The sequence below is a fragment of the Microbacterium sp. UBA1097 genome, assembly GCF_002313585.1.
Lineage (GTDB): Bacteria > Actinomycetota > Actinomycetes > Actinomycetales > Microbacteriaceae > Microbacterium.
Window position 1 is genome coordinate 1 of the sequence record NZ_DCBW01000014.1, and the last position, 48200, is coordinate 48200.

Below are 48200 nucleotides of genomic sequence, written 5' to 3' on the forward strand. Positions count from 1 at the left end.
GAGGACCGGGTTGGACGAACCTCTGGTGTGTCAGTTGTTCCGCCAGGAGCACCGCTGATTAGCTACGTTCGGGATGGATAACCGCTGAAAGCATCTAAGCGGGAAGCCGGCCTCAAGATGAGACTTCCATGCCTACGGGCGAGAGGCTCCCAGCAGACTACTGGGTTGATAGGCCAGATGTGGAAGCGTGGTAACACGTGCAGCTGACTGGTACTAATAAGCCGATGACTTGATAACACACCGTTTTTGGTGCTTGCGTCCACTGAGTGGTTCTCGATGTACGGTCGAGAACCGCATGACAATGACTTTTGTTGTGCAGACTGAAACATCAATAGTGTTTCGGCGGCCATAGCGAGAGGGAAACGCCCGGTCCCATTCCGAACCCGGAAGCTAAGCCTCTCAGCGCCGATGGTACTGCAGGGGGGACCCTGTGGGAGAGTAGGACACCGCCGGACTTCTTTTAAGAAATGGCCACCCAATGCTGGGTGGCCATTTCTCGTTAACAGGCCACTGCATCGCTGAGGTACGCCACGTGGAAGGATCGGGCACGAGATGGTAGAGGACAGCGCGCCGAACGCGGATGATTCGGACCGTCGCGACCGCAAGGATCGAGCGGCTCGTCCGTATCGCGAGGGCACTTCTGCGCGGGGTGGCCGACCCGATCGGGCTGGTTCGGATCGTCGGGCTGGTGCTGGGCGGAGCGCTCCCGGTGACAAGTCAGCCCGCGGCTCGTCGCGAGGCCCTCGCGACGGCGGCGCGAGCGGAGGCGAAGCCCGTCCTCGCTACAGCGATGACCGCGGCCGGCCCCACGGCTCGGCCCGCCCCCGCGGCGCGGGTGAGCGTGACGCCGACAGGCCGCGCTCGTCTGAACGAGGTGGTCGTCCGTCCGATCGTGGAGGACGGCCGTTCGATCGAAGTGGTCGTCCCTCCGATCGAGGTGGTCGTCCGTCCGAGCGCGGTGGTCGTCCATCGGATCGCGGAGGCCGCCCCTCGGAGCGCAGAGGCGATACGGACCGCGGTCGCGCAGATCGTCCGCAGCGTAGGGAACGCCCACCTCGCGACAACGAAACCCGCGAACGCGCGCCCGAGATCCCTGAAGAGATCACCGCCCGGGACCTCGCTGCGCCCGCCCGCAATGAGCTCAAGACCTTGGGCAAAGAGAACGCGGACGCCGTTGCCCGGCACCTCGCCATGGCGGCGCGGGTGATCGATACCGATCCGGCCCTCGCGCACGAGCACGCGCAGGCCGCGGTCAAGCGTGCGGGTCGGATCGCCGTGGTCCGTGAGACTGCCGCGATCACCGCGTACGCGACCGGGGACTTCGCCCTCGCGCTGCGTGAGCTGCGGACGTATCGCCGCATCTCGGGCAAGGATGACCAGATCGCTCTGCTCGTCGACAGTGAACGCGGGGTGGGGCGTCCCGACCGTGCCCTGGAGGCGGGCCGGGCCGTCGACCGCGACGCGCTCCCGGCGGGGGTACGTGTCGAGCTCGCGATCGCGATGTCTGGCGCGCGCCTGGATCTGGGCGAGCCCGAGCGCGCGCTCAGTGAGCTCGATATTCCGGAGCTCGACCCGGATCGCGCCTTCGAGTGGTCACCCGCGCTCTTTGCCGCCCGTGCCACGGTTCTGGACGAGCTCGGACGCGTCGATGAGGCACAGGAGTGGCAGCGGCGGGCGATCATCGCCGCCGATGCCCTGGATGCGGCAGCCGGCTTTGCCGAGAGCGAAGAGCTGTTCGTCGAGGACATTGAACCCGAGGAACTCTCGTCCGAAGGGCCCACCGCCGCTCCGGCGGCCACCGCCGAGCCGACCTCGCGTCCCGCGACTGAGACCGAGCGCGCCGACGGAGAGGGCTGATGGCGATGTTCTCGCGGCGGCGCACTCCATCGACGCCGCTCGATGGAGTGGATGCGGTCCTCGCCGACCTCGACGGTGTCGTCTACGCCGGGGCCGGCGCATTGCCGTGGGCAGTGGAGAGCCTGTCAGCGCTGGGGGAGCGGCGCCTCGGGTTCATCACGAACAATGCATCCAGGACCGACGAGGCTGTCGCCGAGCACCTTCGGGAGCTTGGCCTTGCGACGCAGGCATCGGACGTGGTCACCAGCCCGCAAGCGGCAACGCGTCTGCTGCGTACCCGCGTAGAACCGGGCGCGACGATTCTCGTCGTCGGTGGTGAGGGGCTGGTCGTCGAACTCGAGAACGCCGGGTACGCCGTCACCCGGAGTGCTGAGGATTCGCCGGCGGCTGTCGTGCAGGGTTTCGCCCCGGATGTGGGGTGGAAGCAGCTGGCAGAGGCGGCGTTCGCGCTGAAGACCCCGGAGGACGAGGGTGGCATCCCCTGGATCGCCACCAACACCGACTGGACGATCCCGCAGGCCCGCGGGATCGCACCGGGCAACGGCACGCTCGTCTCGGCGGTGCACACTGCCGTCGGGCGCCTGGCGACCGTCGCGGGAAAGCCCGAGACGCCGATCTTCGAGGAGGCTGTCGCGCGTTTCGGGGCGCAGCATCCGTTGTTCATCGGTGACCGCCTCGACACCGACATTCTCGGCGCCTGCCGGGCCGGAATCGCCTCGGCTCTGGTGCTGACGGGAATCGACCGGCCCAAGCACGTGCTGGCAGCTCCCGCCGGATCGCAGCCCACGTTTATCCTCGGTGATCTTCGAGAACTCTTCGAGCCGTACCCCGAGGCTGTGACCCATGACGGGGTGACGGAGGTGCGGGGTGCTCGCGTTCGCATCGATGGTCCCGATGTGGAAATCCTCGCGGAGGGGGAGCGCCCCATCGACCTGCTGCGTGCCGGGGCTGCCGCGATCTGGCGGACCGGCCGTGCGATCTTCGGGTTCCGTGTGCCGGAGCGCCTCTACGCGGATCCATTCCACCGGCCCTGAGCGTTCACCGGCCCTGGGCCTCCACCGTCCTGGGGCCTTCGCCGCGCTGTCGGGCCTGATCGCGCTGTCGCGCCCGTAGTCTGGGTGTCATGCTCAGCGACGACCGTCCCGATGAGGATGCCGCCTCCGACGAGATCAAGGACGGCGACACCGTGACGGAAGCCGCCGCTCCCCGCCCTGACGAAAACCTTCTCTCGCAGCTGGATATCGTCGAGTCGCAGCCGCTGTCTGACCGGGCTGCGGCGTACGAAGCCATCCACGAAGACCTGGCTCGGCGCCTGGAGCACAATCCTGAGGCGCCTCGTCAGTGATCTCTCGCCGATGACACCCCGACTGGATGCCGAGCTCGCCGCTCGCGGCCTGGCGCGCTCGCGAACGCATGCTGCGCGCCTGATCTCCGCGGGCAGCGTCACCGTCGACGGGCGCGGGGTGGTGAAGCCGTCAGCGGCAGTGGACGCGGCATCCGTCATCGAGGTAGCAGCCGAGGATCACTACGTCAGCCGTGGGGCGCACAAACTCGTCGCGGCGCTCGAGGCGTTCGGGGTGGACGTCGCGGGCAGAGCTGCGCTGGACCTGGGTGCGTCAACCGGCGGGTTCACACAGGTGCTGCGGGAGCGCGGGGCAACGCCGGTCGTTGCCGTCGACGTCGGCCACGGACAGCTCGCGGCCGGCATCGGATCCGACCCCGAGGTCATCTCGGTCGAGGGGTTCAACGTGCGTTACATGGATGCCGAGACGCTGCGCTCGGCATCCGGCGTGGGACTCGAGCCTCGGATCGTCGTGGGGGACCTCTCCTTCATCTCCCTGAGCCATGTCCTTCCTGCGATCCGCCGCGTGGCGGCGGCGGATGCCGACATCGTCCTGCTCGTAAAGCCGCAGTTCGAGGTGGGGCGCACCGGCATCCGCGAAGGGGTCGTGACCGATGCAGCGCTGCGTTCCGAGGCCGTCATGGGGGTCCTGTGGTCGGCGTGGGACACGGGACTCGGCACTCTCGGGGTGATTTCCTCCCCGATCGTGGGTACCCACGGCAACCTCGAGTACCTCGTGCATCTTGCCGCGTCGCGGGGGAGCAATCCGACAGAATGGATCAGCACGGTGAATCAGCTGACGGGAGCAGGATGACCGACGAGGCGCGCAACATCCTCGTGGTCGCGCACGGGCGTCGACCTGACACGGTGGGCGCTGCTGCCCGTGTGATCGGCGCCCTGCGTGACGCGGGCGCAACACCAGTGCTCTCCTCCGACGACCGGGCTGAGCTCGACTCCGCGATACCGGGACCGCTCGCGACCCTCGGTGCTGATGTCGCGGTAGCCGACATCGAGCTGGCGATCGTCCTCGGGGGCGATGGCACAATCCTGCGGGCCGCAGAACTCGTTCGCGAGGGCAGCGCCCCGGTTCTCGGGATCAACATGGGTCACGTCGGCTTCCTCGCCGAGATCGAGCGCGATGACATGGACGAGGCAGTCCGGCGGGTCATCGACCGCGACTATACGGTCGAAGAGCGACTCGCGCTGCAGGTGCGGATCAAGGACCGCGACGAGCAGGTCATCTACGAGACGTGGGCGCTGAACGAGGCCACGGTCGAAAAGGCCAGCCGGGAGCGGATGCTCGAGGTCGTGATCGAGATCGACGGCCGGCCGCTGTCGTCGTTCGGCTGCGACGGCATCGTGGTGTCCACTCCGACCGGCTCGACCGCGTACAACTTCTCCGCCGGCGGTCCGGTGATCTGGCCGGGAGTCGAGGCGATCGCCGTCGTCCCGCTGTCGGCGCACGCGCTGTTTGCCAAGCCGCTCGTGATCGCGCCCGAGCACACCGTGGCCGTCGAGTTGCTCGAGCGCACGAACGGCACGGGCATCCTGTGGTGCGACGGCCGCCGCTCGCACGATCTTCCGGCCGGGGCGCGCGTCGTCGTCCGCCGATCCGAGCATCCGGTGCGGCTTGCGCGCCTGCATCCCGCGTCGTTCACCGACCGGCTCGTCAAGAAGTTCCGCCTGCCCGTCGAAGGATGGCGCGGCCCGTCACCCGCCGCGGAGAGTTCGTGATCGAGCAGATGACCCTACGGGACCTCGGCGTCATCGCCGAGGCCACCCTGCCCATCGGTCCGGGTTTCACGGCGATCACGGGTGAGACCGGCGCGGGCAAGACGATGGTCGTGACCGGCCTCGGCCTGCTTCTCGGTCAGCGCTCGGACAGCGGTGCAGTGCGCGCGGGGGCGGCGCAGGCATCCGTTGAGGGCGTGTGGATCGTGCCGCCCGACGGGGCTGTGGCAGAGCGGGTGCGCGAAGCTGGCGCCGACGTCGAACCGATCGACGAGACGCGGGCCGAGCTGATCGTCGGGCGCATCATCTCGAGCGAGGGACGCAGTCGGGCTGCAGTCGGCGGGCGAGCAGCTCCCGCCGCGGTCCTGTCGGATCTTGCCGATGACCTCGTGGTCGTGCACGGGCAGTCCGAGCAGTTGCGGCTGCGCTCGGCTGCCGCCCAGCGCGACGCTCTCGACCGGTTCGGCGGTGCCGACGTCGCCGACGCGCTCGTCACCTACCGGGACCGGTTTGCGGCGTGGGAGGGACTGGACGAGGAACTGACGACCCTGATCACCGATCGCGACGCGCGGGCTGCGGAAGCCGAGGAACTGCGCGCCGCGATCGCGGTGATCGAAGCGGTGGCACCGCGCGCCGGGGAGGATGCCGAACTCACCCAGCGGGCCGAGCGGCTCGCGAACGCCGAGGCGCTGCGGGAGGCCGCGGCGCTGGCGCATGCGGCACTGACAGCCGAAGACGAGGCAACAGACGCGACGACCCTCGTCGGGGAGGCGCGGCGTGCCCTGGAGCGTGCCGCGGGAAGTGACCCCGAGCTCGAGCGTCTCGCCGAGCAGGTAGCCGAGATCGGGTACCGGCTCGTCGATGTCTCAGCCTCGCTCGCGGGGTACCTCGCCGACCTCGATGAATCGGGTCCGCACGAACTTGCCGCCGTCGAGGAGCGCCGTGCCGCACTGTCCGAACTGGTGCGCGCGCATGGCTCCCTGGATGAGGCGATCGCGCTTCTGGACACCGGGTCGGCACGGCTGGCAGAACTCGACGACGACGGCGAGCGGGTCGAGCGACTCACTCGGGAGCGGGAGGAGGCGGCATCCGCTCTCGATGAGGCGGCAGCTGCCCTCACGGCGGCGCGCACGACGGCTGCCGCCCGCCTCGGAGAGCTCGTGACCGCCGAGTTGCATGCTCTGGCGATGCCGGATGCCGAGATCGAGGTCTCCGTCACCCCCGCAGCTCCCAGCCGGTCGGGGCGGGACGAGGTAGCGATCCTGCTCGCGCCCCACCCGGGTTCATCGTCGCGTCCGGTCTCACGCAGTGCCTCCGGCGGTGAGCTCAGTCGGGTCATGCTCGCGATCGAGGTCGTGATCGCCGGAGTCGATGCCGTACCGACCTTCGTGTTCGATGAGGTGGATGCCGGGATCGGCGGCGCCGCGGCGATCGAGGTGGGAAGGCGGCTCGCGCGTTTGGCCCAGACATCCCAGGTGATCGCCGTGACCCACCTCGCGCAGGTGGCGGCGTTCGCGAACAACCATCTGAGCGTGGTCAAGGCCAGCGATGGCGCGATCACGGCATCCGGTGTTCACCAACTCACCGGCGCCGCCCGGGAGGCCGAGATGGCGCGGCTGCTGTCGGGGATGCCAGACTCCGAGGCAGCGCTCACCCACGCCCGCGAGTTGCTCGACCTGGGCGCGATTGCCGACTGATAGGATCGAAGCCCGTGATGCAGACCCCGAGTGACTCGCACGGTTCCCCTTCGGACGACGCCCCGGCGTCCCCCTTCTCTACCGGTGACGAGCGCTCGTCGGGCCTGACGACGACGAAGCATATTTTCGTCACGGGAGGTGTCGTTTCCTCCCTCGGCAAGGGTCTGACTGCCGCAAGCCTCGGCAATCTGCTCACCGCTCGCGGCTTGCGGGTCGTGATGCAGAAGCTCGACCCGTACCTCAACGTCGATCCCGGAACGATGAACCCGTTCCAGCACGGCGAGGTCTTCGTGACCGATGACGGCGCTGAGACCGACCTCGACATCGGGCACTACGAGCGGTTCCTCGACATCGACCTGAGCCAGGCTGCCAACGTCACGACCGGGCAGATCTACTCGCAGGTCATCGCCCGGGAGCGCCGCGGTGAGTACCTCGGCGACACGGTGCAGGTGATTCCGCACATCACCGACGAGATCAAGCGGCGCATGCGGTTGCAGGCGACCGAGGACCCGCAGCCCGATGTCATCATCACCGAGATCGGCGGCACCGTCGGTGACATCGAGTCGCAGCCGTTCATCGAGTCCGCGCGTCAGATCCGGCACGAGCTCGGCCGCAAGAACGTCTTCTTCGTGCACGTGTCGCTCGTGCCGTTCATGGGTGCCTCGGGGGAGCAGAAGACCAAGCCGACGCAGCACTCCGTGGCCACGCTGCGTTCGATCGGCATCCAGCCCGACGCGCTCGTGCTGCGCAGCGATCGTCCAGTGACCGAGGCGAACAAGCGCAAGATCGCGCTCATGTGCGACGTCGACGAAGGCGCCGTCGTCAACGCGGTCGACGTGCCGAGCATCTACGACATCCCGACGATGCTCCACGACCAGGGGCTGGATGACTACATCGTCGACGCTCTCGATATCGCGAAGGCCGACCGCGTGGACTGGACGCGCTGGAACCGCGTGCTGCAGGCGGTCCACAACCCCAAGCACGAGGTGACGATCGGACTGGTCGGCAAGTACATCGATCTTCCCGACGCCTATCTGTCGGTGACCGAGGCCCTGAAGGCCGGCGGCTTCGCGCACGAGACCCACGTGACCATCACCTGGATTCCCTCGGACCTGTGCGAGACCCCGGAGGGCGCGGCGAAGGCGCTCGCGTCGGTCGATGGGATCGTCGTTCCCGGCGGTTTCGGCATCCGTGGCATCGAGGGCAAGCTCGGTGCGCTGCGTTTCGCGCGCGAGCAGGGGATCCCGACCCTCGGCCTGTGCCTGGGCCTGCAGTGCATGGTCATCGAGTACGCGCGCAACATGGCGGACCTGCCGGGGGCATCCTCTAGCGAGTTCGATCCCGACACCGAGTTCCCGGTCATCGCGACGATGGCAGAGCAGGTCGACATCATCGACCACGGCGACCTGGGCGGCACCATGCGGCTGGGGCTGTATCCGGCGCAGCTCGACGAGGGCTCGATCGCGGCCGAGGTCTACGAATCAACGCGCGTTTCGGAGCGCCACCGCCACCGGTACGAGGTCAACAACGCCTACCGCGACCGCCTCGCCACCGCAGGCCTGCGTTTCTCGGGGCTCTCGCCCGACCGGAACCTCGTCGAATACGTCGAGCTGCCGCGTGAGGTGCACCCGTACTACATCGCGACCCAGGCCCACCCCGAGCTGCGCTCGCGGCCGACGGCGCCGCATCCGCTGTTCCGCGGGCTCGTGGGTGCAGCTCTCGACCGTCACCGCGCGAGCGAGCTCTTCGACGTCGAATCGGATGAGTGAGAACGTGACCGGCGCAGTGCACGATGAGCCGTTCGAGGCTCCCGTCGTCTCGTCAACTCTGGTGCACGAGGGCCGGGTGTGGGACGTCCGCAGCGACACCGTTCGCTACGGCGATGCCGAGATCGTGCGCGAGTACGTTGACCATCCGGGTGCTGCGGCTGTGGTCGCGATCGACGACGAGGGGCGGATGCTGCTGATTCAGCAGTATCGGCATCCGATTCGCCACCGGGACTGGGAGGTGCCGGCGGGGCTGCTCGATGTCGCCGGCGAACCGCCGATGGCGACGGCGCAGCGGGAGCTTGCCGAGGAGGCCGACCTTGTTGCCGCGTCGTGGCAGCCGCTCGTGAGCATCTTCACGACGCCGGGCGGCAACGACGAGGTCGTGCACCTGTTCCTTGCGCGCGGGTTGAGCCCGGCGCCGGAGGTACACGAGCGTGAGGACGAGGAAGCCGACATCCGGCTGGAATGGGTGTCCGTGGATGAGGTCATCTCGGGTGTTCTGGGCGGGAGCCTGCGCAACGGCATCCTCTCGGTGGGGGTGCTCGCCGCCGCCGAAGTGCTGCGTCGCGAACGCCAGGGCTGAGGATGCAGCTCGATCGGGCGCTCGACGCGTACCTGCGCCACGTCACGATCGAGCGGGGCTTATCGGCGCACACGGTGGCCGCGTACCGCCGTGATCTCGGGCCGTACCGGCAGTGGCTCGCAGACCGCGGGATTGATGACTCTGCGCAGGTCACGGCGGCGCTCGTAACGGAGTTCATCGCCGAGCGCGCGGCATCCGACCCGCCGCCTGCTGCCACGAGCCTTGCGCGTCTGCAGTCGTCGGTGCGGGGGATGCATCGGTTCCTCGTTGTCGAGGGCATCGACCCCGTCGATCCGACGACGCACGTGCGGCCGCCGAAGATGCCCCGGCGCCTCCCGAAGGCGCTCACGATCGCCCAGGTCGAGGCGCTGCTGGCTGCTGCGGGTCCCGAGCCTGCGGCGGCGACACCCGGCGATCTCGTGGCGCTGCGGGATCGGGCACTTCTCGAACTGCTGTACGCGACGGGTGCGCGCGTGTCGGAGGCGGTAGGCCTCGATGTCGACGACGTGACCGATGGCGACATCCTGCGGGTGCGCGGCAAGGGCTCGAAGGAGCGCATCGTTCCCATCGGCTCGTACGCGCGGGCAGCGGTGGATGCCTACCTCACCCGGGCGCGTCCCGAGCTCGCCCGTCGCGGCAAGGCAAGCCCGCGGCTGTTCCTCGGGGCGCGCGGGGCGCCGTTATCGCGACAGAGCGCGTGGCTCGTGATCCAGGCCGCTGCCGAGCGCGCGAACCTCGAGGCGCATGTGTCGCCGCACACGCTGCGGCACTCGTTCGCGACCCATTTGCTGCAGGGCGGCGCCGACGTCCGCGTCGTGCAAGAACTCCTCGGCCATGCCTCGGTCGCGACGACGCAGATCTACACGCATGTCAGCGTCGACGCCCTGCGTGATGTGTATGCGACGTCGCACCCTCGCGCGCGCTGAGCAGGCCTCACGACGACAGACGTTCCCGCCATGCTCGCGCGGTCTCGGCGAGGAGCTGGTCCCAGTTCGTCGGGCGGATGCCGAAGGTCTGCTCGGTCTCGGTGGCATCGACCTCGAAGGGCGCATCGAACTGATACAGCATTCCGTCCACTTCGCGAAGGAGCGGGACGACGAGACCACCGGTCTTGAGCAGCCACCGCGGCACGACGCGTAGTCGCGGTTCGGGAGCGCCGACCCGCCGCGCTCAGTCGCCGAAGCGCCTCGCGCACACTGACGGGCGGATTGCTCGGCACGAGCCACGGCCGGCCCCAGGCCCGTTCGTCGCGGCCGAGCATTACGAGGGTCCGTGCGACGTCGTCGATCGCTGTCCACGCGTGTGGCACATCAGGGTCGGCGAACACCGATGCGGGCTTTCCTACGAGCGTTGCCTGGGCGTACCTCGCGAGGAGCCCGCTGGCAGCGGGGAGAGTCGGGCCGATGTAGTCCGAGGCGCGGGCCTCGGTGGCACGGATGCGGCCTGCCTCGTGTGCCGCGCGTGCTTCCTCCCACATCCGGGCCCGCAAAGCGCCCTTGTGATCAGTCGGATTCAGCGGCATCTGCGCGGTCATCGGCTCCGTGACGGGGCCGTAGCCGTACAGGTTCGACATCGTCACGAGCACGGCGCCGGTCGACTCGGCAGCGGTCAGGAGCGCCGACCCCAACGGCGGCCAGAGGCGTTCCCACTGCGTGTAGCTCCCCGGGTTCGCGCAGTTGTAGATCGCTGCCGCACCGGAGGCGATGCGGGTGAGCGCCTCGGGGTCAGAGGCGTCCGCGGCTATCGACCTGATGCCGTCGCCGCCAAGTTCACTGCCCGAGCGGGTGACGACGATCACCGGTTCACCGTCGCCGGCGAGGATGCGCGCGAGAGACGACCCGACCGGGCCGGCTCCGACGATGACGTGGGGTGCGCTGGACATGGCCCGAGTGTAGGGCCGAACGCGCCCGGCACGCCTCGCGGTCGGTGAACGCTCGGTGACTAGAATCGATCAACGGCATGGCGAAGTCAGGAGAGTCGGTGGCGGGCAGCAAACGAGGCGCGAAGACGGACGCGGAGTCCGACATCCTCGGTCCCACCGGTCGCCCATATCGCGGGTTCGACACCCCTCCGCCGCTGTCGTCGCACGGTCCTGCCCGCGTGATCGCCCTGTGCAACCAGAAGGGCGGCGTCGGCAAGACCACGACGACGATCAATCTCGCTGCCTCGCTCGCGGACTACGGCAGGCGAGTGCTGGCTGTCGACTTCGACCCGCAGGGTGCGCTGTCGGCGGGTCTCGGCATCCCGACGCACGACATCACCACGATCTACGAGCTGCTGCTCGATCCCAAGCGCGACCCGCACGACGCGATCGTGAAGACGTCGGTGGAGGGGCTCGATGTCATCCCGGCGAACATCGATCTGTCGGCTGCGGAAGTCCACCTCGTCAACGAGGTAGCACGCGAGACGATCCTTGCCCGGGTGCTGCGCAAGGTGGCGGGGGAATACGACGTCATCCTCATCGACTGTCAGCCCTCGCTCGGACTCCTCACCGTCAATGCCCTCACCGCCAGCCACGGCGTGATCATTCCGCTGGAGTGCGAGTACTTCGCGCTGCGCGGGGTTGCCCTGCTCATCGAGACGATCGACAAGGTCCGCGATCGCCTGAACCCCGACATCCGTCTCGATGGGGTACTCGCGACCATGTACGACCCGCGCACGCTGCACTCGCGTGAGGTGCTCGAACGCGTCGTCGAGGCGTTCGGCGATGACGTGCTGGAGACCGTGATCGGTCGCACCGTCAAGTTCCCGGACGCGTCGGTGTCGGGGATGCCGATCACGACGTTCGCTCCCGAACACGCCGCGGCGCAGGCCTATCTGCGGCTCGCGCGAGAGCTCGTCGCCCGTGGCGCCGTCGCCTGACCCCTCGAGCGCGACGGATGCCGCTCCGGTGCCGTCAGACGAGAGCGGCAGTTCCGTGCATCCGCGGCGCATTGATGAGCCGCAGGTGCACGAAACTGCAGCACACGAGGGAACGGATGCCGCGCCCGGTGCCGCTGCGGATGGCGCGGCCGAAGCAGACGGCGGGTTCCGCGTCACGCTCGATGTGTTCGATGGCCCGTTCGACCTGCTGCTGACACTCATCAGCAAACGCGAACTCGATATCACCGAGGTTTCGCTCAGCGAGGTCACCAACGAGTTCATCGCCCACGTGCGGGCGCTCGGCCCCGAGCACGACCTCGACGAGTCCTCGCAGTTCCTGGTCGTTGCCGCGACGCTCTTGGACATGAAGGTCGCAGGCCTGCTGCCCCAGGGGGAGTTGGTGGATGCCGAGAGCGTCGCGCTGCTCGAGGCCCGCGATCTGCTCTTCGCCCGCCTCTTGCAATACCGCGCGTTCAAGGAGGTCTCGGCGTGGTTCGGGCGCAGCCTCGTGCGCGAGGACACACGTCACGCGCGCACGGTGCGGCTCGATGCGAAGTACCGGGATGCCGTCCCCGAACTCGTCTGGACGCTTTCACCGCAGGATTTTGCTGCGCTCGCGATGCTCGCCTTCGCGCCGAAGGAGATCCCGCAGGTCGGGCTCGACCATCTGCACGCGCCGTTGGTCAGCATCCGGGAGCAGGCGGCTGTCGTGGTGACGCTGCTCCGAAACTCCGGATCGCTGAACTTCCGCGAGCTGATCGTCGGGGTGGACCAGCCGGGGATCGTGGTAGCGCGCTTCCTGTCGGTTCTCGAGCTGTACCGCCACGCGGCACTCTCATTCGAGCAGGTCGAACCCCTCGGCGAACTCACGCTGCGCTGGACCGCCGAGCGGTGGTCGGACGAGAACCTTGCGACACTGGGAGCCGACTATGACCGATGACACGACCTCGGACTTCGCTTCCGACATCACCCGCCGGCTTGAGGCGATCATGATGATCCTCGACGAGCCGCACAGCCTCGTGAGCCTTGCCGCGGCAGTAGGGGCGCCCGTGCCCGCCGTACGCCAGGCCATCGAGACCCTCGTCGCTGACTACGACGGTCTGACCGGCGGCCCCAAGCGCGGGTTCGAGCTGCGCGAGGTCGGCGGCGGCTGGCGGATGTATGTGCGAGAGGAGTTCGACGATCTCGTGAGCGACTTCGTCGGAACGCAGGCTCCGTCGCGGCTCTCGCAGGCTGCCCTCGAGACGCTCGCCGTCATCGCCTACAAGCAGCCCGTCACCCGCGGGCAAGTCGCGGCGATCCGTGCCGTCAATGTCGATTCGGTGGTGCGGACGCTCCTGTCGCGGGGTCTCATCACGGAGGTGTTCACGGATCCCGACACCGGGGCGATCCATTACGGCACGACCGATGCCCTGCTCGTGAACCTCGGGATCAACTCCCTTGATGAGCTGCCGCACATCTCACCCCTGCTCGATGACGGTGCAGACGGTTTCGCGGGGGAGTCGATCCGATGACGGCATCCGGATTCGAGTCCGAGGGCCCCGACGGCGTGCGCCTGCAGAAGGTGCTCGCCGGAGCCGGAGTAGCGTCGCGTCGTGTCTCAGAGCAGCTGATCGCGGCCGGGCGTGTTCGGGTGAACGGCCGCGTCGTGACCGAACTCGGGACGCGTATCGATCCGACCACGGACCTCGTGGATGTGGACGGGGTCGCCGTGCAGCTCGATGAGAGCAAGCGATATGTGGTGCTCAACAAACCGCGCGGCGTCGTCAGCTCGATGCGCGACGAGCGGGGCCGCCCGGATCTTCGCGAATACACGGCGGAATGGTCGGAGCGACTCTTCAACGTCGGACGCCTGGATGCCGATACCAGCGGACTGCTCGTCCTCACGAACGACGGTGAGTTGGCGCACGTGCTCTCACACCCGTCGTTCGGGGTGACGAAGGTCTACATCGCCAAGGTCGAGGGGCGCGTCACGCCGCAGACGATCGCGCGGCTCACACGCGGAGTGACGCTGGAGGATGGCCCGATAGCCGCCGACAAGGCGCGGCTGCTGTCGGCATCCGATGCCGGCGGTGGCTCGCTCGTGGAACTCACCCTGCACTCGGGCCGCAACCGCATCGTGCGACGGATGATGGCCGAGGTGGGTCATCCGGTCGTGGAGCTCGTGCGCCGCCAGTTCGGCCCGCTGCACCTGGGAAGCCTCCCGGTCGGGGCGGTGAGGGAGTTGACTACAGTAGAACGAGGCGCATTGCTGACTCTTGCGCGCCGCGAGGGTGACCCGCAGCAAGAGATCGCGCGCCACGAGGCTGACGACTCTTCGTCGCCCGATTCTCAGGAGACTTCCCCGTGACGAGCCCCGATACGTCAGCCGTGGCAGGCGGTGATTCGCTGACCCCACGCGTCACCGGCACAGTGCGCGTCGTCGGTGCCGGTCTCCTCGGCGCCAGCGTCGGGCACGCGCTGCGCGCGCTGGGCGTGGATGTCGTGCTCGAGGATGCTTCGCCATCGCAACTGCGTCTCGCCATCGATTACGGCGCCGGACGCGCTGCCACGCCCGCCGACGAGCCCACGCTCATCGTCGTCGCGGTTCCGCCGGATGTCGTCGCCGACGTCGTCGAGCGGGAACTGCGCACGTTCCCGCGCGCCGTCGTGACGGATGTCGCGAGCGTCAAGCTTGAGCCGTTGCAGGAGCTCCAAGCTCGCGGCGTCGACCTCACGCACTACATCGGGTCCCATCCGCTGGCCGGTCGTGAGCGGGGCGGTGCGATTTCAGCGCGGGCCGACCTGTTCATCGGTCGCCCGTGGGTGGTCTGCCGTGACGGCAAGACCCCGGCATCCGACCTTGCCCTCGTCGAGGCGCTCGCGCTGGATCTCGGGGCGACCCCGATCGAGATGACCCCCGAAGACCACGACCGTTCGGTAGCCCTCGTTTCACACGTCCCGCAGCTGGTGGCGAGCCTGCTGGCAGGCCGGTTCACCGACGCCCCCGACGGGTCGCTGCGGCTCGCCGGTCAGGGCGTTCGCGACACCACCCGAATCGCCGCTTCGGCTCCCGAGCTCTGGGTGCAGATCCTGGCGGCCAATGCCGCCCCCGTCGTCGACATCCTCGACGCACTGTCGCAGGACCTTGCCGCCGTCGCCGAGGCGCTCCGCACGCCCGAGGCGCCGGGAGCTCGACGCGAGATCGCCGACACCATTCGCCGGGGCAACGAGGGCGTGGAGCGCCTGCCCGGTAAGCACGGCCAGAACCGCCGCTTCGCGTCCCTCGTGGTGATGGTCGATGACACCGCCGGGCAACTCGGCCGCCTGTTCGGTGACCTGGGCGCGCTCGCGGTCAACGTCGAAGACTTCCGGCTGGAACACTCGCCGGGGGCCCCTTTCGGCCTCGCCGAAATCGCCGTCGCGCCATCCGTGCTGCGCGACGCGACAGCCGGACTCGAGAAGCGCGGATGGAAGATCGCGAGCACCACCAATGACTGATACCGCCCCCGAGGCTGTGGCCGCCGACACTGTGGCCGCCGACACTGTCGCCGCAGACACCGCCGCGTCCGACGTCGTGATCGTCGCGGTTGATGGCCCTGCCGGCAGCGGCAAGTCCAGCGTGTCGAAGCAGGTGGCCCGCGCGCTCGGCTTCGGCTACCTCGACACGGGAGCGGCGTATCGGGCGCTCGCGTGGCACGCGTTGGCGCGCGAGGTCGACACCTCCGATGCCACTGCTGTGCTGGAAGCCGTCAGCGACTTCGACTTCCGCATTTCCCTGGACCCTGATGACTATTGGGTGCGATCGGGCGAAGTCGATGTAACCGAGGCGATTCGCGAGCAGCGGGTGACGGATGCCGTGAGCGGCGTCGCCCGCGTTCCGGCGATCCGACGAGCGATCAATGCGGCGTTCCGGCGCCTGGTGGCGGCATCCGGTCGTCCCGGGGTTGTCGTGGAGGGTCGGGACATCACGACCGTCGTCGCCCCGGATGCGCCGGCGCGGATCCTGCTGACCGCTGATCCCGCGGTTCGGGCTGCGCGACGCAGCGCCGAGATCAGCGGATCGACCGCGGCAGAGGTCGCGGAGGCGTTGCGGCGCCGCGATTCGTCGGACTCGAAGGTCGTGGACTTCCTGACCGCCGCTCCAGGCGTTGCCGTGGTCGATTCGACCGCGTTGGATTTCGACGAGACGGTGGCAGAAGTGCTCGCCGTCGCACGCCGGGAACTCGGGGGCGCCGCGCCAGTGGACCCCGACCGGGTAGCCCCGGGCGTGGAGGGGAAGGACTGACCATGAGCACCACTGGTGACGAGTTTGACGAGACCGCCGCGGGCGAGGACCACCTCGCCGATACTCTCGCGGACCTCGACGAGGAACTGGCGGAGTCCCGGGCAGCAGCGCTGCGAGCGACCCTCGATGACTACGACCTGGACGAGGATGACGCCGCGGTCCTCGCTGGGCTCGTGGCCGGTGAGGACGGCATCGAGTACCTGCCGGCGTTGCCGGTCGTCGCGATCGTCGGACGTCCGAACGTCGGCAAGTCGGCGCTCGTGAACCGCATCCTCGGGCGCCGCGAGGCAGTCGTCGAAGACACTCCGGGCGTGACACGCGACCGCGTGACCTACAAGGCCGAGTGGATGGACCGCCGGTTCACCCTCGTCGACACCGGCGGGTGGGAGCCTGACGCCCGTGGTATCGACCGGTCGGTGGCGGCGCAGGCCGAGGTGGCGATCGACCTCTCGGATGTCGTGCTGTTCGTGGTCGACGCGATGGTCGGGGCCACCTCGACCGACGAGCACGTCGTCAAGCTGCTGCGTAAGAGCGGCAAGCCCGTCTTCCTCGTCGCCAACAAGATCGATGACGCCCGTCAGGAGCCCGAGGCTGCCGCGCTGTGGAACCTGGGGCTCGGGGAGCCGCATCCGGTTTCCGCGATCCACGGCCGCGGGGTTGCTGACCTTCTCGACGAGATCATGAAGGTGCTGCCGGATGTCTCAGCCGTCGCCAAGCACGAGATCGGCGGGCCGCGCCGTGTCGCGATCCTCGGTCGCCCCAATGTGGGCAAGTCGTCGCTCCTGAACAAAGCTGCCGGCGAGGAGCGGGTCGTCGTCAACGAGCTGGCGGGAACCACGCGCGACCCGGTCGATGAGATCGTCGAGATCGGGGGGCGCCTGTGGACCTTTGTTGATACTGCCGGCATCCGTCGCCGCGTTCACCTGCAGCAGGGCGCCGACTTCTACGCCTCGCTTCGGACCTCAGCGGCGCTCGAGAAGGCTGAGGTCGCCGTCGTCGTGCTCGATGTCAGCCAGCCGCTCAGCGAGCAAGACGTGCGGATCATCGACCTGGTGCTGGAGTCCGGGCGAGCGCTCGTGCTGGCGTTCAACAAGTGGGACCTGCTCGCAACGCCCGAGCTCGAGAACCAGGACCGTCGCCGGTACCTCGAACGGGAGATCGAACAGGATCTCGCTCACGTGTCGTGGGCCCCCCGGGTGAACATCTCTGCCCGGACCGGCCGTCACCTCGAGAAGCTCGTGCCGGCGCTCGAGACGGCGCTGGAGTCGTGGGATCAGCGGATCCCGACCGGCAAGTTCAATGCCTTCCTGGCTGAACTCGTGGCCGAACACCCGCACCCGCTGCGCGGTGGCAAGCAGCCCCGCATCCTGTTCGGTACGCAGGCCGCGACGCGTCCGCCGACGTTCGTGCTGTTCACGACCGGATTCCTCGACCCCGGCTATCGCCGGTTCATTCAGCGTCGCCTGCGCGAGCTGTTCGGTTTCGAGGGGACGCCGATCGTGCTCAACATGCGAGTCCGCGAGCGCCGCCAGCGCTGAAGTTTTCGCGCGCCGCGCTCAGGCGCCGTCGGTCTTGGCCGGCGGCAGGTCCTGCAGGTGCGAGCGGTCGTCGCCCGGGTCGCCGGTGCCCTTGTCCGTTCCTGACTCGGCATCACCGAAGTCGTGGTCTTCCCACTGGCCGTGCGTCTCGCCGTTCTCTGGAGTTTCGATCATCTCGTGGTCGTGTGCGTTTCCCATGAGACCACCCGAGCACTCGTGCGTCGGCGGTGCGAGGGTCTTGACAACGGCGGTCAGCGCGTGACGACGTTCGCGAAGGCTCCGTCGAATTCGGCCGCGATCATCTCGACGAGCTTGGTCGTTGCCGCCTCGCCTCCGGATGCGTGCGGGAGCTCTGGCCGCGTGCCGATAGCGCGGGCGCACTGCAGCGCCCACCACTGCACGCCTTCGGCAAGCAGCTGTTCGCCCAACAGGCGCAGTCGGCTGGCATCGGTGAGCGTCGGATGGACGGTCGTGCGCACCTCGTACTCCAGCGGCCGTTCGCTGCCCGCGCGCGCCCGTGCGGCATCCAGCAGGCGCCGCAGGGAGCGCCAGGCATGGATGCCGCTGCCGCGGCGCTGCGTCACGGTGGCGTAGTCGGCGGCGGATGCCTTGATGTCGAGGCCGACCCAGTCCAGTTGGGGAAGGACCGAGTCCAGTCGCGAGGGAAACGCGCCCCCGGTGTGCAGGCCGACGCGGATGCCGAGCCGTCGCGCCTCGTCGATGGCGGGGACCAGCGCGGTCTGCATCGTCGGTTCACCACCGGAGAAGACGACGCCGTCGAGCTGGGTGCGGCGCTCGTCGAGGAACGCGAGGACCTCGCGCCACGCGATCGTGCCGGTGCTGTGGGGGTCGATGAGGTCGGGGTTGTGACAGTAGACGCAGTCCCACGGGCACCCCTGAAGGAAGACCGTCGCGGCCAGGTGGTCGGGCCAGTCTGCCCCCGAGAATCTCGTGAGTCCGGCGATGCGCAGCTCGTCAGCTGTCTCTGACGCGAGCGCGTTCATTGTCGCGCCAGCGCCGGGGGCGCTGCATCCGGCTCGGCGGCTTCGCCCTGCTTGCCGATGTTGAACGAGGACACCGGCCGGAAGTAGCCCATGACGCGCGTCCACACCTCGCAGTCCCGACCGCAGCGCGGGCAGAGCGGGTGGTCGCCCGAGACGTATCCGTGTGCGGGGCAGATCGAGAAGGTGGGCGTGACAGTGAGGTAGGGGAGGCGGAACTGCTCGAGGGAACGCCGAACCAGGTTCTTGCAGACGGATGCCGACGCAACGGCTTCGCCGAGGTACAGGTGCAGCACGGTTCCGCCGGTGTAGAGCTGTTGCAGCGGCTCTTGGAGGCTCATCGCCTCGAACGGATCATCGGTGTAGCCGACGGGAAGCTGCGACGAGTTCGTGTAGTACGGGTGGTCGGCGGTGCCCGCGTGGCGGATGCCGTCGCCGCCGGCGCCCCGGGGAGCGCCGCTCTGCTCGCCGAAGCTGGCGATGTCCAGCCGCGCGAACCGGTAGGTCGCGCTTTCGGCGGGGGTCGCTTCGAGGTTGTACATGTGCCCCGTCTGTTCCTGGGCTTCGACCATGCGAGCCCGAACGTGCTCGAGCAGCCACGACGCCAACTCCATGCCCTCGGCATCCGTGATGTCGTGAGCGTCGAGGGTGAAGTTGCGGATGAACTCGTTGATGCCGTTGACGCCGATCGTTGAGAAGTGGTTGTCGAGCGTGCCGAGATAGCGCTTCGTGTACGGGAACAGGCCACCGTCGATGTGGCGGCCGATCTCTGCGCGCTTGGCTTCAAGGCTGTCGCGGGCGATGGCGATCAGCTCATCGAGTCGGTCGAGAACCCCCTGCCGGTCGCCGGGGTGGAGGTATCCGAGGCGGGCACAGTTGATCGTGACGACGCCGATCGATCCGGTCTGCTCGGCGGATCCGAAGAGCCCGTTTCCGCGCTTGAGGAGCTCGGTGAGGTCCAGCTGGAGCCTGCAGCACATCGAGCGGATCATGTGCGGGTCAAGGTCTGAGTTGATGAAGTTCTGGAAGTAGGGGAGTCCGTAGCGGGCTGTCATCGCGAAGAGGGCGTCGACGTTCGGGCCGTCCCAATCGAAGTCCTTCGTGATGTTGTAGGTCGGGATGGGGAACGTGAAGGCGCGACCGTCGGCATCCCCGTCGGCGTAGACCTCGATGAACGCGCGGTTGATCAGCGACATCTCCTCGGCGAGGTCTCCGTAGGTGAAGTCCTGCACGACGCCCCCGATCAGGGGCCGCTGGTCTGCGAGGTCGTCGGGGCACGTCCAGTCGAACGTCAGATTCGTGAAGGGCGTCTGCGTTCCCCAGCGGGAGGGGACGTTGAGGTTGAAGACCAGTTCTTGCACAGCCTGGAGCACCTGGTCGTACGAGAGCCCGTCGATGCGAACGAAAGGCGCGAGATACGTGTCGACGGAGCTGAACGCCTGTGCGCCCGCCCACTCGTTTTGCAGCGTGCCGAGGAAACTGACCATCTGACCGGTCGCTGCCGACAGGTGTCGTGGCGGCGCAGAGGAGATCCGGCCGGGGATGCCGTTGAAGCCCTGTTCCAGGAGGGTGCGGAGCGACCATCCCGCGCAGTATCCGGCGAACATATCGAGGTCATGGATGTGGATGTCGCCGTCGCGGTGCGCGGCTCCGGCCTCGGGGGAGTACACCTCATCGAGCCAGTAGTTCGCGATGATCTTGCCCGCGGTGTTGAGGATCATGCCGCCGAGCGAGTAGCCCTGGTTCGCGTTCGCGTTCACGCGCCAGTCCGACCGGGACAGGTATTCGTTGATCGTGTCTGACACGGCCACGGCTCGCGGTGAGGCGGCAGGGCGAGGTTTCATCGGCGGCTTCCTTCGGAGTGTGGGCGCGCGGTTCGGAGGGTTTCCCGGATCGCGGGAATGCCACTATATGCAGTGCTCGATCTCGAGCTCGACACAATATGTGGTGATCGACATGGTCAGACCACATGGCATCCTGCATCCTTGTGGCGGCGTACAGCATCGCGTGTCGGTCCCAGCGAAAACGCCACGGAGGAGTATCTGGCCAAAGCCCAACTGTTCGGTCGCGCCGTGTTGCGGGTGTTGAGCGCTGGATGGCGCAACAAGGCGCGACCGAAGTGTGAGGGGGTGGACTGGGATGGTGGAGCCCATCTCTTTCGGTCGCGCCGTGTTGCGGGTGGATTGCCGTGGATGTCGCAGTTTGGCGCGACCGAGTCCAGGGTGTCCGGACCTGGGTCACCGATGGGGGGACCTTGGCCCCTGACTGGAGGTATACCCCCGGGAGTACCTTCATGTCGGAGCCGCGAACCGTTGCGGCCCGAATGTGAAGGAGAGCGCCATGAAGATCGTCGTCGTCGGAGGAGTCGCTGGAGGGGCATCCGTTGCCGCGAGAGCTCGCCGTCTGGACGAGTCGGCCGAGATCGTGGTGCTCGAGCGGGGCGAGTACGTGTCGTTTGCGAACTGCGGTCTGCCGTACCACATCGGTGGTGTCATCGCCGATCGAAGTCGCCTCCTGCTGCAGACTCCCGAGAGCCTTCGCGAATCGCTCGACATCGACGTGCGCATCGGCCAGGACGTGGTTGAGCTCGACCGGGCCGCCCAGACGGTGACGGTGCGCGAGGTCGCGACAGGCCGCGAATACACCGAGTCCTATGACGCGCTCGCGCTGTGCCAGGGTGCCGATCCGCTGCAGCTTCCGCTGCCGGGGATCGATCTTCCCGGCATCCACACCCTGCGAAACGTCGCCGACATGGATGCCATTAAGTCGCGCCTCGACGAGGTCTTGGCCGCCGCAGCGTCCCGGGGACGGGCCGCGAAGACCGTCGTGATCGGCGCCGGGTACATCGGCATCGAGATGGCTGAGAACCTCATCCATCGCGGGGCTGAGGTCACCATCGTCGAGCTCGCCGACCAGATCCTCCCGCCGCTGGATAAGGACGTCTCGATTCCCGTCGAGCAGCACGCGCGGGGGCGCGGCGTCGAACTGCAGCTCGGCACCGCGGCCGCAGCCTTCACGCAGGCATCCGATGGGATGCTGCGCGTCGAACTCAACAACGGACAGTCGCTTCCGGCCGACCTCGTCGTGCTGTCTGCGGGCGTGCGCCCGAACGTGACCCTGGCCCGCGAGGCGGGGCTGGAGATCGGCGAGCGCGGCGGCATCGTCGTCGACACGCACATGCGCACCTCCGACCCGCACATCTGGGCGGCGGGCGACGCTGTCGAGACCGCGCACACCGTGCTGCGACCGGGAGAGCCCGCGCGGTGTGACAGGCTGAGATCGTGACGATCCAACCCCCCGCTCCCGGAGAGCCGCGCCGCCCGTCGGGCCCGCGCGATCCCGGTGACGCGTGGGTGATCGCGCCGACGGGGGAGCGCTACTGGGGTCGGTTCGGCGCAGCGGGTCTGCTCGCCGTGGATGCCGAGCGCGGCATCCTGTTGCAGCACCGCGTCGGCTGGAGCCACCACGGCGGAACCTGGGCGCTGCCCGGCGGTGCGCGACACGAGAACGAGGATGCCGGTGTGGCGGCGCTTCGCGAGGCTCGGGAGGAAGCCGCGGTGCCGCCGGATGCCGTGCGGCAGCGGTTCTGGAGCGTGCTCGATCTCGATATCTGGTCGTACACAACGGTGATCGCCGACGTCATCAAGCCGTTCGACCCGCAGATCGCGGATGCCGAGAGCGTCGCGCTCGAGTGGGTTCCCGTGGACGAGGTCGCCGATAGGCCGCTGCATCCGGCGTTCGCATCGGCATGGGAGCACCTTGGCCCGCTGCTGTCGGTGCGGCCGGCCGTTGTAATCGATGCGGCGAACGTCGTGGGTTCGGTGCCTGACGGATGGTGGCGCGACCGCGCCGGTGCTGCCGGCCGGCTCATTGACCGGGTCAGCGGTTGGCAGGCGCGGGGAGTGGACGCCAACGCGCTCGGGCTTCCGGGAGCGCACTGGTTCCCCGCCGTGGCGGTCGTGCTCGAGGGTCAGGCCAAAGGCGCGGCTCGACCCGCGGATGAGTCAGGCGCCGGCATCCGGGTCGTGCTGGCCCCCGGCGAGGGGGATGACGAGATCGTCGCCCAGACGCAGCGGCGCATCGGAGGTGGGGAGCAGGTGGTCGTCGTGACCAGTGACCGAGGACTCGCCGACCGTGTCAGCGACGCGGGCGCGCGGGTGGTCGGTGCAGGCTGGCTGCTCGATCAGCTCGACGCGCGCGCATAAGGCAGCGTTAGTCGGCGGACCGGCCGCGCAGCCGGTCGATATCGCGGCGCTCACGCTTGGTCGGCCTGCCCGCCCCGCGATCACGGACGGGAACGAAGGGTGTCTCTTCCCGCGACGGCAGGGCCGGGGTGCGATCGTCTACCGCGAGGGCTGCCGCCGGTGCACCGACGCGCTTGGTCAGGAGCTGCTTGACGACGAGGATGCGGTCGAAGCCTGCGATCCGGATGCGCAGCTCATCGCCGATCCGCACGGGTTGTGCGGCCTTCGCGCGATCGCCTCCGACGCGCACATGCCCCGCGCGGCATGCCGCGGTGGCTGCGGATCGGGTTTTGTAGACCCGGACTGCCCAGAGCCAGGCATCCACGCGCACGGAGTCGGTCACACCGTCGATTCTCTCGCGGCCCGCGCCGCGTGGGTCGCGATCACGGCGCCCACGGCGATGAGTCCCTGCCCGAGTGTGTAGGTGATCATGACGAGGGCGCTGCTTCCCGACGGCATGGAGTCTGGAAGAAACAGCCGGAACGCGAGCACCGTGTCGGAGATCAGGAAGAACGCGCCGCCCCACGCGATGGCGGGGTGGCACCGCGTCGAGAGCACGGCGGTTCCGCCGAGGACGAGGCCGTAGAGCGCGACCGCCACCGCGAGTCCGCCGAGAGTCGGCCAGAGGTACACGACCAGGACGACCCACCACACGGCGTAGACGGCAGACCACCACGGCACACGCCGAACCGCGAAGAACCGCCAGAACAAAACGATGTAGGCGACATGCGCGAGGCCGAAGCACAGGAGCATCGCCGGCAGCTCGTCATCGAGGAACGGGAAGAAGGTCGCGGCGCCGTCGCCGAGCCACGACAGCGCGAGAGCGACAAAAAGCAGCGTGTAGGGCGGACCCCACTGCGACCCGCGGCCACCCCAGAGCACAGCCACGGCAAGAAGCGGCATGAGTGCCAGCTTGGTGGGGCCGCTCACGGCATCCCACCCCGACAGCAGCGCCGTGACGTGCACGATCGACACCGCAACGTAGGGCAAGAACCCCCACCACCAGCGCGGGGAGAGGTCGGATGCGGCGACTCGGGTCGTAGCGGCATCAGCGGTCACAGACACTCCTTCGTGTTGGGAACCGCTCCCACCCTATTGCTGGTGAGTGCGCGAGAGGTAGCGCTTGCGGCCGAGTGATCGCGACAATGGACGGGGAGGGAGTCAGGATGGCGGAGTCGACGGTGACGGCGTGTCCGTCGTGTGGTGCGAAGAATCGGGTGCCGGCGGCGCGCACCGGCAAGGTCCGTTGCGCCTCGTGCCACGCGGATCTGCCCTGGCTTGTGGAGGCCGACGACGCTTCGTTCGACGCTGTCGTGGGTGATGCAACGCTTCCGGTGCTCGTTGATGTGTGGGCGCCGTGGTGCGGTCCGTGCCGGATGGTGTCGCCAATCGTCGAGCAGATGTCGCGGGAGTTCGCCGGCAAGCTCAAGGTCGTGAAGGTGAACTCGGATGAGTCGCCGCGCGTTTCGCAGCGTCACGGCATCCAGAGCATTCCGACTCTGCTGCTGTACCGGGACGGCGCGGAGCAGTCGCGGCAGATCGGCGCGCTTCCTGCGCCGCAGTTGCGCCAGTGGGTTGCCGGGCAGGTCGGTTAGAGGTTCGTATCCCCGGGTGCCTGGCGCGCGGGGATGAGGAGCGAGGCAAGAAGCGCCGCGACCGCGAGCACCGCGATCAGCCCGAACGCGAGTGCGTAGGACGCAGGATCCGGCTCGTCTCCGCTCGTGGCGAGCAGTGCCGCGCATCCTGCTGCCCCGAATGCGCCGCCGATCTGACGTGCGGCGATGTTGACGCCGCTGACGCTCGAGATCGTGTCGTCATCCGTGACGTCGACGAGCACGTTGACCAGGCCGGCCGAGCCCGTGGCGACGCCCGCACCGACGAGGACGGAGCCGGCGAGCAGAGTCGGCAGCGTATGAGCCCCGGCCGCGAGGATGATGCCACCGATGACCGTGGCCGCTGCGCCGAGAACCGCGGGTCCGCGCCTGCCGAGGCGTCGTCGCAGGATGCCTGACAGCGGCCCGACCGCCGCCATCGCCGCGGTCGCGGGTAGGAGCAGGAGCCCCGCGAGCGTGGCCGGTGTCAGCGGCCCCGCAGTGGCATCCCCGACTTCGATGAAGACCGGGAGGGCGACGAACGTGGCGAACAGGGCGGCGCCGAGGAACAGGGAGGTCACGTGCGAGGTCCAAAGCGCCCGGACACGGAGGTGCGAGACGCCCGCGGACTCTGACCGTCTGACCACTCGCCATGCCCACACGGAGATGACAGCTGCGCCGGCGGCCAGGCTCCCGACGGTGAGCGCGACCTCGGCGTCGGAGCGCGGGGCCTCGGTGACCGCGAAGAGCAGGATCGCCACACCGCCCGCGAGCAGCAGCGAGGACGCGAGGTGGAGCGGCTGGCGATCCGCGCGCGGGGCCTCGGCGAGACCGAATGTCATCACTCCGGCAACGGCGAGTAGTGCGAAGGGCAGCCATGCGAGAGCCTGCGTGCCGACACGGTCGACGAGGATGCCGGCGATGACGACCCCAAGTCCGGTCCCGGTCGCGAAGGTTCCCGTGAGCAGCCCGACGGCGAGCGGACGTTGCGCTTCGGGAACGACGCGGCGCGCCAGGGCGATCGCCAGCGGAAAGACTCCGCCGCCGAGGCCCTGCAGTGTTCGACCCGCGATCAACTCGCCCATCGAGCCGGCGAGGCCCGCGATCGCGAGGCCGACCATGACGACCGGTATCAGGATCAGCAGGACCAGCCGGGGTCCGAACGTGTCGCCGAACCGTCCGATCACGGGCGTCGTTGTCGCGGCGACGACGAGAACGATCGTGAGTGTCCAGCTCGACTCGGCAGCTGTCGTGCCGAACTGGTCAGCAGTGATCGCGAGGGTCGGCGCGACCATCGAGAGGGGGAGTGCTGCGCCCAGGGTTGCGATGACCAGGGTGACGAGGCTCACGGCGCCTCGGTGCGACATCCGTGCGCGCACAGGTTCGCTCTGGGCCATGCATCCACGCTACCGACGGATGCCGAACGCACCGGCGAGCTCGATTCTCGACTGGCCGCGGGACCGGCTAGGATAGGGGAGTTGTCCGCGCTTCGGCGCGGCTCCGGGATGTGGCGCAGCTTGGTAGCGCACTTGACTGGGGGTCAGGTGAGTTAGAGCGGCGCGGTGGCCTGAAAACTAAACAACGGGATGTGGCGCAGCTTGGTAGCGCACTTGACTGGGGGTCAAGGGGTCGCAGGTTCAAATCCTGTCATCCCGACAAAAAGCCCTGGTGAGAGGCAACTTTCACCAGGGCTTCGTCGTTTCTGGGGATGGTCACTGGCTGGTCCACTCGCTTGATCTGCTCGATCCGGTCGCCGTCGAAGTGGACCAATCCCGGTTCGCGTCGTCGCCCGCGAAGTGCACCAGAAGGTGCCCGTGGAGTGGACCAGAATCCGCGCAGGGCGATGCTCCGGCCCCTTTCGGGAGGGTCGGAGCGGGGTTCTGAAGCCGGTCACAGGCGGGGTCCGGTGCGGCGGGTGGTGTCCCTTCTGGTGGGGGTTGCGGAGAGGAACTGGTTGGCCTGTCGGGCTGCTTCGGCGAGGTGTCGGTGGTCGGGGTGCAGGTAGCCCTTGGTGGTCTCGATCGACTGGTGCCCGAGGATCTCCTGGAGGACGTGCAGGGCGATGCCGGCGTCGGCCATCCAGGTCGCTCCGGTGTGACGGAGGCCGTGTCGGGTGAGGTTGTCGAACCCGAGCTTTGCGACGAGGTCGTCCCAGTGGGTGGCGTCGCGGACGGTGGCGGTGGTGAGCACGCCACCACGCGGCCCGCGCAGGAGCGGGTCGTCGGGCTCCTTGCCGTTAGTGAGGCGTTCGAGGATGGGTTCGAGGGCGTCGAGCATCGGGACGGGGCGGTCTCTGCGGCCTTTGGTCTGTTTGATGACGAGGCCGCCTTTGCCGGGGTAGTGCTGTCGTCTGATCCACACGATCCGGTTGCCCCAGTCCACGTCCCCGGCCCGGAGCCCTGCGACCTCGGATCCGCGGGCGGCGAGGAGGGCTGCGAGCATGACGTGATCGGAATACGACTGGTGCACCTTCCCGCACGCGGTCGCGAGTCTCTGCAAGGTGGGAAGGTCCGGGAGGGCGTACTGGCGGAGTGCCCCTGTGGTGTGGGTGACGTGCTTGCCGAGGTTGCGGCGGGCGCGGTGCTTGGCGGGGTTGATCGAGATGATGTCGTCACGGACGGCCTCGTCGAGCACCCGGACCAGGGGTGCGATGGAGTTCTTGATGGTGGAGGCGGAGTGCTCTGCTTCCCAGCCATCGATGGTGCGGTCGATCATTCCGGCCGTGATCTTCGCGACCCGGATGTGTCCGAGCGCGGGCAGGACGCGGAGCCGGAGTCCGGTGTCGTACAGCTCGGCGGTGGAGGTGGGGTCCAAGCCTCGCTGCCACCTGTCGCCGATCGTGGCGGCGTAGTCGGCGAGGGTGACGGTGGTGTCGTTGCCGGTCTCGGTCGCGGCGCGCATCTGCTCGAAGAACTCCTCGACCTCCTCCGCGGTGCGAACGTGGGTCACTCGGCCGACGCGCTTCTTGGTCGAAGGGTCGGTCCACCTCACGCGGGCGCGGAACCCGTCGACGCGACGCTCGACGTCGGTGGTGAGCTTGACGCCAACCGGCGGCATCCGATGATTGCGGGGGTCAGCCATGCGCGGACTCCTGCTCGCGCACCCAGGCGCGCACGGTGACGGGGCTGTAGCGGTAGACACCGCCGACCTGCACGAACGGCGGCCCCACCTTCTCGCGACGCCACCGCGAGAGCGTGGCCTGGGAGACGCTCAGAAACTCGGCGGCGTCTTTCGGACACCACAACGGCTCGACCTCGCCGATGCCACGGTCAGGTGTCTGGCTCGTCATCGCCCGGCACCTCGCCGGTGTCCGGGTCGACCCCGAGACCGGCATAGAAGTCCTCCTCGGCCTGGCGTCGAGCGGTCACATCATCGAGGACGAACTGGATGAAGTCTCCGTCGCGATCGGTGATCGGCCGGTCATCGACGGGCGGGCCGGGCTCCTCGCCGGGCCAGCTCGTCTGCCGTGTGGGCCGGTCCTTGTCCAGGCGGCTGCCGCATGTCGCGGTCCAGTCGCGGAGTCTCTGGCGGGCGTCGGCGAAGTCACGGTGCCAGCCCAGGGGCGCGGAGCCGTTCTGCTCGGGGTCGTAGGCGCAGAGCCAGTGCAGGTGCAGGGCGGACAGCTCCCAGACGAGTTCCGGGTGACGATGCCACAACGGAGGGACCACCGCGGCGGGCAGGCCGTAGGTTCTGCGGAGCCAGTTGACCCACTGGTTGAGTTCCAGCCATTCAGCTTCGGCTTCCTCCGCGGCGAGGAGGTTCCAGTTGATCGGGTGTGGCGGCTCGACCTGCAGCTCGGACTCACGCTCACGGGCGTCGTCGATGTGTATCGGCGCGGGTTCGGGTTCGTCCGGTGCGGGGGCGTGGTCGATCGGTGCCATGACTCCTCTCCGTTCAGAGCCCGGGCGCCGAGGCTGCGGGGCTCGGTGAGGACCGTCGCGGTGCGTTGTCGTCGGTGACCCCTCGTGTCACCGAGGCAGCTGTCGCGTCGTGTTGCGGACTGCGGGTGGAACGGGGAACGCGGTCGACGTCGTAGAGCGTGCGCGCAATGTCATGGCCGATCCTCTTGGCGACGAACTCCTCGCCGGCCCGTCCGTCACGGTCATCCTCGAACGTGTGCGTGTAGCCTTCCGCGACGAAGCTGTCGCCCTTGGCGAACCGCTCATGGGCGCGCTCGGCCGTGGCGCGGTAGGCGACGAGGTCGTGGAACGTGGTCTCCAGCTCCGTGAACGACCCGTCCGACTCTTTCCGGTAGTGCTCCTGGCCGACCCTGGAGTAGAACCGTGCTTCGCCTCTCGACGTCTGGCTGAGTTGCGGTTCCGAAGCGATGAACCCCGAGAACGACTCCTGTGTGCGGATCGCCATGACGACCCTCCCTCCAAGCAATGGCGGCGACCCACTCCGGGACGCTCATGTCAATCAGGTGCGCTCGTGCCTTCCGCCGGGGGACACCGCAGTATCGCCTCGACGCGGTCGCGGTCGACGCGAAGCTGTCTCGCGTCGGGTCGGGTGGTCCAGGTGCGGAGCCTGGTGACGATGGGTGGCGCGGAGCGTAGGAGTACGAGTGCGGTGCCGAACGGGAGGGTGCGGATGGTGCCGGGTGGCATGATCGGGACGCGGCGGATGGATCGCTGCGCGGATCGGGTGCCGTGGTCGCCGATGGTGGTGGAGTCGGTGGTCTCGTCGCGTTCCCCGATGAGGGTGGTGAGGTCGTGGAGGTCGCGGCTGTTGGATGCTCCGCCGAGGATGATCTTGACGATCGACGCGTCCCAGATCGCGGAGGCGGCGTTCTCCGACCATTTCTCCCGCGCTTGGGCAAGCGATTGCAGCACGGGCATGGTCGTGATCCCGGTGCCGCCTCCCTCCGCCATCAACGTCGGCAGTGAGGGCAAAGGCGCGAGGTTCCCGACTTCGTCGAGGGCGAGGAGCACGGGTGGGTCCAGGCGTGCGCCGGGGCTGCGGGCGGCGAGGCGGCGGGCTGCTTCGACGAGGTCTTCCATGAACGCGGCGACCAGGGCGGCGGAGTTGTTCGCTCCGGTTCCTGTGGCGAGGAGGTAGAGGGTTCCTTTCGCGTGGAGGAACGCTTCCGGGTCGAATCCCTCACCCTCACCGGGGCTGACGGCGTCGAGGACGCGGGGGTCGGCGAGGGCGGCGAGGGCGAGGGACACGCCTTGCCAGATGGAGTCGCGGGTTCTGGGGTCGGATTCGATCATCGCCTGAAGCGAGTCGGCCCATCCGGTCGCGGCGCCGGGGTGGGTGGTGAGGATCGCGACGGCGTCGGCTGCTGCTGCGGGGTCGAGGGTCCACCGGAACAGTTCGGCGGGTGGCCGGTGGTCAAGGGCTGCGGCGTGGAGGAGGGCTTGGAGGGCGGTGCGGGTCTTGCCTTCCCAGAACCCTCCACCCTCGACACCGCCTGCGGAGAGGCCGGTGCCGGCGGCGAGGCCGGTGGCGCGAATCATCGCGGTCAGCGGGTCCTCGCATCCGCGGATCGGCGACCAGCGGAGCCCGGCGGGGATGCAGTCGGCGAGGTGCTGCGGGTCGAACACCGCGACCGGCCCGATGCGCTCTCGGGCGTGGAGTGTGGCGGTGAGGTTGTCGGGTCTGGTGCTGGTGGTGATGACGGCGCCGGGAGCGTCGAGGATCGTGTTGATGACGATGTGCGCGCCTTTCCCGGAGCGGGGCGGGCCGATCAGCAGGATGCTGTCTTCGACCGACGCCCACACCTCGCTCCCGCGAGAGGTGCCGATCCGGTACCCGACGTCCTCCGGTCGAGGGCGGGGGAGGGCGGGGCGCAGGTGGCGGGCGCGGCGCAGCAGCGCGGCGGCGGACGCGTGCCGGGTCACGTCGGCTCGGGTAGCGATCCCCGCGATCCGGTATGGGTCCGCCTTTGTCTGCCGGCCGTGGTCGCGCAGCGCCCGCCACACCGACCACCCGATAGCACCGGCGAGGGCGAGGAGTATGCCTGCGGTGACCCAGTACGCGACGGGGTGAAGGCCGGGGGCGTCGAGCGCGGCGGCCGGGTCCGCGGGGTTCAGCAGCACGACGAGCCCCGCGTCGATGCCTCCGGCGGGTTGCGGGATGCCGGTGGCCCAAGCGGCGATGGACCCTGCGGCGCGAAGGATACCAGCGAGGATCGCGGCGCCGATCAGGATGCCGATGCCGATGTTGGACAGCTCGTCCCCGAGAGAGGTGGCGTGACGCGGTGCGCTCATTGCGGGTGACCGACGGTGAAGGTTCCGGAGACCCGGCCCAACAGGATCACCTCGCCCGTGGGGCTCGCGGACAGCTGCGCACGGGTGAGGAGGCCGCGGGCGGTACCGTCCGGGGCGGCGTCGGAGTGGGCGATGATCACCGCGACAGCGACATCCTCACCGGGAACGAACCCCGCACCGTGCAGGACGGCCAGCTCGCCGACCGCCGGCACAGGCGCAGCCGCCTCCCGGACAAGCCCATCGGATGCTCCCGGTGGCGGCGGCAGTGGGGTGCGTTTGCGGGTGGGTGTGATGATGTCTGTGAACATGGCCCCGTCGGCTTCACGGACCTCCACCCGCAGCGGGGTCGCATGGCCGGCGGTGAGCTGGTCGAGGATCGTCGCGAATGACCCGCGCTGCCAGGGTGGCGCGAACGGCGCCGGGAGGAACGGGGCGCCGTCGACGGTGACGGTCATGGTGTCATCGCTGGTCACGGTCATCACGACCAGCGGCAGCACCACGGGCACTTCCACTCCGGTGGGCGTGTCGGTGTCGCGCCGGTATCGGGGGCGCGGCATCAGCAGCAACCCCTGCAGTCGATGGAGGGGCAGGCGGTGCGCGGCGGGGTGATCATGTCCGGCAGGTGCACCCGGCCCGTCGGCGCCCGGTCAGAGGGTCCACGCGAGCGGACTCGCGGCCGGTGCCGTGCGCGCCGGTGCGTCGGGCGGTGCGGGCGGGTCGGTGAGAGCGGCGATATCGCTCGCGCTGGAGATGACGGTCGCGATCTTCTCGTGCAAGAGCCGGTGGCATCCCGCGGATGCCGCGGAGGTGATCGGGCCGGGGACCGCGCCGACCGGTCGTCCGAGCGCGTGGGCTTCGGCCGCGGTGTGCAGCGACCCGGACCGGTACCCGGCTTCCACGACGATGGTCGCGGCGGAGATCGCGGCCAGCAGCCGGCCCCGCTGCAGAAACCTCCACCTCGTCGGCGCCGCACCCGGCGACAGCTCGGAGAGCACGGCACCTGACTCCGCGACCCGGGAGAGAAGCTCTTGGTGCCCGGCCGGGTAGTTGCGGTCCAGGCCGCCTGCGAGGACCGCGATGGTGGAGCCGGGGCGGGTGGTGAGCGCGGCGCCGTGCGCGGCGCCGTCGATCCCATACGCCCCACCAGACACCACCACCCGCGGCAACCCCGCCAGGTCGGTGGCGAACTCGGTGGCGACGTGCTCGCCGTATCCTGTCGCGGCGCGCGCACCGACGATCGTGACACGGGATCCCAGCGAACTGGTCAGCACCCCGATGTCGCCCTTGGCCCACAAGGCAAGCGGGGCGAGCACGCCGAGATCGGACAGCCCTTCGGGCCACCCGGCAGCGCCCGGGGTGAGGAGGCAGAGCCCGAGCCGGTCGGTGTGCTCCCGCACCCGGTCGACACCGCCGGCCGCCGGGAGCCGCGGGGCAAGGCGTCCCCGCCAGATGCCGCCCTCGACCGGGTCGACGACACCCGGCAGCGGCGTGTCGGAGGTGATCAGCCGGAGGGTCTCGGTGGCGCCGACGGCGGCGAGGAGTGTGCCGGTGATCCGGTCGCCGGGCTCGGATGCGATCGCGAGGGTCAGGCGTGCGTCGTCGGGGGTGTCGGGCATGGGGGCCTCCTGCGGGTGCTGTGCCTGAGAGGTGCACCCGCCCACCCCGCCAGCTGCGGCGGACGAGGTGGGAGGGCACGAACCGGCCAGGGTTCGCGCCCTCCCTGGGAAAGCTGACCGTGGTTGGGGTGCCGCCGGTCAGCGGTTTGTGGAGTCCATGAGGTCGTGGAAGTCCTGGTCCTCCTCACGGACGTAGCTGGTGCGTTCCCGGTGGAGCGCTAGGCGCCGCCCGAACCAGAGGGTGAGGAGCCCGGCAAGGGTGAAGACCCCTGCGCCGATCCCGACGGGCAGCAACCAGTCCCCACCGCCGGTCAGCGCGAGCCCGGGTGGCAACTCCGGGCTGCCGGGCGGGACGATCACCGGGGTGATCGTCGTGGTCTCATCGGGCGCCCCGCACAACCCATGGTGCAGCACCGTGCCGTCCGGGCCGTGCAGCGTCTCAACCCAGTAGTAGGTCCCGACCTGTTCGAACACCACATCCTCGGAGACGTACTCGCCTGGACCCATGACGGTCTGGGCGTCGGAGGTAAAGACGAGCTCTTCCGGGGTGCAGGTCGCCTTGTCGCTGTCCTGCCGGTACGCCTCGAACACCAGCGTCGTCCCGTCGGGGACGGTCCCGGTGACCTTCGCGGCGTCGTGCGCGGGCTCGCCGAGGGCGACCGTCGCGACCGCGGTCGTGGTGACCGTCAACGTCTCGGGCTGCTCGCTGATGACGGTGGTCTCGCCGGGTGCCCCGCAGGCGCCTTCCACGAGCACGCCCCCGGTGGCGTCGTACAGGGTCTCGACCCAGTACACGTTCCCCGCCGTTGTGACGGTCGTGGTCGGTGAGGTGTAGACGCCGGGCCGGGTGACCGGGATCGGGTCGGACTCGAAGAACGCCGTCTCGCACGCCGGGGTCTGGTCGGCGGGCTGGGGTCCGTAGGTGCGGAACACGAGCGAGGCGCCTTCGGGGATCGAGCCCTGGACGAGTGCAGTGTCCCCGAACGGCTCGCCGACGAGTGCCGCCGGGGTGGCCTGGGTGATGACCGTGACCGGTAGCTCGACCTCCGGGGTGGGTGGGACGTAGAAGCGTTCCAGCACGTCCGCCGGGGACGACTGGTAGGGCTGTACGCGGTCATCGCCCTCGAAGGTGGTGACCAGGACGTAGTAGCCGGGCTCGGTCGGGGTGATCCGATCCGCGTCGGTGTACCCAAGCCGCCAGACCCCGTTCCGAGCCGGCGTCGTGATCGAGGTCAGCACCGGGGCGCCGGTGAGGTCGAGGTCATCGGTGAGCCCGGTGTCGGTGGTGAACGGTCCGTACACGGTGTGCACGAGCTTGTCGAGATCGGCGTCCCAGTAGCCGTCGCCGGTGAACTCGCCGTGGTTGGTCGGGAACCCGGTGACCGTCACCGTGTCGAACGCCCGCCCAGCGGGGTGGACGTTGTACTCCCGCATCAGCGAGGTCGTGGTGATCGGCCAGCGGACGGAGGTCGTCTCCACCGGGATGCCATAGTCGTCGGTGAAATCGGCGGCGAGGTAGTCGCGCACCCACTCCGGCTGCGTGCTCTTTCGCACCTCCCAGACCCACGTCAGGAACCCGCCGGTTGGTGCGACAACCGCCGGCGACGTATAGACGCCGGGGCCGTCCGCCGTGACCGTCACCGCGCCCAGCGGCACCGCGCCGGCGGGCACGGCGCCGTCCCGGGCCGGGGGCAGGGTGCCGGGCACCTGATAGGCGGTGCCCTCGAACACGACGGGGATGAACGCCCCGTCGCGCCTGAGCCATGCCCCGTTCGAGCTGGACACGGTGATCGTGTCGGTCAGCGCGTCGCCAGGCACGGCAAGGTGCTGGTCAGCTTCTGAGACCGCGTGCGGCTGGAACGGCACCACCGAGGTCTCCGCGACCCTCCCGAACCTGTCGGTGAACGAATCCGTCAGATACTTGCCCGTCTCACCCTGCGCGTTCTTGTCGATCGCCCAGACCCAGGTGTAGAACCCCGACTCGGGGGCGGTGATCGTGCCCGGCGACGTGTAGGAGCCCGGCCCGGTCAGCACGACCTCCTCGGTGCCGGCGACCGGGGCGCCGGCCGGCGGGGCGTCGGACTCGACGGGGTGCTCATCGAACGGCCCATAGAGGGTGCCGACCGCGGTCACCTCGACCGGCTGACCGCCAACTCGGATCCAGATTCCTTCGGTCACCGTGACCGCCAGCTCGTCCACGAAGGCGTCGCCCTCGGCCACGAACCGGGAGGCGACCTGCGTGCCAACCTCGGGCTGGAAGTCCAGCTCGATCACCGGCGTCTGCGCCTGCGCGGACAGGCCGGTGGAGGAACCGGCGACCGCCGCGATGAGCCTTTGCGCGCCCGGCGTCGTGTAGAGGTCGACCGCTGCGCCGTACCCGGCGGCGGCCACGCTCATCGACGCCTCGATCCGGTACGAGGCAGCGCCGTCCGCCGGGGTGCCGGTGATGCCGTACTGCCCGGCACCGACCGTGCGGGAGGAACCTTCGCCTGCGAACACCGCGTCGGTGAGCGTCGCGGTGCCCTGCAGCGACGCGGGGTGCGCGGCGACGGTCAGAGTTCCGGCGTACTGGTCCGACATCGACAGGGCCAGGGTCAGCGACGGGTCAGTGACCGCGTTCACGCTGGCCTCCTGCCGCATCACCGCGAGGTTGCCGAGGATCGTGCCTCGCACCGCGGACGGGGCGCGGGCGACGTAGTAGTCATCGCCCGACATGCCGTGGCTGTTGTAGACGCCGGGGTCGGCGACCGACCACACGTACAGGGCGACTGCCGCGGTGATATTCGGATCGCCCGACTGCCCCCACCTGTCCAGGACGTAGTTCAGCTCCGCGAGCTGCTGCCGCGAAAGCGAGTCCAGCGAGCCCACAGTATGCGGCCCGGAGGTCTGGCCGAACGGGGCGGCGGCGCCGAGGTCGATGCAGTATGCCTGCCGCCCGTCGACATCCGTGCTGTACGCGCCGAGGAACCCGAGGCCTTCGTCGTATCCGGCGCCGTGGCTGCCGGCGTGCGCCGGGGAGGCGCCGAGGACGATCGAGCCGGCGGCGACGAGGAGGACAACCAGCAGCGGGGCGATGTGACGCCACAGGCTGCCCGGCGGGTGCGTCCGGCTCACGGGAGGGGATAGTGGCGATGCAGACATGAGCTGTCCTCCTGGCTCGGTGAACGGACGGCGAGAAAGCCGTCCAGCCAGCAGGTGCGCCCCGCCTCACCCGCCCGAGCGAGTCCTGAGCGCGCGGGGGTTCAGGATTCGTGAACCTGCGGGAGTTGCCCGTTCATGCGTCCGGTCGTGTCGAAAGCGGCGAGCTCGGCGGGGTGGAGCTGGTGCTGGACGACGAAGGAGCGGTCCTTGATGCGCCAGAGCCCTTGCCCCGTGCCGAGGCTCGGGAGGAGGTGTTGTTCGGTGCCGGTCAGCCCGAGGGCGAGCGCGGTGGAGCCGAGCTGATCGGCTTCCTGGCGGTAGACGATCCTGGTCTCCGCGTTCGCCAGCAGGGACGAGGCGAGCGCCCGCATCGCGGAGCCCTGATCGCCGACGTTGTCGATGTCGGAGAGCTTGTGGAAGATCAGCATGTTGGCGATCCCGAAGTGGCGGGCGAGCCTCCACTGGGCATCCATCCGTCTTAGCAGCGACGGGTAGGCCATCAAGCGCCAGGCCTCGTCGTAGATCACCCATCGCTGCCCGCCGGCGGGATCCGAGAGGGCCGATTCCATCCATGCCGAGGAGCAGGTCATCAGCACGGAGATGAGCGTCGAGTTCTCCGCGACGCGAGACAGGTCCAGGGACACCATCGGCAGCGACGGATCGAATCGCACTGTCGAGGGGCCGTCGAACAGGCCCTGCAAGTCCCCGGCGACCAGGCGCCGCAGGGCGTGGCCGACGAGGCGCCCGTCCGCTGCGAGCCGCCCGTCCTCGTCGTCTTCATCGCTGGGGTTCAGGATGCGGTCGACGACCATCGGCAGGATCGGCACCTCGGCATTGCGCACCGCGTCTCGCAGAGCGAGGTCGATGGCGGTGTGCTCCAGCGGCGAGAGTGATCGGTCCAGCACGGTCTCCGCGAGTGCGCCGATCAGGTCGCGGCGACGCGAGGCGACCTGGATCGCCCATGCGGCGTCCGACACTGCGGAGGGGCGGTGTCCTTCATCAAGGGGGTTAAGGCGGTTGCGGAGCCCGTGGCCAAGGATGATCGCCCGCCCGCCGACGGCCTCTGCGACCGCCGTGTGCTCACCCTTGGGGTCGCCGGGGACGTAGACGCGGCGACCGAACGGCAGCGACCGCGTGTACAGGGATTTCGCCAGGCTCGACTTGCCGGAACCGACGATCCCGGCGAGCACAACGTTGGGGGCGGTGATGAGGCCCCGCTGGTACAAGGTCCACGGGTCGTAGACGAAGCTGCCGCCCGAGTAGAGGTCCTGCCCGACGAACACCCCGTCAGAGCCAAGGCCGCCTTCGGCCAGGAACGGGTACTGCCCGGCGAGGGTTGCGGAGGTGTCCTGGTGCTTCGGGAGATGAAACCTGCCGGGCGTGCGGAGCGCCGCCGGCCCCGGTTCACCGCTGGCGGGCAGGTAGGTCGTTGCGCGACGCTCGGCCTGCTCCGCATCCCACTTGGCCTTCGCATCGTCCTTGCGCACCTGCCGGGCTTCGGTCTCGACCTGGGCGGCGGCTTTCTGGCGTGCCTTGCGGTGCCGGCGCCGCTCGCCCTGCGGGCCGACCAGGATGCTGGTGTGCAGCCGGCCCTCCTCCGGCCCGCTCACAGCGACAGGCCCTGGCCGGGCGATGTTGTGTGCGGGGCGCGAGCGAACCAGTCCGTCGCCTCCACACGTGCGGCACGGGCAGGTGCCCGTGCGACGCTACGGGCGAGGGACTGAGCGGTGTCGATGCCGAGGACCGCCGGGTCGGGCACGGCGTCGTACTCGCGCAGCAGCGAGACGTGCCCGAGGAACGGGCTGTAGGTCAGCGTGTAGACGTCTTTGGTCGCCATCCGGTCCAGTGCTCCGCGCGGCGGGTTGTCGTAGACGTAGCCGTTGGCGAGCGCGTCGCGCACGGTGTCCTCGCCGTAGTCGTACCCGGCCAGGTGCTCAATCGCAGCGTCGGTGCCTGCCGCGTGGATGAGGTCGAGCACTTTGTCGGCATGGGCGCCGTCGAGGAACGCGACGCTGATCCACCGTCGCACCGGTGTTTCGCTCGTCTCGGCGGGGTGCCAGGCGATGCGCCCCGAGTGCTGGGAGGCCGCATCCAGCCGGGCTTCGACCTGATCGAGCAGGGTACCGGCCTGGTGCAGCTCATCGGCGGCGGAGAGAGCAGCGGTTGCGCCGGCAGCCTGGCTTCCCGCGTCGTCGTAGGCGCGGGCGCGGTTGGCAGTGTGGGTCGTGGCGAGCTGATCGAGCACCTGCCGCAGTGACCGCACCCCGCCGAGCAGGTCGCCGATCACCGTGTAGGTGTCGGCCGGGTCGGTGAAGGCGCGGGAGGCGTGGGCGAGGCCTCGTAGCGCCTCATATGCCTCGGCGGCATCTTTGCGGGGGTCATCGAAGGTCGGCATGATCGGCTCCTCACAGTCGCGGGGGTTGGGCTGTCTGCCAGGTGCACGGGCTCAGACTGACCGGCACAGCGGCAGCGCTGCGGCGGCGAACGCGACCGCCTGCTGACCCACGAGCCTGCGCGTCTCGCAGGACGCTTGGATGGCGGCCTGCTCAACGGCGGCCACGGCGGCGTCGAGCTCGTCGACGGTTGGCGCGGACACGGAGATGAGGCCGGACACGCGCAGGACGCCGTGTCCGGCGGTTAGGTCGGCCTCCTGCTGGAGCACGTCATCGAGCTCGGCGGAGGCGGAGGCGTCCTCGACCTGCCCGATCTTCCTGCGTTGGGACGCGTCGGAGATGAGCTCGGTCTTCTTCCTCCGCAGGTCCCTGGCGGCCTGGTCCGCCCGGACGGGCGTGTAGTGCAAGGCCAGCGTTCGGAGGATGCCGTTGGACAGCACGAGCGGGGCGAGGAAGCCGGGGAAGACCTGCGAGCGAGGCCATTCGTTGATCCACAGCACCGCGTGGAACGCGGAGTCCGACCGTAACCTGTCCCAGGTCTCGGTGACCGCGACCGGGCCGGCGGTGGCGAGGTCACGGCCGAGCGCACCGTGACGCTCCAAGGCGGGCGCGGCGGCGGGGTCGTAGGCGGAACGCAAGATCACGGCGACCTCGCCGGGCGTGAGCCACCCGGTCGAGGTCAGCTCGGCCGCACGCAACGCGGTCGTCATGGTAGTCATCTCCTGACGGAGCACCACGGCAGCCCCTCGCATCCCGCCGCCGGAGGTTCTGATCTGCCGGGCGGCGGCTTTCATGTCCAGGGCGAGGCTGATGGTCGTCGCGTGTCGTTCCCCGGCGGGGCCAGCACGTTCGATCAGCTCGGCGTAGGTGGTCGCGGCCCAGGAACCGTCATTGGTGCCGTGGGTGCGCCACCACTCGGCAAGGCCAGAGCCGGAGTCCGGAAGGGTCCGCTCGGAGACCTGAATCCGGGCGATCCTGCCCGAACGGCAGGTAGCGGCCAGCACGCGGCCCCACCCGGAGACACGGCGCTGCTGCTCGCCCGGATCGAGGAGCACGAACGCCGGATGCGAGACGCCGAGGATCGCGGTGATCGTCTGGGCGTGCGGGTCGTGGATCATCGCCGCCCCGGTCTCGGGGTCCTCCCACTCCCGCAACGCCGCCGCATCACCGGGCAGGGCGAGGGTTCCGGCGGGGCGGGGCTTGATGATCCGGCGCCGGTAGATGAGCTGCCCGAGGTAGGTGCGGGCGACCCAGCGGGCGAGGATCGGCACCCACTCGATGATCTTCCGCCCGCCGGCGGGGATCACCGCCACGAGCGCCGCCGAACTCCAGAGGGGCGAGGTCCATGCCAGTCCCATCCCGCCGCCCGTGTAGAGGGAGGCGACGACGGCGAGGATCGCGACGCCGAGGACGACGAGCTGCGGCAAGGACAGGCCGAGCATGATCCCGCGCTTGGTGAGGCGGGAGAACTGCACCGGGGCGAGCGGGTAGTCGCTGTTGGTGTTCGTCGTCATCGGTCACTCCTTCTCGGACGGCGTGGACGACGGCGGAGGCGTCGGGTCCGACCGGCGCGGCGCCGAGGGCGGCGGAGCTTGCGGTGACGCGGATGACGGCGCGGGCCGTGCCGGAGGGTTGGCCTGCGCCGGTGGGACGCGCGGTGGCGATGTCTGCTCGGCCGCCGCGCCCGCGTGGCTCTCGGCGGTCCCGCCGACAGCGCCGCCGAGCTTTGGCCCGGCGGTCGCGGCACCCTTGACGACTGCGGCGCCCGCGACCATCGCCGCGCCGACCGGCCCCGCCGCCGCGCCTGCCCCCGCGGTGCCGGTTCCCGCGCTCGCTCCTGCACCGGCTCCGGTCGAGGATGCGGCGGCCCCGCCTCCAGCCGTGGCCGCGCTTGAGCCTGCGGCCGAGGCTGGCGCGTGGGTTGCACCGGACCCGCCCGATCTGCCGCCGGGGGCGGCTCCGCCGTCGAGCACCTTCTTGGCGCTGTCGGCGGACGGGGTGGACGGGATCGGGATGGGCCGGTTGAGCGCTGACTTGGCCTCCTGCTCGGAGCTCATCGCGTGGTACATGTCGAAGCCCACGAACGACAGGAACTTGTAAGTGATGTACGGGGCGAACGCGGCGATGAACATGAGCACGACGCCAGCGATGGGGTTGCTGATGGAGGCGAGGTCGGCTTCGATGGGTGCGGAGACCTGGCCGATGGCGACGAGGAAGATCACGACCAGCACGAGCTTGGAGAAGATCAGGGCGATCACGAACGCCGCCCATTTGGCGAACCAGCCCTTGGTCGCATCCCATGTCGCACCGGCCAGGGCGATGGGGCCGAACACGACCGCGACCAACAGCAGGGCTTTGCGGATCAGCAGAGAGAACCAGACGATCGCCGCCGCACTGATGGCGAGGCCGGCGAGGAAGATCGTGAGGATCGCGCCGACGCCGGGAGCGGCGATGTTGATGCCCGCGAGCCCTGTGGCGAGGAGAGCGATCTGGGTGCCCATCGTCTCCATCGAGTTCCCGGTGGCCTGCACGATCCCGACCGCGAGCTGGTCGGTGACCTCCAGCAGCAGCGCCGTGAGGGTGATGACGAGGAACGATCCGAGGACGCTCTTGGCGAGCCCGAGGGCGGCGCGAGAGAGGGCGGTGGGGTCGCGGTGGATGAGGCCGGTGATGAGCTGGAGGCAGAAGAAGATCAGCATCACGAAGATCGCGACGCCGAACAGCACGTTGTAGACGCCGACGTACTCGGCGCCGGTCACATCGACCAGGGTGGCCGTGTCGAACACGGTCCACACGGCCTCGAACAGCCACGCGGCCGCTCCTGCCATCGCCTGCCCGAGCCAGTCGAACGGGGCGGCGACGAGGGAGGCAGCCCCCTCGCCCATGGCGTCGCAGACGGAGGAGATGACCGGGACATCGCAGATACTCACCGCACCCACCTCCGCCGGAGGTACGCGGTTCGGGTGGTCATCAGACAGCCTGCCCGACGCCCCAGAAGAAGTTGATGAGCGTGACTGCGGCGCCGCAGATGATCGCCGCCCCGCAGCTCACGAGCACGCCTACCTTGCCGCGACTGGCGAGGTGGGGGTTGGAGCTGTTGGCACCGAAGCCCCACACGATCGCCGAGATGATGAGTGCGAGGACGCTGAGGATGAGCCCGACTGTCATGACGGCCCCGACGATGATGCGCAGTTGCTCGATCCCAGGGAGGCCGGACGAGTTGGGGTCGATGTCGATCACGATTGCTCCTTGACGGTGACGAGACGGGGTTCTCGCTCGTCTGGTGTGCGACGCTCATCCAGCGGACGCGCGCGGGCCGATCAGAGCTGGGTGCCGAGGTCGAGGAGGAAGTTCATCCAGGCGACCGCGGCGCCGGCCAGGGCGGCGGCACCGACCGACACCCATAGGCCGGTGCGGGACTTCGTGGCGGCCTGGTAGTTGCCGTGTGCGGAGCCGATCGCCCAGACGATGGCGCAGACGATGAGCATCAGGACGGCGGTGATGAGCACGAACGTCAGCAGTGCGCCGACGATGGACTGCAGCTCGGCCGCGCCGCCAACGCCGTCGAAGTCGGGGAACACGTCCATCAGGCGCCTCCGGCCGTGCAGGTGGCGAGCGCCGTGTCGCTGGCGGCGACGCCTTCGGTGCCGTGCTCGGTGAGCCAGGCGTCGGAGTCGACCGGATCGGCTCCTTGCCCGCCGGGGTGGATCTCCAGGTGCAGGTGCGGGCCCGTGGATTTGCCGGAGGAGCCGACATCGCCGATGTGCTGCCCCGCGGCGACCGTCTGCCCCTCGGTGACGTGGATGCCGGTCTCCCACATATGGGCGTAATAAGACGCGACTCGTTCCCCGTTCACGGTGTGCTCGATGATGACCAGGCCGCCATAGTTGCCGGTGTACTCGGCGTGCACGACGACCCCGTCGGCGACGGCGAGGATCGGGGTGCCGTCCGCGGCGGCGAAGTCGGACCCTGCATGGAACGCCCGTTCCCCGGTCATCGGGTCCACACGCCACCCGAACCCGCTGGTCCGCACCCAGGCCCCCTCCGGCAGCGGGAACACCAGCTGGGTGGTCTCCGGCACCACCGGCGCCTCACCCGACCCGTTCCCGGTACCTGTGGGGCGGGTGAGGGCGGTGAGGATCGCCTCGGCGATGGGCTGGTAGTTCTGATACCGGTCCGGGTACGCCGACACCTCGACCGCCTGCACCGCCTCACCCGGGTCCAGGCCCTCCCAGCCGGGGATGTCTAGCAGACCCCGAGGGGACGGGTAGTTCGGGCCGGACGGGCCGCCGTAGAACGCGCGGGCCTGATACTGCGGGGCCATGAGCTCAGCCACGGTGCCCCACCCAGATGCGGGCCGCATCTGGAACAGACCCAGCGAGTCGTGGTCGGACCCGTCACCGTCGTTGGGGTAGTCCGCCGACTCGGGATACGCGCCGGTGTTGGCGAGCATCCGCAGGCCAGATTCGGTGAGCGCGGCCATCAACGCGATCACCACACCCGTCCTGCCGACCCCGGGAGTCTGGCCGCCGGTGATGATGATCGTGGCGGCGTGAGTGAGCTGGGTGCGGTTCAGCGTCACCGTGGCCCCGTCCCGCGTGGTGGTGGTCAGCGAGTCGGGGATCGGGCCGACCAGCAGGGAGCCGGGCGGGCAGGTCGCGGTCGCGGCAGGGTTCAGGAGGGTGGCGACGCCGAGGAGCACCGTCGAGGGCGCGAAGAACAGCACCGCGACGAGCAGGACACCCAGTTTCCGCATCACAACGACACCGGTTCTCAGCGGAGGGGGTGGTCGAGCTCGGACAGCCGCAGCAGCTCACACAGCCCCGCCCCGCTGCGTCCCGAGTTCGGGGGCGTGCAGGTCATGAACACCGTGAAGGCCACCGGTCGGGATGCTTCGGCCGGGGTGGTGTCCCAGATGCCGTCGCGGTGCCGGGTGCCGGTGATCGTGTACGCGGCCGCCCCGTCGGGGATCTGCCCGGGCGCGGCCTGCGCGATCGCGGTCTCCCACGCGTCGGGAACGAACACATCGTCGATGGTCAGCCGCTGGCGGGTCTGGTATTGCCGCAACTGCATCCACGCCTCCGCGGTGGGGAGGTAGGCGCGGACGTCGGCGACCAGTGCATCCGCCTCGGAGTCGTGGGCGACATCCGCGAGCACCTGAGCGTAGTCGGCGGGACCATACCCGGACGCGGTGTCCCAGGTGAACAGCGCCGTGGCCACGTTGCGGGCGAACGCCTCCGGGCCACCGAGCGGTGACACCGCCTCAGGCGCCGGAGTCTCCGGCCGCCCCGGGTTTGCGGTCACGGACGGGGACGGCCGGTCGACGGTCTCGGGTTCGGGTGTGGCCGGGCCGCGGAGGAGTCCGTAGACTCCGACGCCGACGAGGATCAGCAGGGCAAGGCCTCCGGCGGTTGCGGCGATCAGCAGACGGCGGCGGCGACGATCGGCAGCAGGGTCCATGCGCGAATCTCCCTTCCAGGCGAGCGACAGGGGGTCGTGTCGCTGGGTAGGTGCACCTGCACAGCCACTGGTTCAGGCGCTCTGTTCGCCCCGGGCCTGCCGGGCCGTGCGTGCGGCGTCGGCGAACGCGATGGTGCCGGAGAGGGTCTGCTCGAACCGGTCCCATTGCTCATCGGTGAGCGCCGGGCCGACCAGGGCAGGGTCGTAGTGGGTCCACCAGGAGACCATGTCGTCCCAGGTCGCCGTGAACACGCTCAGCGGGAAAGGCACCGGTTCACCCGTCTCCACCGCCGTCAGCACCGGCCGACGGCCCTTGCGGCCGGTGGCTTTCGCGGCCTTCACGCGGGCGAGCGCCGCCTTTGCCAGCGCGTCCAGCTCCGCGGCCTTCGCTGCGCGCTCGGAGTCCCGTACGGCCGCAGCCTCGGCCCGAGCGCGTTCGCGTAGCTCGGCGGGCTGGGTTTGGTCGGTGGCGAGGTGGTCGAGTTCGGCGAGGGATAGTTCCGCGTTCACCCGCAGATGCGAAGGATGGACGCTCCCGCCTGCGCGAAGGCGTGCGATCTCCTCGGCGGCCTGACGGCGCACCGCGTCGGGCTGGGACTCGTCGGCGGCGAGGTCTTCGATCCGGCCGATGCGTTCCAGCGACTTGTGAGAATCCCGCCCGGTCACCATCTTCGCCGCCTGCACGCGCGCCTCACCGGAGGGCGTGTCCCACGGTCCCGGCAATTTGCCGGGACCGTCTTCTCCCGCGTCGTCGGCGGGCCGGAACCGGGTGGCTTCCTGGCGACGAGCGGCATCCTCGGCCAGCAGGGCTTTGAGCTCCCGGTAGAGGCCGGCGGCCTCCAGCTGGGTGAGGGGTTTGTGGAGGAGGTTGTCGTCCTGCTCCGCCAGCAACTGCCCGAGGCGGTCCGAGACCCCGGACCGCACCCACACGTTCACGGTCTTCCAGGCGAGCTGCTTGATCGCAGCCAACCGTCGAGCGCCGCAGATCAGATGCCCTTCAAGGGTGATCGTGATGGGCTGCAGGAGGCCGCCCCGGCGGATCGACTCGACCAGTGGGGCGAGGTCCCCGAGTTCGTGGCGGTGCCGAGCCCCGACGACGATCGACTCGACGGTGCGTTCCAGCTCGATATGTCCGGCAGGTGTGCTCATGGCTCCTCCGGTCCCGGATCGATCCCTGGGGCTGCGAGACCCGTAGCCAGCACGAGGTCGTCGTCCAGGAGCAGGGCCCGCAGCGGTTCGCCGATCAGCAGTCGCAGCAGCACCCCACGGCCCGCGTTCGTGTGCGCGAGGGCAGAGTCGGGCACACCGAGTACGACCCGCAGCAGACCGGTCCAGGACGTGGCGGGGAGGTCGAGGAGGGCGCGGGCCTGGCGGTCCCGCCGCAGCGCCTCGAACGCCGAGGAGCGAGAAGGTGCCTGCGCGAGCCGGGCTGTGATGTACTCCACCGCGGCGCGTGCCGTGTCCGGCCGCCAGCCGAGCAGGCAGAGCAACGCGATCGTGTCCTCCACCGCCGAGCCCACATCTACCACCGTTACGGCTTCATCCGGTGGTTCCTCGTCGGTGTCGGTGAACGGGTCGACGTGGAACGCAGGGTGGTAGTCGGACAGCGGGTTCTCCCGGTCGCTGAACCGCTCCGCATCGTGGAACACCGAATAGCGGGGTCGACGGGCCCGCTGGACGGAGCAGAGCAGCCCGTTGCCGCGCTCCTCACCGACGCAGGTCACCTTCACCGCCCGCGTCACCACCGCCCACGGATCATCCGCCCGTCGCGTGGCAGCGCCGCGCATTGCCTCGAACGCTGCCGACGCCGCCTCCCACGGGTCCAAACCGTGCTTCTTCGCCAACGCCCCGTATCTCTGCGCCGCGTGCCGCATCAGCGCGGCAGCTTCCGGGTCGGTGCGCCACGCGTCGCGGCCCGCGTCGTGCAGGCGGTTCAGCAGGGCACGCAGCGCCTCAGAGTCTTCGAAACGATCCCGCGCCGTACGGGCTGTTGTTGGTCGCATTCCGGCACCTCCTGAACAGGAGGTGCGCACACGGCCGCAGGCAGGCCCGGTCCGCGTTCTCCTGTCGGGGGCGTACATGAGTCACCCCAACCCGATCCCGGAACGAGACGTCCACGAGAACCGCGCTCCGGCTCCTCGACCGAACGCCGACACCGGCGGCAACCGGCGCGCCCGGTCGCTGAAGCCCGCGGCGGCCTGGCGCACACCACGCCCGGTCGCTAGGGTCGCCCCCACCGGCAGCCGCCGGGCGCGGCGGGCAAGCTCCGCCTGAAAGTCCAGCCCGAGCCCCGCGATCCGCCCCGACCGTGATGTCAGCAGCTCGCTCGGACGTACCCAGTCCACCCCAGAAGGGCGCCGCGCCGCCGTCCGTGCGACGCCGGTCAGAGACGGGTCCCTGTGCCGGGCAAGCTCCGACACCTCGGAGGCTTCTGCAGCTTCGCTACGCGGCAGGTAGATGGCGGAGGTGCGGGGCGCGGACGATGGGGTGACGGTGTGCTTGCTCATGGGGTCAGGTCCTTCGGGTTCTCCTGCACATCAGGTACGGTCGGCGTCGCTGCGAACCAGCGGCCGACCGTCGACGGTGCGACCTTCAGATGACGGGCGATCGCCTTGTTCGACCAGCCCTCCTCTCGCAGTCGCGCCGCCGTCCGCCGCCGCCCCACCGGCTCCGAGGCGCCCCGGTCCGGGACGTCCGCCACCGCCTCGGGCTCCGAGGCGGAATCGGCAGGTCGGGAGCGGACCAGCACGACCGTCAGGTGCGTGGACGCCAGCAGCACCAGCGGCGGCACGGCGGCGACGGACGCAGCCAGCACGGCGGGCACATCCGCGTCGGCGGCGACGATCGCGTGCAGGGCGTTCGCGGCGACTGAGATCAGCGCACCACCAGCCAGCAGCGACCACGGATACCAGGCCGTGCGTCGGCCCGCGAGGGCCACGACTGCGACGGTGGCCACGACGATCAGCCCGTCAACGATCATCGGCCACGCCCACGCCTGCCCTGCAGCGACCCCAGAACGACGGGCGAGATCGGCCAGAGCGGTGAACGAGAGCCAGAACGCGCCCGCGGCGATCAGCACCGTCCCCGCGACCGCGACAACCACCGCCCCCCGCTGACCCCATGACCGTGTCTCGTCGATCATGAGAGCACCCCGCCTCTGACCGGTGCCGCTCTGCGCTGCGCATCGTTGCGCGGTGCGACGGCGATGCCAGTCCGAGGGGAGGTGGCGCCGACGGTGCGGTAGGCGGAACGGATCGTGGTGAACACCTCGCTGGGTGGCAACCCGGCGTGCTCCGCCGCTGGCCCCAGCATGTCCAGCGCCGACACAAGTGGGGCGCCGGTCTCTGCGAGACGGCACGCGGCCCAGAACAGCCCACGGTTACGTTCGCCCTCCCGGAGCGCAGCGACCCACACGGTTAGCCGGCGCGCATCCTGGGCCCGTGACCCACCATCCGGCCGGAACGGGTGTTCGGGGCGTGGGGTGAGGAAATCTCGCAACGCCAACGCGTCTATCGGCCCGGGGGTGGACTGTGGTCCGCTGATCAGCTCGTACGTGCCCAGGAGATGCTCCGCCACCGGGATCGTCGAGGGAGGCACGATGACGTAACCGCCAGTCCCACGGAAGTCCAGATGCGCGCGGGCCACCTGCCACGACCGCTGAGGCCGTCCCGGCTCGTCCGGGTAGTAGGCGTGCATCCCGCCTGACGGCGTGCGTACCAGCGCCGACCATCCGCCCGCGAGCCCCGCCTTCTGGGCGCGGTCGAAGGCGGCAAATCCTGACGAGGTGGTCCTCCGGTCCACGTCCACCACCTCCACGCCCGACGCCGCGCCGGTTGGCACACCGATGTTTGCGGCAGGCCACCGCCGCCACCATGAGGCGACCTGCCGCGCCGCCGCAGTCGCCTCATGGAAACCGTGTTCGACCAGCGGGCGCTTGCCACCCGGTACGCATGGGAACACCGGCACCCCGCCCGTAGCGATCCGCGCTGCGGCGTCCGGCAGCGGCATCCCCGCAACAGCGGCGAACAGACGCGCGGGGTCCATCACAGACTCCTCGCCGCGCCACCCACCTCTGAACGGCGTTGCCCGAACGGTGCCGACGGTATCCGCTCGGCATGAGGTCGTGTCTTCACGCGGGTCAGACCAGGCGGGAGCCCGTCGCCGAGCTGAACCGTGTTGAGTGCGTCGAGAACCACACCCGCTGTCTTCCGCACCCGTTCGCCGGTGGCGTGCACCACCTCGGCGGGGTTCTTGTCCGCGACCGTCCCCGCCCATCCTGCGACGTAAGGAATCGTGTATGAACCGGTGTCGATGCCATGCGCGGCGCCGATCATCAACGCGACCGACTCCGCCTCGACCTCGCCGATCCCACGGTGCCCCGCCCAATCCGGGTTGCCGGGGCCGTGGAGGCGGACATGGGCGAGTTCGTGCGCGAGCGTCTTCACCTGCGCGGCCGCAGCCATGTTCGACCGCACAGCGACAGTACGTGCCCCGTAGTCGGTCAGGCCGTTCGCGCCGCCGATCATTCCCTCGTGCTCGACCCTCAGCACCCGGTACCCATCCGCCTCAACCAGCGCCGCCAGTCCCGCCCATAGCCCCGTCGGCGCGTCGCCTTCCAGCAGCCGCGGCACGGGCCGCTCGGGAATCGGATCGCCCGAGGTCTGCGAGACATCCCATACATGGGCCGTTCGCGCGGCGACCATCCGCGAGCGGACCGCCTCGCCGGGGCGGGGCTTCTCGAACCTGCTGAGTCGCCGCCAGGACTCTGGATCGTGCGGCGTCAAGGACGCGAACTGACCCGTCACCGGCGCGAAGATCATGTAGCCCGGCTGTCCCTTCGACACCTGACGGCCAAGCGACTGCCACTGCCTGTACCCGGCGACATACGTCGGCTC

48 protein-coding genes, 1 tRNA gene, 2 rRNA genes and 1 pseudogene are annotated in these 48200 nt (G+C 69.4%); 22 read left to right on the forward strand and 30 right to left on the reverse strand.

Annotated features, from left to right (window positions below; genetic code table 11):
* From B4F19_RS03800 to xerD, 11 genes are all read left to right on the forward strand, one after another.
* Positions 1 to 237, forward strand: a 23S ribosomal RNA gene (locus B4F19_RS03800); the annotation flags it as partial.
* Positions 238 to 338: 101 nt separating this feature from the next.
* Positions 339 to 455, forward strand: a 5S ribosomal RNA gene (gene rrf, locus B4F19_RS03805).
* Positions 456 to 1149: 694 nt separating this feature from the next.
* A complete protein-coding gene (locus B4F19_RS03810; protein WP_292732906.1) occupies positions 1150 to 1857 on the forward strand; it encodes a hypothetical protein in 708 nt (235 codons plus the stop codon).
* Positions 1857 to 2891 (forward strand): HAD-IIA family hydrolase, encoded by a 1035-nt coding sequence (locus tag B4F19_RS03815; protein ID WP_292732908.1) that lies wholly within the window; start codon positions 1857 to 1859, stop codon positions 2889 to 2891. Before B4F19_RS03810 ends, B4F19_RS03815 begins: the two co-directional genes overlap by 1 nt.
* 89 nt (positions 2892 to 2980) lie before the next feature.
* Complete coding sequence (locus B4F19_RS03820) at positions 2981 to 3202, forward strand: hypothetical protein (protein WP_228177837.1); 222 nt, start codon at positions 2981 to 2983, stop codon at positions 3200 to 3202.
* Between the two features lie 10 nt (positions 3203 to 3212).
* Positions 3213 to 4013: a TlyA family RNA methyltransferase gene (locus B4F19_RS03825; protein ID WP_292732910.1), complete on the forward strand. Its 801-nt coding sequence runs from the start codon at positions 3213 to 3215 to the stop codon at positions 4011 to 4013.
* Positions 4010 to 4933: an NAD kinase gene (locus B4F19_RS03830; RefSeq protein WP_228177787.1), complete on the forward strand. Its 924-nt coding sequence runs from the start codon at positions 4010 to 4012 to the stop codon at positions 4931 to 4933. Before B4F19_RS03825 ends, B4F19_RS03830 begins: the two co-directional genes overlap by 4 nt.
* The gene (gene recN / locus B4F19_RS03835; RefSeq protein ID WP_292732912.1) at positions 4930 to 6627 is read left to right on the forward strand and encodes a DNA repair protein RecN; all 1698 of its coding nucleotides are present in this window, start codon (positions 4930 to 4932) and stop codon (positions 6625 to 6627) included. The genes B4F19_RS03830 and recN overlap by 4 nt, the downstream gene beginning before the upstream one ends.
* Before the next feature lie 17 nt (positions 6628 to 6644).
* Complete coding sequence (locus B4F19_RS03840) at positions 6645 to 8396, forward strand: CTP synthase (RefSeq protein ID WP_228177832.1); 1752 nt, start codon at positions 6645 to 6647, stop codon at positions 8394 to 8396.
* Positions 8389 to 8979, forward strand: coding sequence for an NUDIX domain-containing protein (locus tag B4F19_RS03845; protein ID WP_292732914.1), 591 nt, complete (start codon positions 8389 to 8391; stop codon positions 8977 to 8979). The genes B4F19_RS03840 and B4F19_RS03845 overlap by 8 nt, the downstream gene beginning before the upstream one ends.
* A 2-nt stretch (positions 8980 to 8981) precedes the next feature.
* A complete protein-coding gene (gene xerD / locus B4F19_RS03850; RefSeq protein ID WP_292732916.1) occupies positions 8982 to 9905 on the forward strand; it encodes a site-specific tyrosine recombinase XerD in 924 nt (307 codons plus the stop codon).
* A 7-nt stretch (positions 9906 to 9912) separates the two neighbouring features.
* Here xerD and B4F19_RS03855 read toward each other — a convergent pair whose 3' ends face one another.
* Together B4F19_RS03855 and B4F19_RS03860 are read right to left on the reverse strand one after the other, a co-directional pair.
* Positions 9913 to 10110, reverse strand: coding sequence for a hypothetical protein (locus B4F19_RS03855; RefSeq protein ID WP_292732941.1), 198 nt, complete (start codon positions 10108 to 10110; stop codon positions 9913 to 9915).
* Between the two features lie 175 nt (positions 10111 to 10285).
* Positions 10286 to 10861 (reverse strand): annotated as a pseudogene (locus B4F19_RS03860) (NAD-dependent epimerase/dehydratase family protein); the annotation flags it as partial.
* Between the two features lie 77 nt (positions 10862 to 10938).
* On the opposite strand from B4F19_RS03860, the gene B4F19_RS03865 reads away from it, so the two are divergent.
* The 7 genes from B4F19_RS03865 to der all read left to right on the forward strand — a co-directional run bounded on the left by B4F19_RS03865 (position 10939) and on the right by der (position 17646).
* A complete protein-coding gene (locus B4F19_RS03865) occupies positions 10939 to 11841 on the forward strand; it encodes a ParA family protein (protein WP_228177791.1) in 903 nt (300 codons plus the stop codon).
* Positions 11842 to 11926: 85 nt separating this feature from the next.
* Positions 11927 to 12781, forward strand: coding sequence for a segregation and condensation protein A (locus B4F19_RS03870; RefSeq protein WP_292725609.1), 855 nt, complete (start codon positions 11927 to 11929; stop codon positions 12779 to 12781).
* Positions 12771 to 13355, forward strand: coding sequence for an SMC-Scp complex subunit ScpB (gene scpB, locus B4F19_RS03875; RefSeq protein ID WP_292725590.1), 585 nt, complete (start codon positions 12771 to 12773; stop codon positions 13353 to 13355). Before B4F19_RS03870 ends, scpB begins: the two co-directional genes overlap by 11 nt.
* Positions 13352 to 14191: a pseudouridine synthase gene (locus tag B4F19_RS03880; RefSeq protein ID WP_292725588.1), complete on the forward strand. Its 840-nt coding sequence runs from the start codon at positions 13352 to 13354 to the stop codon at positions 14189 to 14191. Before scpB ends, B4F19_RS03880 begins: the two co-directional genes overlap by 4 nt.
* The gene (locus B4F19_RS03885; protein ID WP_292725586.1) at positions 14188 to 15321 is read left to right on the forward strand and encodes a prephenate dehydrogenase; all 1134 of its coding nucleotides are present in this window, start codon (positions 14188 to 14190) and stop codon (positions 15319 to 15321) included. Before B4F19_RS03880 ends, B4F19_RS03885 begins: the two co-directional genes overlap by 4 nt.
* Complete coding sequence (gene cmk, locus B4F19_RS03890) at positions 15314 to 16108, forward strand: (d)CMP kinase (protein ID WP_292732917.1); 795 nt, start codon at positions 15314 to 15316, stop codon at positions 16106 to 16108. Before B4F19_RS03885 ends, cmk begins: the two co-directional genes overlap by 8 nt.
* A 2-nt stretch (positions 16109 to 16110) precedes the next feature.
* Positions 16111 to 17646, forward strand: a complete 1536-nt coding sequence (der, locus tag B4F19_RS03895; RefSeq protein WP_292732919.1) for a ribosome biogenesis GTPase Der — start codon at positions 16111 to 16113, stop codon at positions 17644 to 17646.
* Positions 17647 to 17664: 18 nt separating this feature from the next.
* Here the strand turns inward: der and B4F19_RS03900 are convergent, their stop codons facing one another.
* The 3 genes from B4F19_RS03900 to B4F19_RS03910 are packed head-to-tail and all read right to left on the reverse strand — an operon-like array spanning position 17665 to position 20491.
* Positions 17665 to 17844 (reverse strand): hypothetical protein, encoded by a 180-nt coding sequence (locus B4F19_RS03900; RefSeq protein WP_292732921.1) that lies wholly within the window; start codon positions 17842 to 17844, stop codon positions 17665 to 17667.
* A 53-nt stretch (positions 17845 to 17897) separates the two neighbouring features.
* Positions 17898 to 18650 (reverse strand): anaerobic ribonucleoside-triphosphate reductase activating protein, encoded by a 753-nt coding sequence (locus B4F19_RS03905; protein WP_292732923.1) that lies wholly within the window; start codon positions 18648 to 18650, stop codon positions 17898 to 17900.
* Positions 18647 to 20491: a ribonucleoside triphosphate reductase gene (locus B4F19_RS03910; protein ID WP_292732924.1), complete on the reverse strand. Its 1845-nt coding sequence runs from the start codon at positions 20489 to 20491 to the stop codon at positions 18647 to 18649. The genes B4F19_RS03905 and B4F19_RS03910 overlap by 4 nt, the downstream gene beginning before the upstream one ends.
* A 496-nt stretch (positions 20492 to 20987) precedes the next feature.
* Between B4F19_RS03910 and B4F19_RS03915 the strand changes: the two genes are divergently transcribed.
* Together B4F19_RS03915 and B4F19_RS03920 are read left to right on the forward strand one after the other, a co-directional pair.
* The gene (locus tag B4F19_RS03915; RefSeq protein WP_292732926.1) at positions 20988 to 21932 is read left to right on the forward strand and encodes an NAD(P)/FAD-dependent oxidoreductase; all 945 of its coding nucleotides are present in this window, start codon (positions 20988 to 20990) and stop codon (positions 21930 to 21932) included.
* A complete protein-coding gene (locus B4F19_RS03920) occupies positions 21929 to 22852 on the forward strand; it encodes an NUDIX domain-containing protein (protein ID WP_292732928.1) in 924 nt (307 codons plus the stop codon). Before B4F19_RS03915 ends, B4F19_RS03920 begins: the two co-directional genes overlap by 4 nt.
* 7 nt (positions 22853 to 22859) lie before the next feature.
* Here B4F19_RS03920 and B4F19_RS03925 read toward each other — a convergent pair whose 3' ends face one another.
* Both B4F19_RS03925 and B4F19_RS03930 read right to left on the reverse strand, forming a co-directional pair.
* The gene (locus tag B4F19_RS03925; RefSeq protein ID WP_292732930.1) at positions 22860 to 23234 is read right to left on the reverse strand and encodes an RNA-binding S4 domain-containing protein; all 375 of its coding nucleotides are present in this window, start codon (positions 23232 to 23234) and stop codon (positions 22860 to 22862) included.
* The gene (locus B4F19_RS03930; protein WP_292727523.1) at positions 23231 to 23950 is read right to left on the reverse strand and encodes a lysoplasmalogenase; all 720 of its coding nucleotides are present in this window, start codon (positions 23948 to 23950) and stop codon (positions 23231 to 23233) included. Before B4F19_RS03930 ends, B4F19_RS03925 begins: the two co-directional genes overlap by 4 nt.
* 107 nt (positions 23951 to 24057) lie before the next feature.
* Here B4F19_RS03930 and trxA point away from each other — a divergent pair, with 107 nt between their 5' ends.
* A complete protein-coding gene (gene trxA / locus B4F19_RS03935) occupies positions 24058 to 24486 on the forward strand; it encodes a thioredoxin (protein WP_292727521.1) in 429 nt (142 codons plus the stop codon).
* Here trxA and B4F19_RS03940 read toward each other — a convergent pair.
* Positions 24483 to 25880: an MFS transporter gene (locus B4F19_RS03940; protein WP_292732931.1), complete on the reverse strand. Its 1398-nt coding sequence runs from the start codon at positions 25878 to 25880 to the stop codon at positions 24483 to 24485. The genes trxA and B4F19_RS03940 overlap by 4 nt on opposite strands.
* Before the next feature lie 185 nt (positions 25881 to 26065).
* On the opposite strand from B4F19_RS03940, the gene B4F19_RS03945 reads away from it, so the two are divergent.
* Positions 26066 to 26139 (forward strand) — tRNA-Pro (locus tag B4F19_RS03945).
* Positions 26140 to 26373: 234 nt separating this feature from the next.
* Here the strand turns inward: B4F19_RS03945 and B4F19_RS03950 are convergent.
* From B4F19_RS03950 to B4F19_RS04055, 22 genes are all read right to left on the reverse strand, one after another.
* Positions 26374 to 27564, reverse strand: coding sequence for a tyrosine-type recombinase/integrase (locus B4F19_RS03950; protein WP_286793453.1), 1191 nt, complete (start codon positions 27562 to 27564; stop codon positions 26374 to 26376).
* On the reverse strand, positions 27557 to 27772 hold the full coding sequence (locus B4F19_RS03955) for a helix-turn-helix domain-containing protein (protein WP_286793454.1): 216 nt from the start codon (positions 27770 to 27772) through the stop codon (positions 27557 to 27559). Before B4F19_RS03955 ends, B4F19_RS03950 begins: the two co-directional genes overlap by 8 nt.
* Positions 27753 to 28364 carry a hypothetical protein gene (locus tag B4F19_RS03960; protein ID WP_286793455.1) on the reverse strand — a complete coding sequence of 204 codons (612 nt, stop codon included), beginning with the start codon at positions 28362 to 28364 and terminating at the stop codon, positions 27753 to 27755. The genes B4F19_RS03955 and B4F19_RS03960 overlap by 20 nt, the downstream gene beginning before the upstream one ends.
* A gap of 13 nt (positions 28365 to 28377) precedes the next feature.
* On the reverse strand, positions 28378 to 28848 hold the full coding sequence (locus tag B4F19_RS03965) for a single-stranded DNA-binding protein (protein WP_286793456.1): 471 nt from the start codon (positions 28846 to 28848) through the stop codon (positions 28378 to 28380).
* 50 nt (positions 28849 to 28898) lie between these two features.
* On the reverse strand, positions 28899 to 30695 hold the full coding sequence (locus tag B4F19_RS03970; protein ID WP_286793457.1) for a type IV secretory system conjugative DNA transfer family protein: 1797 nt from the start codon (positions 30693 to 30695) through the stop codon (positions 28899 to 28901).
* Positions 30692 to 31252 (reverse strand): hypothetical protein, encoded by a 561-nt coding sequence (locus B4F19_RS03975; RefSeq protein ID WP_286793458.1) that lies wholly within the window; start codon positions 31250 to 31252, stop codon positions 30692 to 30694. The genes B4F19_RS03970 and B4F19_RS03975 overlap by 4 nt, the downstream gene beginning before the upstream one ends.
* Before the next feature lie 90 nt (positions 31253 to 31342).
* Positions 31343 to 32311, reverse strand: a complete 969-nt coding sequence (locus B4F19_RS03980; RefSeq protein ID WP_286793459.1) for a DNA-processing protein DprA — start codon at positions 32309 to 32311, stop codon at positions 31343 to 31345.
* 138 nt (positions 32312 to 32449) lie between these two features.
* Positions 32450 to 35425 carry a hypothetical protein gene (locus B4F19_RS03985; protein ID WP_286793460.1) on the reverse strand — a complete coding sequence of 992 codons (2976 nt, stop codon included), beginning with the start codon at positions 35423 to 35425 and terminating at the stop codon, positions 32450 to 32452.
* A gap of 128 nt (positions 35426 to 35553) precedes the next feature.
* Entirely contained in the window at positions 35554 to 37062 is a 1509-nt protein-coding gene (locus B4F19_RS03990) for an ATP-binding protein (protein ID WP_286793461.1), read from the reverse strand.
* On the reverse strand, positions 37059 to 37847 hold the full coding sequence (locus B4F19_RS03995; RefSeq protein WP_286793462.1) for a hypothetical protein: 789 nt from the start codon (positions 37845 to 37847) through the stop codon (positions 37059 to 37061). The genes B4F19_RS03990 and B4F19_RS03995 overlap by 4 nt, the downstream gene beginning before the upstream one ends.
* A 51-nt stretch (positions 37848 to 37898) precedes the next feature.
* Positions 37899 to 39359, reverse strand: coding sequence for an SCO6880 family protein (locus B4F19_RS04000; protein WP_286793463.1), 1461 nt, complete (start codon positions 39357 to 39359; stop codon positions 37899 to 37901).
* 3 nt (positions 39360 to 39362) lie between these two features.
* Complete coding sequence (locus tag B4F19_RS04005; RefSeq protein ID WP_286793464.1) at positions 39363 to 40775, reverse strand: conjugal transfer protein TrbL; 1413 nt, start codon at positions 40773 to 40775, stop codon at positions 39363 to 39365.
* 40 nt (positions 40776 to 40815) lie between these two features.
* Positions 40816 to 41085, reverse strand: coding sequence for a DUF6112 family protein (locus B4F19_RS04010; protein ID WP_022883069.1), 270 nt, complete (start codon positions 41083 to 41085; stop codon positions 40816 to 40818).
* An 80-nt stretch (positions 41086 to 41165) separates the two neighbouring features.
* Positions 41166 to 41432, reverse strand: a complete 267-nt coding sequence (locus tag B4F19_RS04015) for a DUF6112 family protein (RefSeq protein WP_286793465.1) — start codon at positions 41430 to 41432, stop codon at positions 41166 to 41168.
* A complete protein-coding gene (locus tag B4F19_RS04020; RefSeq protein ID WP_286793466.1) occupies positions 41432 to 42601 on the reverse strand; it encodes a M23 family metallopeptidase in 1170 nt (389 codons plus the stop codon). Before B4F19_RS04020 ends, B4F19_RS04015 begins: the two co-directional genes overlap by 1 nt.
* Positions 42602 to 42618: 17 nt before the next feature.
* A complete protein-coding gene (locus B4F19_RS04025; RefSeq protein WP_286793467.1) occupies positions 42619 to 43305 on the reverse strand; it encodes a hypothetical protein in 687 nt (228 codons plus the stop codon).
* Positions 43306 to 43377: 72 nt separating this feature from the next.
* Positions 43378 to 44454: a ParB N-terminal domain-containing protein gene (locus tag B4F19_RS04030; RefSeq protein ID WP_286793468.1), complete on the reverse strand. Its 1077-nt coding sequence runs from the start codon at positions 44452 to 44454 to the stop codon at positions 43378 to 43380.
* Positions 44451 to 45308 carry a hypothetical protein gene (locus B4F19_RS04035; protein ID WP_286793469.1) on the reverse strand — a complete coding sequence of 286 codons (858 nt, stop codon included), beginning with the start codon at positions 45306 to 45308 and terminating at the stop codon, positions 44451 to 44453. Before B4F19_RS04035 ends, B4F19_RS04030 begins: the two co-directional genes overlap by 4 nt.
* An 81-nt stretch (positions 45309 to 45389) precedes the next feature.
* The gene (locus B4F19_RS04040) at positions 45390 to 45812 is read right to left on the reverse strand and encodes a hypothetical protein (RefSeq protein WP_286793470.1); all 423 of its coding nucleotides are present in this window, start codon (positions 45810 to 45812) and stop codon (positions 45390 to 45392) included.
* A complete protein-coding gene (locus B4F19_RS04045; protein ID WP_286793471.1) occupies positions 45809 to 46447 on the reverse strand; it encodes a DUF2637 domain-containing protein in 639 nt (212 codons plus the stop codon). The genes B4F19_RS04040 and B4F19_RS04045 overlap by 4 nt, the downstream gene beginning before the upstream one ends.
* Positions 46444 to 47349 (reverse strand): bifunctional DNA primase/polymerase, encoded by a 906-nt coding sequence (locus B4F19_RS04050; RefSeq protein WP_286793472.1) that lies wholly within the window; start codon positions 47347 to 47349, stop codon positions 46444 to 46446. The genes B4F19_RS04045 and B4F19_RS04050 overlap by 4 nt, the downstream gene beginning before the upstream one ends.
* On the reverse strand, positions 47349 to 48200 hold an 852-nt coding region (locus B4F19_RS04055; protein ID WP_292732933.1), incomplete at its 5' end, for an ImmA/IrrE family metallo-endopeptidase. The genes B4F19_RS04050 and B4F19_RS04055, both read right to left, overlap by 1 nt.

What these genes read in the sequence shown, in the direction of transcription:
- B4F19_RS03815 (WP_292732908.1), top strand. Translation starts at nt 1,857, where the DNA reads ATGGCGATGTTCTCGCGGCGGCGCACTCCATCGACGCCGCTCGATGGA.
- B4F19_RS03820 (WP_228177837.1), top strand. Translation starts at nt 2,981, where the DNA reads ATGCTCAGCGACGACCGTCCCGATGAGGATGCCGCCTCCGACGAGATC.
- B4F19_RS03825 (WP_292732910.1), top strand. Translation starts at nt 3,213, where the DNA reads ATGACACCCCGACTGGATGCCGAGCTCGCCGCTCGCGGCCTGGCGCGC.
- B4F19_RS03830 (WP_228177787.1), top strand. Translation starts at nt 4,010, where the DNA reads ATGACCGACGAGGCGCGCAACATCCTCGTGGTCGCGCACGGGCGTCGA.
- B4F19_RS03840 (WP_228177832.1), top strand. Translation starts at nt 6,645, where the DNA reads ATGCAGACCCCGAGTGACTCGCACGGTTCCCCTTCGGACGACGCCCCG.
- B4F19_RS03845 (WP_292732914.1), top strand. Translation starts at nt 8,389, where the DNA reads ATGAGTGAGAACGTGACCGGCGCAGTGCACGATGAGCCGTTCGAGGCT.
- xerD (WP_292732916.1), top strand. Translation starts at nt 8,982, where the DNA reads ATGCAGCTCGATCGGGCGCTCGACGCGTACCTGCGCCACGTCACGATC.
- B4F19_RS03865 (WP_228177791.1), top strand. Translation starts at nt 10,939, where the DNA reads ATGGCGAAGTCAGGAGAGTCGGTGGCGGGCAGCAAACGAGGCGCGAAG.
- scpB (WP_292725590.1), top strand. Translation starts at nt 12,771, where the DNA reads ATGACCGATGACACGACCTCGGACTTCGCTTCCGACATCACCCGCCGG.
- B4F19_RS03880 (WP_292725588.1), top strand. Translation starts at nt 13,352, where the DNA reads ATGACGGCATCCGGATTCGAGTCCGAGGGCCCCGACGGCGTGCGCCTG.
- cmk (WP_292732917.1), top strand. Translation starts at nt 15,314, where the DNA reads ATGACTGATACCGCCCCCGAGGCTGTGGCCGCCGACACTGTGGCCGCC.
- der (WP_292732919.1), top strand. Translation starts at nt 16,111, where the DNA reads ATGAGCACCACTGGTGACGAGTTTGACGAGACCGCCGCGGGCGAGGAC.
- B4F19_RS03900 (WP_292732921.1), bottom strand. Translation starts at nt 17,844, where the DNA reads ATGGGAAACGCACACGACCACGAGATGATCGAAACTCCAGAGAACGGC.
- B4F19_RS03905 (WP_292732923.1), bottom strand. Translation starts at nt 18,650, where the DNA reads ATGAACGCGCTCGCGTCAGAGACAGCTGACGAGCTGCGCATCGCCGGA.
- B4F19_RS03910 (WP_292732924.1), bottom strand. Translation starts at nt 20,491, where the DNA reads ATGAAACCTCGCCCTGCCGCCTCACCGCGAGCCGTGGCCGTGTCAGAC.
- B4F19_RS03915 (WP_292732926.1), top strand. Translation starts at nt 20,988, where the DNA reads ATGAAGATCGTCGTCGTCGGAGGAGTCGCTGGAGGGGCATCCGTTGCC.
- trxA (WP_292727521.1), top strand. Translation starts at nt 24,058, where the DNA reads ATGGCGGAGTCGACGGTGACGGCGTGTCCGTCGTGTGGTGCGAAGAAT.
- B4F19_RS03940 (WP_292732931.1), bottom strand. Translation starts at nt 25,880, where the DNA reads ATGGCCCAGAGCGAACCTGTGCGCGCACGGATGTCGCACCGAGGCGCC.
- B4F19_RS03950 (WP_286793453.1), bottom strand. Translation starts at nt 27,564, where the DNA reads ATGGCTGACCCCCGCAATCATCGGATGCCGCCGGTTGGCGTCAAGCTC.
- B4F19_RS03955 (WP_286793454.1), bottom strand. Translation starts at nt 27,772, where the DNA reads ATGACGAGCCAGACACCTGACCGTGGCATCGGCGAGGTCGAGCCGTTG.
- B4F19_RS03960 (WP_286793455.1), bottom strand. Translation starts at nt 28,364, where the DNA reads ATGGCACCGATCGACCACGCCCCCGCACCGGACGAACCCGAACCCGCG.
- B4F19_RS03965 (WP_286793456.1), bottom strand. Translation starts at nt 28,848, where the DNA reads ATGGCGATCCGCACACAGGAGTCGTTCTCGGGGTTCATCGCTTCGGAA.
- B4F19_RS03970 (WP_286793457.1), bottom strand. Translation starts at nt 30,695, where the DNA reads ATGAGCGCACCGCGTCACGCCACCTCTCTCGGGGACGAGCTGTCCAAC.
- B4F19_RS03975 (WP_286793458.1), bottom strand. Translation starts at nt 31,252, where the DNA reads ATGCCGCGCCCCCGATACCGGCGCGACACCGACACGCCCACCGGAGTG.
- B4F19_RS03980 (WP_286793459.1), bottom strand. Translation starts at nt 32,311, where the DNA reads ATGCCCGACACCCCCGACGACGCACGCCTGACCCTCGCGATCGCATCC.
- B4F19_RS03995 (WP_286793462.1), bottom strand. Translation starts at nt 37,847, where the DNA reads ATGCCGACCTTCGATGACCCCCGCAAAGATGCCGCCGAGGCATATGAG.
- B4F19_RS04000 (WP_286793463.1), bottom strand. Translation starts at nt 39,359, where the DNA reads ATGACGACGAACACCAACAGCGACTACCCGCTCGCCCCGGTGCAGTTC.
- B4F19_RS04015 (WP_286793465.1), bottom strand. Translation starts at nt 41,432, where the DNA reads ATGGACGTGTTCCCCGACTTCGACGGCGTTGGCGGCGCGGCCGAGCTG.
- B4F19_RS04020 (WP_286793466.1), bottom strand. Translation starts at nt 42,601, where the DNA reads ATGCGGAAACTGGGTGTCCTGCTCGTCGCGGTGCTGTTCTTCGCGCCC.
- B4F19_RS04025 (WP_286793467.1), bottom strand. Translation starts at nt 43,305, where the DNA reads ATGGACCCTGCTGCCGATCGTCGCCGCCGCCGTCTGCTGATCGCCGCA.
- B4F19_RS04030 (WP_286793468.1), bottom strand. Translation starts at nt 44,454, where the DNA reads ATGAGCACACCTGCCGGACATATCGAGCTGGAACGCACCGTCGAGTCG.
- B4F19_RS04035 (WP_286793469.1), bottom strand. Translation starts at nt 45,308, where the DNA reads ATGCGACCAACAACAGCCCGTACGGCGCGGGATCGTTTCGAAGACTCT.
- B4F19_RS04040 (WP_286793470.1), bottom strand. Translation starts at nt 45,812, where the DNA reads ATGAGCAAGCACACCGTCACCCCATCGTCCGCGCCCCGCACCTCCGCC.
- B4F19_RS04045 (WP_286793471.1), bottom strand. Translation starts at nt 46,447, where the DNA reads ATGATCGACGAGACACGGTCATGGGGTCAGCGGGGGGCGGTGGTTGTC.
- B4F19_RS04050 (WP_286793472.1), bottom strand. Translation starts at nt 47,349, where the DNA reads ATGGACCCCGCGCGTCTGTTCGCCGCTGTTGCGGGGATGCCGCTGCCG.